Annotated in this window: 53 protein-coding genes, 1 tRNA gene and 1 pseudogene; 33 read left to right on the top strand and 22 right to left on the bottom strand. The window is 73.4% G+C overall.

Annotation, left to right across the window (positions count from 1 at the left end; translation table 11 throughout):
* The first annotated feature begins 157 nt into the window (after window positions 1-157).
* Both ABD979_RS01855 and ABD979_RS01850 read left to right on the top strand, forming a co-directional pair.
* A complete protein-coding gene (locus tag ABD979_RS01855) occupies window positions 158-967 on the top strand; it encodes a DUF881 domain-containing protein (protein WP_345505727.1) in 810 nt (269 codons plus the stop codon).
* A 71-nt stretch (window positions 968-1038) separates the two neighbouring features.
* Window positions 1039-1668, top strand: a complete 630-nt coding sequence (locus ABD979_RS01850; RefSeq protein WP_345505726.1) for an aminodeoxychorismate/anthranilate synthase component II — start codon at window positions 1039-1041, stop codon at window positions 1666-1668.
* A gap of 79 nt (window positions 1669-1747) precedes the next feature.
* Here ABD979_RS01850 and pknB read toward each other — a convergent pair whose 3' ends face one another.
* The 6 genes from pknB to ABD979_RS01820 all read right to left on the bottom strand — a co-directional run bounded on the left by pknB (window position 1748) and on the right by ABD979_RS01820 (window position 9487).
* Window positions 1748-3607 (bottom strand): Stk1 family PASTA domain-containing Ser/Thr kinase, encoded by a 1860-nt coding sequence (pknB, locus tag ABD979_RS01845; RefSeq protein WP_345505725.1) that lies wholly within the window; start codon window positions 3605-3607, stop codon window positions 1748-1750.
* Between the two features lie 133 nt (window positions 3608-3740).
* A complete protein-coding gene (locus ABD979_RS01840) occupies window positions 3741-5201 on the bottom strand; it encodes a peptidoglycan D,D-transpeptidase FtsI family protein (RefSeq protein ID WP_345505724.1) in 1461 nt (486 codons plus the stop codon).
* Window positions 5198-6595: an FtsW/RodA/SpoVE family cell cycle protein gene (locus tag ABD979_RS01835; RefSeq protein WP_345505723.1), complete on the bottom strand. Its 1398-nt coding sequence runs from the start codon at window positions 6593-6595 to the stop codon at window positions 5198-5200. Before ABD979_RS01835 ends, ABD979_RS01840 begins: the two co-directional genes overlap by 4 nt.
* Window positions 6592-8094, bottom strand: a complete 1503-nt coding sequence (locus ABD979_RS01830) for a PP2C family protein-serine/threonine phosphatase (RefSeq protein WP_345505722.1) — start codon at window positions 8092-8094, stop codon at window positions 6592-6594. Before ABD979_RS01830 ends, ABD979_RS01835 begins: the two co-directional genes overlap by 4 nt.
* A 3-nt stretch (window positions 8095-8097) precedes the next feature.
* Window positions 8098-8676 carry an FHA domain-containing protein FhaB/FipA gene (locus ABD979_RS01825; protein ID WP_345505721.1) on the bottom strand — a complete coding sequence of 193 codons (579 nt, stop codon included), beginning with the start codon at window positions 8674-8676 and terminating at the stop codon, window positions 8098-8100.
* A gap of 22 nt (window positions 8677-8698) precedes the next feature.
* A complete protein-coding gene (locus ABD979_RS01820; RefSeq protein WP_345505720.1) occupies window positions 8699-9487 on the bottom strand; it encodes an FHA domain-containing protein in 789 nt (262 codons plus the stop codon).
* Between the two features lie 238 nt (window positions 9488-9725).
* On the opposite strand from ABD979_RS01820, the gene ABD979_RS01815 reads away from it, so the two are divergent.
* A complete protein-coding gene (locus ABD979_RS01815) occupies window positions 9726-11120 on the top strand; it encodes a MinD/ParA family ATP-binding protein (RefSeq protein WP_345505719.1) in 1395 nt (464 codons plus the stop codon).
* An 84-nt stretch (window positions 11121-11204) separates the two neighbouring features.
* Here ABD979_RS01815 and ABD979_RS01810 read toward each other — a convergent pair whose 3' ends face one another.
* Window positions 11205-11675 (bottom strand): MarR family winged helix-turn-helix transcriptional regulator, encoded by a 471-nt coding sequence (locus tag ABD979_RS01810; protein WP_345505718.1) that lies wholly within the window; start codon window positions 11673-11675, stop codon window positions 11205-11207.
* A 66-nt stretch (window positions 11676-11741) separates the two neighbouring features.
* Here ABD979_RS01810 and ABD979_RS01805 point away from each other — a divergent pair, with 66 nt between their 5' ends.
* From ABD979_RS01805 to ABD979_RS01790, 4 genes are all read left to right on the top strand, one after another.
* The gene (locus tag ABD979_RS01805; RefSeq protein ID WP_345505717.1) at window positions 11742-13433 is read left to right on the top strand and encodes a DHA2 family efflux MFS transporter permease subunit; all 1692 of its coding nucleotides are present in this window, start codon (window positions 11742-11744) and stop codon (window positions 13431-13433) included.
* A gap of 110 nt (window positions 13434-13543) precedes the next feature.
* Window positions 13544-13626 (top strand) — tRNA-Leu (locus tag ABD979_RS01800).
* A 284-nt stretch (window positions 13627-13910) separates the two neighbouring features.
* On the top strand, window positions 13911-14912 hold the full coding sequence (locus tag ABD979_RS01795; protein ID WP_345505716.1) for a serine/threonine-protein kinase: 1002 nt from the start codon (window positions 13911-13913) through the stop codon (window positions 14910-14912).
* A 46-nt stretch (window positions 14913-14958) separates the two neighbouring features.
* Entirely contained in the window at window positions 14959-15609 is a 651-nt protein-coding gene (locus tag ABD979_RS01790; protein WP_345505715.1) for an LON peptidase substrate-binding domain-containing protein, read from the top strand.
* A gap of 123 nt (window positions 15610-15732) precedes the next feature.
* Here ABD979_RS01790 and ABD979_RS01785 read toward each other — a convergent pair whose 3' ends face one another.
* On the bottom strand, window positions 15733-16440 hold the full coding sequence (locus tag ABD979_RS01785) for a M50 family metallopeptidase (RefSeq protein ID WP_345505714.1): 708 nt from the start codon (window positions 16438-16440) through the stop codon (window positions 15733-15735).
* Window positions 16441-16574: 134 nt separating this feature from the next.
* Between ABD979_RS01785 and ABD979_RS01780 the strand changes: the two genes are divergently transcribed.
* Genes ABD979_RS01780 through ABD979_RS01770 form a run of 3 tightly spaced genes read left to right on the top strand, consistent with a single transcriptional unit; the run spans window position 16575 to window position 20619 of the window.
* A complete protein-coding gene (locus ABD979_RS01780) occupies window positions 16575-19181 on the top strand; it encodes a molybdopterin-dependent oxidoreductase (RefSeq protein ID WP_345505713.1) in 2607 nt (868 codons plus the stop codon).
* Window positions 19178-20116 (top strand): FAD binding domain-containing protein, encoded by a 939-nt coding sequence (locus tag ABD979_RS01775; RefSeq protein ID WP_345505712.1) that lies wholly within the window; start codon window positions 19178-19180, stop codon window positions 20114-20116. Before ABD979_RS01780 ends, ABD979_RS01775 begins: the two co-directional genes overlap by 4 nt.
* Window positions 20113-20619 carry a metallophosphoesterase family protein gene (locus ABD979_RS01770; RefSeq protein WP_345505711.1) on the top strand — a complete coding sequence of 169 codons (507 nt, stop codon included), beginning with the start codon at window positions 20113-20115 and terminating at the stop codon, window positions 20617-20619. Before ABD979_RS01775 ends, ABD979_RS01770 begins: the two co-directional genes overlap by 4 nt.
* Window positions 20620-20626: 7 nt before the next feature.
* On the opposite strand, the gene ABD979_RS01765 is transcribed toward ABD979_RS01770, so the two are convergent.
* The 5 genes from ABD979_RS01765 to ABD979_RS01745 form a co-directional block, all read right to left on the bottom strand.
* Window positions 20627-20941, bottom strand: a complete 315-nt coding sequence (locus tag ABD979_RS01765; protein WP_345505710.1) for a hypothetical protein — start codon at window positions 20939-20941, stop codon at window positions 20627-20629.
* Window positions 20942-21144: 203 nt separating this feature from the next.
* Window positions 21145-21639 (bottom strand): GNAT family N-acetyltransferase, encoded by a 495-nt coding sequence (locus ABD979_RS01760; protein WP_345505771.1) that lies wholly within the window; start codon window positions 21637-21639, stop codon window positions 21145-21147.
* A gap of 2 nt (window positions 21640-21641) precedes the next feature.
* A complete protein-coding gene (locus ABD979_RS01755) occupies window positions 21642-22139 on the bottom strand; it encodes a DUF427 domain-containing protein (RefSeq protein ID WP_345505709.1) in 498 nt (165 codons plus the stop codon).
* On the bottom strand, window positions 22136-23374 hold the full coding sequence (locus ABD979_RS01750) for a cysteine desulfurase-like protein (RefSeq protein WP_345505708.1): 1239 nt from the start codon (window positions 23372-23374) through the stop codon (window positions 22136-22138). Before ABD979_RS01750 ends, ABD979_RS01755 begins: the two co-directional genes overlap by 4 nt.
* 133 nt (window positions 23375-23507) lie before the next feature.
* On the bottom strand, window positions 23508-24938 hold the full coding sequence (locus ABD979_RS01745; protein ID WP_345505707.1) for an FAD-binding oxidoreductase: 1431 nt from the start codon (window positions 24936-24938) through the stop codon (window positions 23508-23510).
* A 250-nt stretch (window positions 24939-25188) separates the two neighbouring features.
* On the opposite strand from ABD979_RS01745, the gene ABD979_RS01740 reads away from it, so the two are divergent.
* Window positions 25189-25710 (top strand): mycothiol transferase, encoded by a 522-nt coding sequence (locus tag ABD979_RS01740; RefSeq protein WP_345505706.1) that lies wholly within the window; start codon window positions 25189-25191, stop codon window positions 25708-25710.
* Between the two features lie 53 nt (window positions 25711-25763).
* On the opposite strand, the gene ABD979_RS01735 is transcribed toward ABD979_RS01740, so the two are convergent.
* On the bottom strand, window positions 25764-26486 hold the full coding sequence (locus tag ABD979_RS01735) for a hypothetical protein (protein ID WP_345505705.1): 723 nt from the start codon (window positions 26484-26486) through the stop codon (window positions 25764-25766).
* Between the two features lie 37 nt (window positions 26487-26523).
* Between ABD979_RS01735 and ABD979_RS01730 the strand changes: the two genes are divergently transcribed.
* Complete coding sequence (locus ABD979_RS01730; RefSeq protein ID WP_345505704.1) at window positions 26524-27363, top strand: CPBP family intramembrane glutamic endopeptidase; 840 nt, start codon at window positions 26524-26526, stop codon at window positions 27361-27363.
* Between the two features lie 72 nt (window positions 27364-27435).
* A complete protein-coding gene (locus ABD979_RS01725; protein WP_345505703.1) occupies window positions 27436-27960 on the top strand; it encodes a GNAT family N-acetyltransferase in 525 nt (174 codons plus the stop codon).
* Here ABD979_RS01725 and ABD979_RS01720 read toward each other — a convergent pair.
* Window positions 27927-28799 (bottom strand): hypothetical protein, encoded by an 873-nt coding sequence (locus ABD979_RS01720; protein ID WP_345505702.1) that lies wholly within the window; start codon window positions 28797-28799, stop codon window positions 27927-27929. The two genes, ABD979_RS01725 and ABD979_RS01720, sit on opposite strands and share 34 nt — an antisense overlap.
* A 152-nt stretch (window positions 28800-28951) precedes the next feature.
* Here ABD979_RS01720 and ABD979_RS01715 point away from each other — a divergent pair, with 152 nt between their 5' ends.
* The 10 genes and pseudogenes from ABD979_RS01715 to ABD979_RS01675 all read left to right on the top strand — a co-directional run bounded on the left by ABD979_RS01715 (window position 28952) and on the right by ABD979_RS01675 (window position 35551).
* A complete protein-coding gene (locus ABD979_RS01715; protein WP_345505701.1) occupies window positions 28952-29296 on the top strand; it encodes an MmcQ/YjbR family DNA-binding protein in 345 nt (114 codons plus the stop codon).
* Window positions 29297-29427: 131 nt separating this feature from the next.
* On the top strand, window positions 29428-29709 hold the full coding sequence (locus tag ABD979_RS01710; protein ID WP_345505700.1) for a hypothetical protein: 282 nt from the start codon (window positions 29428-29430) through the stop codon (window positions 29707-29709).
* Window positions 29709-29987 (top strand): annotated as a pseudogene (locus ABD979_RS20075) (hypothetical protein); the annotation flags it as partial. The gene ABD979_RS01710 and the pseudogene ABD979_RS20075, both read left to right, overlap by 1 nt.
* Before the next feature lie 65 nt (window positions 29988-30052).
* On the top strand, window positions 30053-30685 hold the full coding sequence (locus ABD979_RS01705) for an FAD:protein FMN transferase (RefSeq protein WP_345505699.1): 633 nt from the start codon (window positions 30053-30055) through the stop codon (window positions 30683-30685).
* Entirely contained in the window at window positions 30685-31248 is a 564-nt protein-coding gene (locus ABD979_RS01700; RefSeq protein ID WP_345505698.1) for a ferric reductase-like transmembrane domain-containing protein, read from the top strand. The genes ABD979_RS01705 and ABD979_RS01700 overlap by 1 nt, the downstream gene beginning before the upstream one ends.
* A complete protein-coding gene (locus ABD979_RS01695) occupies window positions 31245-32378 on the top strand; it encodes an NADH-ubiquinone oxidoreductase-F iron-sulfur binding region domain-containing protein (protein WP_345505697.1) in 1134 nt (377 codons plus the stop codon). Before ABD979_RS01700 ends, ABD979_RS01695 begins: the two co-directional genes overlap by 4 nt.
* 10 nt (window positions 32379-32388) lie before the next feature.
* Entirely contained in the window at window positions 32389-32658 is a 270-nt protein-coding gene (locus ABD979_RS01690) for a ferredoxin (protein ID WP_345505696.1), read from the top strand.
* Window positions 32659-32766: 108 nt separating this feature from the next.
* On the top strand, window positions 32767-33687 hold the full coding sequence (locus ABD979_RS01685; protein ID WP_345505695.1) for an ROK family protein: 921 nt from the start codon (window positions 32767-32769) through the stop codon (window positions 33685-33687).
* Complete coding sequence (locus ABD979_RS01680; protein WP_345505694.1) at window positions 33684-34712, top strand: 1-phosphofructokinase family hexose kinase; 1029 nt, start codon at window positions 33684-33686, stop codon at window positions 34710-34712. Before ABD979_RS01685 ends, ABD979_RS01680 begins: the two co-directional genes overlap by 4 nt.
* Entirely contained in the window at window positions 34709-35551 is an 843-nt protein-coding gene (locus ABD979_RS01675) for a class II fructose-bisphosphate aldolase (RefSeq protein WP_345505693.1), read from the top strand. The genes ABD979_RS01680 and ABD979_RS01675 overlap by 4 nt, the downstream gene beginning before the upstream one ends.
* A gap of 229 nt (window positions 35552-35780) precedes the next feature.
* Here the strand turns inward: ABD979_RS01675 and ABD979_RS01670 are convergent, their stop codons facing one another.
* Window positions 35781-36680: an SIS domain-containing protein gene (locus ABD979_RS01670; RefSeq protein ID WP_345505692.1), complete on the bottom strand. Its 900-nt coding sequence runs from the start codon at window positions 36678-36680 to the stop codon at window positions 35781-35783.
* Between the two features lie 104 nt (window positions 36681-36784).
* Between ABD979_RS01670 and ABD979_RS01665 the strand changes: the two genes are divergently transcribed.
* The 4 genes from ABD979_RS01665 (at window position 36785) to ABD979_RS01650 (ending at window position 40976) form a co-directional block, all read left to right on the top strand.
* On the top strand, window positions 36785-37585 hold the full coding sequence (locus ABD979_RS01665) for a DeoR/GlpR family DNA-binding transcription regulator (protein ID WP_345505691.1): 801 nt from the start codon (window positions 36785-36787) through the stop codon (window positions 37583-37585).
* A 223-nt stretch (window positions 37586-37808) separates the two neighbouring features.
* Window positions 37809-39071 carry an extracellular solute-binding protein gene (locus ABD979_RS01660; RefSeq protein ID WP_345505690.1) on the top strand — a complete coding sequence of 421 codons (1263 nt, stop codon included), beginning with the start codon at window positions 37809-37811 and terminating at the stop codon, window positions 39069-39071.
* 13 nt (window positions 39072-39084) lie between these two features.
* Window positions 39085-40077, top strand: a complete 993-nt coding sequence (locus tag ABD979_RS01655) for a carbohydrate ABC transporter permease (RefSeq protein ID WP_345505689.1) — start codon at window positions 39085-39087, stop codon at window positions 40075-40077.
* A complete protein-coding gene (locus ABD979_RS01650) occupies window positions 40074-40976 on the top strand; it encodes a carbohydrate ABC transporter permease (protein WP_345505688.1) in 903 nt (300 codons plus the stop codon). Before ABD979_RS01655 ends, ABD979_RS01650 begins: the two co-directional genes overlap by 4 nt.
* Before the next feature lie 132 nt (window positions 40977-41108).
* Here the strand turns inward: ABD979_RS01650 and ABD979_RS01645 are convergent, their stop codons facing one another.
* Complete coding sequence (locus ABD979_RS01645; RefSeq protein WP_345505687.1) at window positions 41109-43943, bottom strand: S8 family serine peptidase; 2835 nt, start codon at window positions 43941-43943, stop codon at window positions 41109-41111.
* A gap of 160 nt (window positions 43944-44103) precedes the next feature.
* Entirely contained in the window at window positions 44104-45558 is a 1455-nt protein-coding gene (locus ABD979_RS01640; protein ID WP_345505686.1) for a hypothetical protein, read from the bottom strand.
* Window positions 45559-45791: 233 nt separating this feature from the next.
* On the opposite strand from ABD979_RS01640, the gene ABD979_RS01635 reads away from it, so the two are divergent.
* Window positions 45792-46154 carry a hypothetical protein gene (locus ABD979_RS01635; protein ID WP_345505685.1) on the top strand — a complete coding sequence of 121 codons (363 nt, stop codon included), beginning with the start codon at window positions 45792-45794 and terminating at the stop codon, window positions 46152-46154.
* A gap of 3 nt (window positions 46155-46157) precedes the next feature.
* Here the strand turns inward: ABD979_RS01635 and ABD979_RS01630 are convergent, their stop codons facing one another.
* Window positions 46158-47048: a hypothetical protein gene (locus ABD979_RS01630; protein WP_345505684.1), complete on the bottom strand. Its 891-nt coding sequence runs from the start codon at window positions 47046-47048 to the stop codon at window positions 46158-46160.
* A gap of 134 nt (window positions 47049-47182) precedes the next feature.
* Between ABD979_RS01630 and ABD979_RS01625 the strand changes: the two genes are divergently transcribed.
* Window positions 47183-48106 (top strand): alkaline phosphatase family protein, encoded by a 924-nt coding sequence (locus tag ABD979_RS01625; RefSeq protein ID WP_345505683.1) that lies wholly within the window; start codon window positions 47183-47185, stop codon window positions 48104-48106.
* Here ABD979_RS01625 and ABD979_RS01620 read toward each other — a convergent pair.
* Window positions 48013-48414 (bottom strand): hypothetical protein, encoded by a 402-nt coding sequence (locus ABD979_RS01620; protein WP_345505682.1) that lies wholly within the window; start codon window positions 48412-48414, stop codon window positions 48013-48015. The two genes, ABD979_RS01625 and ABD979_RS01620, sit on opposite strands and share 94 nt — an antisense overlap.
* 118 nt (window positions 48415-48532) lie before the next feature.
* Here ABD979_RS01620 and ABD979_RS01615 point away from each other — a divergent pair, with 118 nt between their 5' ends.
* The 4 genes from ABD979_RS01615 (at window position 48533) to ABD979_RS01600 (ending at window position 51895) form a co-directional block, all read left to right on the top strand.
* Window positions 48533-50365, top strand: coding sequence for a GMC family oxidoreductase (locus ABD979_RS01615; protein WP_345505681.1), 1833 nt, complete (start codon window positions 48533-48535; stop codon window positions 50363-50365).
* Between the two features lie 73 nt (window positions 50366-50438).
* Window positions 50439-51077, top strand: a complete 639-nt coding sequence (locus tag ABD979_RS01610; RefSeq protein WP_345505680.1) for an NAD(P)-dependent oxidoreductase — start codon at window positions 50439-50441, stop codon at window positions 51075-51077.
* A 180-nt stretch (window positions 51078-51257) separates the two neighbouring features.
* Window positions 51258-51578: a nucleotidyltransferase family protein gene (locus tag ABD979_RS01605; RefSeq protein WP_345505679.1), complete on the top strand. Its 321-nt coding sequence runs from the start codon at window positions 51258-51260 to the stop codon at window positions 51576-51578.
* Window positions 51575-51895: a HepT-like ribonuclease domain-containing protein gene (locus tag ABD979_RS01600; RefSeq protein WP_345505678.1), complete on the top strand. Its 321-nt coding sequence runs from the start codon at window positions 51575-51577 to the stop codon at window positions 51893-51895. The genes ABD979_RS01605 and ABD979_RS01600 overlap by 4 nt, the downstream gene beginning before the upstream one ends.
* Window positions 51896-51981: 86 nt before the next feature.
* On the opposite strand, the gene ABD979_RS01595 is transcribed toward ABD979_RS01600, so the two are convergent.
* A complete protein-coding gene (locus ABD979_RS01595; RefSeq protein ID WP_345505677.1) occupies window positions 51982-52452 on the bottom strand; it encodes a UPF0158 family protein in 471 nt (156 codons plus the stop codon).
* A 1013-nt stretch (window positions 52453-53465) separates the two neighbouring features.
* The gene (locus tag ABD979_RS01590) at window positions 53466-54608 is read right to left on the bottom strand and encodes a restriction endonuclease (protein ID WP_345505676.1); all 1143 of its coding nucleotides are present in this window, start codon (window positions 54606-54608) and stop codon (window positions 53466-53468) included.
* Window positions 54609-55026: the final 418 nt, after the last annotated feature.

Below are 55026 nucleotides of genomic sequence, written 5' to 3'. Positions count from 1 at the left end.
CTCCTTGCTCTGAGTTGAGGCAAGGGTAACCAACAAGGCGCGCCACGTCGCCGAACGCAGCGCGCCCCGGGCAGCAAAGCTCCGCCTCGGGTCGGCGTGCCGGGTCCGACGAGGCACAATGGAGGCGGCGCGGAGGGTCCGCGCGAGCGGGGGACGCATGCCTGAGGAGATCGAGCCGGTCGCCACGGCGAGCACGGCTGACCCGGCTGCCACCGACCCCACCCCGCCCGCCACCGCCCGCCGGCCGAGCCCGCGCGTCACCTGGCGCCTGCTCGTGCCGCTCGTCACCGCGGCCGCGGGGCTGATGTTCGCGATGAGCTTCCAGGCCGCCCAGGGCCGCGACCTGCGCGCCGACCGCGACCTGCCCCAGCTCATCATGGAGGGCGACGACCGCGTGGCCGCCACGGCCGAGCAGCTCGACGCGCTCCAGCGCGAGGTCGAGGCGCTCTCCACGGCCAGCGCCCCCACCGACGAGCACCTCTCGAGCCTCACGCGCCGCGCCGAGGAGCTGTCGCCGACCACCGCGACGACCGCCGTGCGCGGGCCCGGCCTCGAGGTCGCGCTCGACGACGCCAAGCGCTCGGGCGACACCCTGCCCGACGGGTTCACCGGCGACGACGTCGTCGTGCACCAGCAGGACGTGCAGGCGGTCGTCAACGCGCTCTGGGCCTCCGGGGCCGAGGCGATGATGATCCAGGACCAGCGCGTCATCTCCACGAGCGCCGTCCGCTGCGTCGGCAACACCCTCATCCTGCAGGGCCGCGTCTACGCGCCGCCCTACCGCATCTCCGCGATCGGCGACGTCTCGCGCATGCAGCAGGGCCTCGACGCCGACCCGTCCGTGACGATCTACAAGCAGTACGTCGACGCGGTCGGCCTCGGCTACTCCGTGGCGACCCACGGCTCCCTCGAGTTCCCGGCCTACTCCGGCTCGGTCGACTTCCAGTACGCCACCCCGATGCGCTGACGCTCGCGCACGACCCAGACCGACCGACCCCAGCCCACCCGCGCCACACCCTCGAGCCCCGGAGGCCCGGCATGACCCGCATCCTTGTCGTCGACAACTACGACAGCTTCGTCTACACGATCGTCGGCTACCTCGAGCAGCTCGGCGCCGACTGCACCGTCGTGCGCAACGACGCCGTGCCCGCCACCGCCGCCGCCGACTACGACGGCGTGCTCGTCTCCCCCGGCCCCGGCACGCCCGAGCAGGCCGGCGTCTCGATGGACATCATCCGCGAGTGCGCCCGCCTCGCGAAGCCGATGTTCGGCGTCTGCCTCGGCCACCAGGCGCTCGGCGTCGTCGCCGGCGCGCGCGTCGGCCGCGCGCCCGAGCTGCTGCACGGCAAGACCTCGCTCGTGCACCACGACGGCGCCGGGGTGCTCGCCGGCCTCCCGAGCCCCTTCACGGCCACCCGCTACCACTCCCTGACGATCGAGCCCGAGACGCTGCCGGCCGAGCTCGTCGTGACCGGACGCACCGAGTCGGGCATCGTCATGGCCGTGCAGCACCGCGACCTGCCGCTGCACGGGGTGCAGTTCCACCCCGAGAGCGTGCTCACCGAGGGCGGGCACCGCATGCTCGCCAACTTCCTCGCCCTCACCGGCGACAGCGACGCCGTCGAGCGCTCGGCGGGGCTCAGCCCGCTCGTCACGGCCGCTGTCTGAGACGCCGAAGGGCCCCTCCCGCCGGGGAGGGGCCCTTCGTCATGCCGAGGCCGTATGCCGTGTGCTGCCGATGCGGTGCTCAGCCCGTGGAGGTGCCGGTCGGCGTCTCGCTCGGCGTCTCGCTGGGCGTCGTCGGGGTCGTCGGGGTCGTCGGGGGCAGCGTCGGGGTGATCGTGACCGTCGAGTTCGGCGTCCGGGCGACCTTGACCTCGATCGTGGTGCCGAGCTTGACGACGTCGCCGGCCTGGGCGACCGAGAGCACCTCGTCGGGGTTCTTGTCCGACTCGATGGGCGTCTTGCGGGGCTCGAGGCCGGCGTTCTGCAGGGCCACCGCGGCGAGGGCCCAGTCCTGGCCGACGAGGTTGGTCGGCACCTTGACGTTGCCGGTCGCGTAGTAGATGCGCACCTTCGAGCCCTTGGCGGCCACCGACTGCGCGGGCGGGTCGGTCTTGGTCACCTTGTTCTTGTCCTGGTCGGGCGTGTTCTCCTCGGTGAACCCGACGATGACGAAGCCGAGCTTCTCGAGGTCCTCGCGCGCCGTGTCCTTGTCGGAGCCGGTGACGTCGGGCACGGTGACGGTGTCGGGCCCCGAGCTGACGACGTAGGAGACGGTCGACTGCTCGGCCACCTTGGTGCCGGCCTTCGGGTCCTGGCTCACCACCTCGCCGACGGGCACCGTGCTGTCCGCGGCCAGGCTCTTGTCGCCCTTGAGGCCGTTCGTCGTCAGGGTGCGCGCGGCGACGTCCTCCGTCATGCCCTCGATGGTCGGCACGGCGACCGTGCGCACGTCGGGTGTCTGGTTGCCGAACCAGGTCGCGGCGCCCCAGCCGACGAGGCCGAGCACGGCGAGCACGAGCAGGGTGACCAGGGCCGCCTTGCCCTTGCTGCCCGAGCGCTCCTCCGGCTCGTCCTCCTCGTGCCCGACGGCGGGCAGCCCGGCCGTGTTCTCAGGTCGGCGGCCGACGGCGGGCTGCACCGCCGTCGGGGTGCCGGGGGCGGCATACGCCTGCGGCATCGTCTGGGTGGCGGCGGCGCCGACGGTCGCTGCGGTGCCCAGGGCGGCCGCGCTGATCTGCCGGCCGAGGCGCACGTTCTCGAGGTCCTGGCGGAAGGCCGTCGCGTCCTGGTAGCGGGCGTCGCGGTCCTTGGCCAGGGCGTGCAGGGTGACGGCGTCGAGGTCGCCGCCGACGGCGTCGTTCCACACGCTCGGCGGCTGCGGCAGCTCGCCGACGTGCTGGTAGGCGATCGCGACGGGCGAGTCCCCCGTGAACGGCGGCCGGCCGGCGAGCAGCTCGAAGAGCAGGCAGCCCGTCGAGTAGAGGTCGGAGCGGGCGTCCACGGTCTGGCCCTGGGCCTGCTCGGGCGAGAGGTACTGCGCGGTGCCGACGACCGACTGGGTCTGGGTCATCGTCGCGGCGGTGTCGGCGATGGCCCGGGCGATGCCGAAGTCCATCACCTTGACGTGACCGCTGCTCGTGATCATGACGTTGGCGGGCTTGATGTCGCGGTGGACGATCCCCATCCGGTGGCTGTAGGCCAGTGCGTCGAGGATGCCCTCGGTGACGCGGATCGCCTCGGCCGGGTCGAGCTGCTCGTGGTCGGTGACCTTCTGGCGCAGCGTCTGGCCGTCGACGTACTCCATGACGATGTAGGGCAGCGTCGCCCGGGTGCCGCCGGGACCGTCGGGCAGGTCCTCGTCCTCGCCGGAGTCGAAGATGGCCACGATCGAGGGATGGTTGAGCCCCGCGGCGGACTGCGCCTCGCGCCGGAAGCGCATGAGGAAGTTCGCGTCGCGGGCGAGGTCGGACCGCAGGATCTTGATGGCGACCTGCCGGCCGAGCCGGGCGTCGCGGCCGAGGTGGACGTCGGCCATGCCGCCACGGCCGATCAGCTCACCGACCTCGTAGCGTCCGCCGAGGACACGGGGTGCGCTGCTCACGTCGATCGCCTCTGCTCGTTCGGGAACTGGTCGTCCGGGTGCTGCGTCATCTCGATCCGCTCGTCGGGCGCGGGGGCCGCGCTGGTCGGGCTGGTCTGTCTGCTCGGGTGGTCGGTGGGTCCGCGTCGGTGGCTCATCGGCTCAGCACCGCCTCCATGACGTCGCGGGCGATGGGGGCGGCCACGCGCCCGCCGCCGACCTCGCTGCCCGTCACGCCACCGTCCTCGACGACGACGGCGACGGCGACCTTCGGGTCGGTGGCCGGGGCGAAGGAGATGAACCAGGCGTGCGGCGGCTTCTTCGGGTCGTGCTGGGCGGTGCCGGTCTTGCCGGCCACCTCGACGCCGTTGATCTGGGCGCGCGCGCCGCTGCCGTTGTCGACGACCGAGACCATCATCTTGGTCAGCGTCGACGCCGTCTCCGGCGAGACCGCCTGCGAGAGCTCGACCGGGTCGGGGGCGGAGGAGATGACGTCGAGGTTGGCGCTGCGCACCGACTGCACGAGGTAGGGCGTCATGACGCTGCCGCCGTTGGCGATGCCGGCCGCGACCATCGCCATCTGCAGCGGGGTGGTGCGCACGTCGTACTGCCCGATCGCGGCCTGGGCCGACTGCGGCGCGTTGAGGTCGGCCGGCACCGAGCTCGTCGCCACGCGCATCGGCACCTGGAGGGAGTCGCCGAAGCCGAACTTGGCTGCCTGCGCGCGCAGCTTCTCGCCGCCCAGCTCGAGACCGAGCGAGCCGAACGCGGTGTTGCACGAGATCTCGAGCGCGTGGATCAGGGTGGTCTCGTCGTTCGGCCCGCAGGCGCGGTCGTCCTCGTTGGGCAGCGGGGTGCTCGTCAGGGGCAGGTCGAGCTCGGCGGGGCCGGGCACCGTGCTGTTCTCGTCGCTGGCGACGCCGTTCTCGAGCGCGGCCGCAGCGGTCACGACCTTGAAGGTCGAGCCGGGCGGGTAGACGCCGCTGATGGCCCGGTTGAGGTAGGCCTTGTCGGGATCGGTCGAGAGCGACTGCCAGGCCTTGGCCGCCTTGCCGAGGTCGTGGCTCGAGAGCGGGTTGGGGTCGTAGGTCGGGTGGCTCACCATGGCGAGGATCGCGCCGGTCCTCGGGTCGAGCGCGACGACGGCGCCCTTGCTGTCGCCGAGCGCCTGGTCGGCGGCTGCCTGGGCCTTGGGGTCGATCGTCAGCTCGATCGTCGCGCCCGAGGTCTTGCGCCCGGTGATGAGGTCGGTGACCCGGCGCACGAAGAGCGCGTCGGCGTCGCCCGAGAGCAGGTCGTCCTCGGCGTGCTCCAGGCCGTAGGGGGCGCCGACGGCATACGAGTAGAAGCCGGTCAGCTGGGCGTAGAGCTCGCCCGCGGGGTAGCTGCGCAGGAAGCGGTACTGGTCCTGCACGGGCACCGACTTGGCGACGGCCTGGCCGCCGACGACGATCGAGCCGCGCTCGCGGGAGTACGTGTCGAGCAGCGTGCGCTTGTTCGTCGACATGGCGCCGAGCGACTTCGCCTGGACGAACTGCACGACCGTCGAGGCGACGAGCAGCGCCGTGAAGAGGCAGGCGATGACGACGGAGAGCCGGCGGATCGGGGTGTTCACGGCAGCTTCACCACCTGGGTCACCTCGGCGGGCGCGGGCTCGTCGGCCGCGACGCCGACGGGCATGTCGGGCATCGGTCGGCGGGCCTGGTCGGAGATGCGCAGCAGCAGCGCCATGATCACCCAGTTGGCGAGGAGCGAGGAGCCGCCGAGCGACATGAACGGGGTCGTGAGCCCGGTGAGCGGGATGACCCGCGTGACGCCGCCGATGACGATGAAGAGCTGGAAGGCCACCGAGAAGGCGAGGCCGATGGCGAGCAGCTTGCCAAAGCCGTCGCGCACGCCGAGGGCGGTGCGGATGCCGCGCTGGCAGAAGATGAGGTAGAGCACGATGATCGCCACCGAGCCGAAGAGCCCGAGCTCCTCGCCGAGGCTGGGGAAGATGAAGTCGCTCTCGGCGAACGAGGTGAGGTAGGGCCGGCCGGCGCCGAGCCCGGTGCCGGTGAGCCCGCCCGAGGCCATCCCCCAGAGGCCGTTGGCGAGCTGGTTCGAGCGCTCCAGGCTCTCCTGCGAGAACGGGTCGAGCCAGAGGTCGACGCGCTTCTGGAAGTGGCTGAACGCCGACAGGGCGAAGGCGACGGCCGCGCCGAAGAGGATGAGCCCGATGGCGATCCACGAGGTCCGCTCGGTCGCGACGTAGAGCATCGCGACGAAGAGGCCGAAGAAGAGCAGGGCCGAGCCGAGGTCCTTCTGGAAGACGAGGATGAGCAGGGCGAGGGCCCACGCGACGAGGATCGGGCCGAGGTCGCGCCCGCGGGGGAAGGTGAAGCCGAGCACCTTGCGGCCCGCGAGCGAGAGCACGTCGCGGGTCTGCACGAGGTAGCCGGCGAAGAAGACCGCGAGGGCGATCTTCGCGAACTCGCCCGGCTGGAAGTTGAGCGGACCGACCGAGATCCAGATCTGCGAGCCGTTGATGGTGCGCCCGAATCCGGGCAGGAGCGGCAGGAGCAGCAGCACGAAGCCGGCCGCCATGCTGATGTAGGTGTAGCGGCGCAGGAGGCGGTGGTCGCGCAGCACGAAGAGGACGACGACGGCGAGCACGACGGCGAGCGTCGTCCAGATCAGCTGGCGGTAGGCGTCGCCGTCGGTGCCGAGCCTGGCGCGGGCGAGGTCGAGCCGGTGGATCATGACGAGGCCGAGCCCGTTGAGCACCGTCGTGATCGGGAGCAGCACCGGGTCGGCGTAGGCGGCCTTCCAGCGCAGCACGAGGTGCACGACGAGCACGAGCACGGTGAAGCCGCCGGCCACCGGGATGACGTTGGCCGGGACGGTGCCGTTGCGGTTGAGGTCGGTCGTCACCCAGGCGAGCAGCACGATGCCGACGGCGAGCAGCAGGAGCAGCAGCTCGGCGTTGCGACGGGTGCGGGGCACGAGGGGCTCGACAGTGGTCGTCATGCACGACCTCCCGCGTGGCTCGTCGTGGACCCGCCGACCGCCACGGGGGGCGGGGTCGTCGGCGTGCCCCCGATGCGGGGCGTCGTGGGCCGGATCGTCGGGAGCAGCGTCGAGAACGGGTTGGTCGGGAGCGTCGTGGTGCCCGGCGCGGGCGTCGTCGAGCCGGGTGCCGGCGTCGTCGAGCCCGGCGTCGGGGTGGCTGGCGTCGTCGGCACCGTGGAGGGGGTGGGGGTCGTGCCGCACGGCGTGCCGGTGAGGGCGAGGCGCTGGCAGCGCTCCGCCTCGGTACGCAGGGCGGCGACCTTCGTCTCGGCGTCCGCGAGGTCGCGGGCCGGGATGGTGTTGCCGAGCGAGCCCTGCACGTCGGCCGGGAGGTCGGAGACGAGCACGTCGGACGGGGACTCGACGTGCGAGAGCCGGATCGGCCCGAGGTCCTGCGAGACGCCCCGGAAGATCGCGACGTGCGCGCCGTCGGCCGCGACGAAGTACTGCTTCTGCGACCACGCCCACGCGGCGTAGCCCCCGGCGCCGAGCACCGCCGCCACGATCACGACGCCCAGGGAGGCGCGCACGAGCCGCGACCGGCGCGAGCGGCCGCCGTCCTCGGCGAGCTCGGGGCCGTCGTCGTCGGCGTCGGCGCGGCCGGTGGCCTCGCGGGAGAGCGCGGCCGCCTTGGCGGCCGGGCTCGTCGGGATGGCCCGGGTGCGGTTGCGCAGCCGCTTGCCCGCCGCGCCCACGACCTGCGGCACCGTGCCGGGCAGGTCGTCGCCGTCGGCGTCGACGACCTCGGCCACGATGACCGTGACGTTGTCGCGCGTGCTCGCCTTGAGCGCCACTTCGATGCAGCGGTCGGCTGCCTCGTCGGGGGTGCGGGCCGCGCGGAGGATCTCCTCGATGACGTCGGCGCCGACGAAGTCGGAGAGGCCGTCGGAGCAGAGCAGGAAGCGGTCGCCGATCTTGGCCTCGCGCAGCGAGGTATCCGGTTCGTCGTCGGGCTGGCCGGTCATGACGCGCGTCACGACCGAGCGCTGCGGGTGGCTGCTCGCCTCCTCGCGCGAGAGCCGGCCCTCGTCGATGAGCTGCTGGACGAACGAGTGGTCCTTGGTGATCTGCGTGAAGGTCTCACCGCGCAGCATGAAGGCGCGCGAGTCGCCGATGTGGGCCATGGCGAGCTTGTTGCCGGTGCGCAGCATGACGATCGTCGTGCTGCCCATCCCGGCGAGCTCGGCGTTCTCGCGCATCGCCGAGGTCAGCTTGGCGTTGGCCGAGTGCAGCGACTCCTCGAGCAGCGCGATGGCCTGGTCGGCCGTCACGTCCTCCTCGTCGAGGGGAGCGAGCTCGCCGACGATCATCGAGCTCGCGACATCGCCCGCGGCGTGCCCACCCATCCCGTCGGCGAGGACGAGCAGGTTGGGGCCGGCATACCCCGAGTCCTCGTTGCGGGACTTGGGTCCCAGCCCGAGGTCGGAGCGTGCGGCGTAGCGCAGGGCGATGGCCACCGGTCAGCCTCGCAGTTCGAGCACGGTCTTGCCGATGCGCAGGGTGGTCCCGATCTCGACGGGCCGCGAGCCGGTGAGCCGGTCACGGCCGATGAAGGTGCCGTTCGTCGAGCCGAGGTCCTCGACGACCCAGCCCTCGCGGTCGGAGGGGTCGCGGTAGATGCGGCAGTGGCGGCCCGAGGCGTAGTCGTCGTCGAGCACGAGGGCGCACTCCGGGTTGCGGCCGATGAGCACGCCGCCGCTGCGCAGCGGCAGCGACGTGCCGGTGAGCGGGCCCTCGGTGACGACGAGGGTCGTCGGGGTGCCCTTGCTCCGGCCGCGGCGGCGGCCCGAGCCGGCCTCCGGGGCGGGGGCGGCCGCGACACCGGCGCCGGCCGCGCCGGCGGCCGCCGGGGCGGGCGCACCGCGCGCCGGGCGCTTGGCCTCGGTGGCCTGCGCCTTCTTGAGGGCCTTGCGCTGGCTGCGGCGGCTCACGGCCGTGCCGTAGATGTCGGTGCGCAGCACCCCCACGACGCTGAAGATGAAGATCCACAGCAGCGCGAGCAGACCCAGCCGGAGCAGGGTCAGGGTGAGTTCACTCATGCGTCACCACACGTCATCGGGCTCACCGGCGACCGGCGCGGAAGGTCGCGGTCGTGCGGCCGATCGTCAGGCGGTCGCCGTCCTGAAGGCGCTGGCTCGACACCCGCTCGCTGTTGACGAAGGTGCCGTTCGTCGAGTTGAGGTCGCGGATCGAGGTGACGAGGTGCGGGCCGTCGGTCGTCACCCGGATCTCGCTGTGCCGGCGCGAGACGCCGGCATCGTCGATGACGATGTCGGCGCTCTCGTCGCGCCCAAGCGTCGTGAGGCTGCCGAGCAGCGGGTAGCGGTCGCCGTTGATGTCGAGCCACGGGCGCGCCGACGGGTTGGAGCGGGGCGCGGGGCGGGTCACCGGCTGCTCGTCGACGACGGTGCCGGCCGGGGTCTGGGCCCGGTGCTGCGGGGCGGGAGCGGGGCGCCCCTGCTCGGCGTCGGTGCCGGCGCGCTTCGCCGTGGCCGGGCGCACCCGGAAGACGCCGGTCTCGAGGCCCTCGCCCTCGACGAGCTGCACCTCGAAGGCCGCGCCGGGCTGGTAGCCCTGCGAGTCGGCGTGCTCCTGGGCGGCGGCGACGAGGTCGTCGGAGAGGTCGTCCTCGTAGTCCTCGAGGCGCTCGTAGTCGGTCTGGCTCAGCTCGATCGTGTAGAGGTTGGGCACCATGGCCCGCCCGTGGCCGAGCAGCGCGGCGCGGTCGTCCATGGCCCGGCGGATGGCCGAGGCGATCTCGACCGGCTGCACCTCGGACTTGAACGCCTTGGCGAAGGCCTGGTGGACAGCCTTGGCGAGACCGTGCTCGACACGGTTGATGATTCCCACGCCGTCTCCTCCTCCTCGGTGAGCGCTCCTGTCGGGCGCTTCATCGTAGCCGGGTCACGCCGACCGACCTCCAGCCGCGCGGGCCGGGCGACCGCTCCCGGTGCCCTCCTTCCGCCTTCCCGACGCCCTCCCGGCGTCCCGGTGGTCCACCCGATTTGCCGTTCCCGGTCGTCATGGGACGATCCTCCGGGGAGCCGCGAGGGCTCCTCGCACGTGCATTACCGGCAAGGAGCGCTCGATGAGCAACGACGACACCAGGAGCAACGGCGCAGGCGGGCAGGGGCTGCCCGGCTACACCGCCAACCACGGCGTGCCCGGTGGTTTCGTCCTGCCGATCCCCGGCGCGTCGACCTCGAGGCCCCCCGCCGACGAGCCGACCGACCCGTGGAGCTCGACGTGGCACGACCCGTCGCTGACCGCGGGCCCGGCGACGCCGGAGCACGGCGAGACCGCGCCCGACGCCGATCCTGACGCCGAGCCTGACGCCGAGCCCGCCGCCCCGCTCATCGACTCCACCCCGTCGCACTGGTCGACCTCGACCGAGCCGACGTATGCCGGCTGGTCGCCCGCGGGTGCGCCCACCACCGACGTCGCCACCGACCCCGAGCCGGCGCCCCACGTCGCCGCCGACGTGGCCGGCACCACCCACGCTGCCGGCGCGCACGACGACGCGAGCGGTACGGCATACGGCCGCGGTGCGGGTGCGGGCGGCGACGGACCGAGCGCCGACGAGCTGATGTCGGCGCGCTCGAAGGGCGCGCGCCAGAAGCTCAAGGCCGACTCGGGGCTGCGCAAGGCCTTCGGCCTGGGCCCCAGCCGCCGCGAGCTCGCCGAGCGCGACCGGCTCGACCGCATCGCCCGGCCGATCACCGGCCGCAAGACGATCATGGTCATCAACACCAAGGGCGGCGGCGGCAAGACGCTCGTCACGCTCATGCTCGCCAGCTACCTCGGGCGCTACCGCTCGGGCTCGGTGCTCGCGTGGGACAACAACGAGACCGAGGGCACGCTCGGCATGCGGGCGCCCTCGCAGAGCCACCACCGCACCGTCGTCGACCTGCTCGGCGCGCTCCCGCAGATCGCGAACGACCCCAACGCCGGCACGTCGGAGCTCGAGCACTGGGTGCGCGAGCAGCGCGGCCTCTCCTTCGACGTGCTCGCCTCCGCCGACGACGACGAGGCGATGCGGATCATCGGCGAGCAGGAGTTCGAGGACCTGCACACGCAGCTCTCGCGCTTCTACCGGATGATCGTCGTCGACACGGGCAACAACCGGCTCTCGCCGAACTGGCTCGCGGCCGCGTCGCACGCCGACATGCTCGTCTTCGCGACCTCGCTCAAGGACGACACGTCGGTCGTGGCCGCCAAGAACCTCGACGCGCTCGTCGCGATGGGCCGCGGCGACCTCGTGCGCAACGCCGTCTGCGTCATCTCGCACACGTCGGCCAAGGGCAGCGACGTCGGCGCGGGCGTGCACACGCGCGAGCACTTCGAGCAGTGGGTGCGCGCCGTCGTCGACATCCCCTACGACCCGATGCTCTCGCCGGGCCTGCACCTCGACCCGCTCAAGATCGCCCGCCGCACGCACGAGGCGTGCATGGAGATGACCGCGGTCGTCGTCGACGGGCTCTGAGCCCGGGGGCTGCCTCCCGACGCCCCACCCGTCGCCCCACCCGTCGCCCAAGGCGTGTGCCGTCCCCGTCCTGTGCGGCGCGGCTCAGTCGTCCTCGGCGAACCGGTGGTAGGCCTCCGCGGCCGCCTGCAGGTAGCGGTGGATCGCGTCGCGCTCGGCGGGCGTGAAGTCGGCCGTGATCGCGTCGAGCCGGTCGAGCAGCCCGCGCAGCTGACCCCGCACCTGGGTCGAGGCCGACTCGGTGGGCACGAGCCGCACCCGGCGCCGGTCGCTCGTGTCGCGCTCGCGCAGCAGGTGGCCGGCGGCCTCGAGCCGGTCGACGACGTCGGTCATGGCGGCCGGGGTGATGCCGAGGCGGGTGCTCAGCTCGCGTGGGCCGAGGTGACCGTCGGAGGCGGCCACGTGGCTCATCGCCGACAGCTCGGTCGGGTGCATCCGCATCCGCCGCGCCAGGGCGCCCGACGCCTCGGCCTCGGCCGCGCCGAGCACCCGCAGGGCCCACGTCTCGGGCTCGTGGCTGCGGCGGGACGTGCTCTCCGGAGGCGGGATTGCCATGGCTGGATCCTACTGCTTCCATATGTTCAGGGGATCTAAAGACCTGGTCGAGACCGAGGAGGCGTCATGGCGGCGGACACGGGAGCGGCAGCCGTGCCGCGGGGCGGCGACCGGCGCCGGTGGTTCGGGCTCGTCGCGATCAGCGTGGCGGTGGCCCTCATCATCGTCGACTCGACGATCGTCAACGTCGCGGTGCCCTACGTCGTCAGCGACCTCGACCTCACGTCGTCGCAGGTGCAGTGGGTGCAGGAGTCCTACACGCTCGTCTTCGCGGCGACCCTGCTCATCTGGGGCACCGTGGCCGACCGCATCGGCCGCCGCCGGATGCTGCTCATCGGCGTCGTCGTCTTCGTGCTCGCGTCGGTGCTCGCGGCCCTCGTCGGGTCGGGCACCGCCCTCATCGGCGCGCGCATCGTGCAGGGCTTCGGCGGCGCGATGATCCTGCCGACGACGCTCTCGCTCATCAACGCCGGCTTCCAGGGCCGCGAGCGCGGCATCGCCTTCGCCGTCTGGGGCTCGACGATCGGCGGCATGGTGGCCGTCGGCCCGCTCCTCGGTGGCTGGCTCACGACCTCGTTCTCGTGGCGCTGGGCGTTCGGCATCAACCTGCCGATCGGACTGCTCATCGTCGCGGGCGTGGCGCTCTTCGTCGACGAGTCGCGCTCGTCGCGGCGCGAGCGGATCGACCTCGTCGGGGCCGTGCTCTCCGCCGTCACCTTCGCCGCCCTCGCGTTCGGGCTCATCGAGGGGCGCACCTACGGGTGGTGGGCCGTCACGAAGCCCTTCGAGCTCGGGCCCTGGACGTGGGCGAGCGGCCCCTCGCCGGTGGCGGTCGCCTTCGCGGTGACCCTCGTGGCCGGCGCCACCTTCGTCGTGCGCACGCTGCGGCGCACGGCCGCGGGCCGGCCCACGCTCTTCCGCTTCGACCTCTTCGGCATCCGCTCGTTCCGCAACGGCAACGTCGCCGCCATGATCGTCAGCCTCGGCGAGTTCGGCATCGTGCTCTCGCTGCCGCTGTGGCTGCAGAACGTCATCGGCTACACGGCGTTCCAGACCGGCCTCGTGCTGCTCGGGCTCGCGGTCGGCTCCTTCGCGGCGAGCGGGCTCGTGGCGGTGCTGAGCTCGCGGCTCGCGCCTCCCCAGATCGTGCGGATCGGCATCGTCGCCGAGATCGTCGGCGTCGCAGCGCTCGGCTTCGTCATCGGCCCGTCGACGTCCTGGGGCGCCGTGGTGCCCTGCCTCTTCGTCTACGGCTTCGGCGTCGGGCTCGCCACGGCGCAGCTGACGGGCGTCGTGCTCGTCGACGTGCCGGTCGAGCGCAGCGGCGAGGGCTCGGGCCTGCAGTCGACGGCGCGCCAGATCGGCTCGGCCCTCGGCATCGCCGTCCTCGGCACCGTGCTCTTCACCTCGGCCGGCGCCCGCCTCGACTCCGGCCTCGCCGGGCTCGGGGTGCCCGAGAGCGGTCGCACCGCCGTCGTCGACGCCGTCGTCGAGAGCGCGGGCGGCGCCATCCCGGCGCTCTCGCGCGACCCGCGGACCGCCCCCGCGGCCGCCGTCGCCGAGCAGGCCTTCTCCGACGCCACGCGGTATGCCGCCTTCACCGCCGCCGGGTTCCTCGTGCTCGGCCTGCTCGCCACCTTCTCGCTCGGTGGCTCGGGCGGTCCCGCTGGTGCGGGTGGTCCGGGCGGCGCGGGCGCCGGCCGGCACCGGCCCGGGTATGCCGACCGGCCCGACGCGGACGCCCCGGCGGTCACCTGAGCCGGGCTGACGGCATACGGGAGCGGGCGGACCGGACGGACCGGACGGGGGCGGCGGCGTGCCCGGTTTGGTGATCCCGGGCGGCATGCAGCACACTGTCTCCTTGTCACGCGCGAGTGGCGGAACGGCAGACGCGCTGGCTTCAGGTGCCAGTGTCCGAAAGGGCGTGGGGGTTCAAATCCCCCCTCGCGCACGCGATGACGAAGGGCCCCGGTTCACAGAACCGGGGCCCTTCCGCGTGTGGTGGGGCCCTCTCGTGCGTGGTTCCGGGCGTCGTCGTGGCGGTGGGCCGGTCGGCGTTCGGCAGGGGCCCGCGGGGGGTACGTAGAGCGCGCCGATGGCCGGGGGGCGTCGCAGCAGACCCCGAACCCGGGGCAGACCGTGCGTCGACCGGGTCCCGTACCATGACCGCTGACGAAGGCCCCGAGATGTCACGTGACGCTGCACCTTCGACCGAGAGGCTGAGGTGCTCCTGAGATGAACCGCTTGCAGGAAGGCTTCGTCCTCGGCGGGCGCTACCACCTCGAGCGCCGCATCGCCTCCGGCGGCATGGCCGACGTCTGGGCCGGCACCGACGGGGTGCTGCAGCGCGAGGTGGCCGTCAAGGTGATGCGCCCCGACGCCGACCACGAGCGGCTCTTCGCGCTCCGCTTCCGCGACGAGGCCGTGCACTCGGCCGCGCTGCTGCACACGAACATCGCCACGGTCTTCGACTACGGCGAGGACGAGGGACTCGCGTTCCTCGTCATGGAGCTCGTCAACGGCGAGCCGCTCTCGGCGCTGCTCAGCCGGCGCGGTGCCCTGCCCCCGGCCGAGGTCCGCTCGATCATGGGCCAGGCCGCGCTGGCGCTCGGCGTCGCGCACGAGGCCCGGGTCGTGCACCGGGACGTCAAGCCGGCCAACATCATGGTGCGCGACGACGGGCTCGTGAAGCTCACCGACTTCGGCATCGCCCGGGCGCTCGACGCGTCCGGCCACACGCAGCACGGCGAGATGCTGGGCACGCCCAACTACATCAGCCCCGAGCAGGCGCTCGGGCACGCCGCCACGGGCGCGAGCGACCTCTACGCACTCGGGGTCGTGGCGCACGAGATGCTCTCGGGGCAGCGGCCGTTCGACCGCGGCACCCCGATCGCGACCGCGCTCAGCCACGTCAACGAGCCGACGCCGCCGCTGCCCGACGACGTGCCGGACGACCTGCGCGACCTCATCACCGAGTGCCTCGAGAAGGACCCCGAGAAGCGGCCGGCGAACGCCGCGGCCGTCGCGGTGCGCCTCGGCCTCGGCGACCAGGAGCTGCGCGGCCTCGCCCTCGGCCTCGCGACCGCCATCAACGGCTCGCCGGCGGAGATGCTCGACGAGGTCGACGGTCTCACCGGCACCGTGCGTGACGACACGAGACCGGGCAGCCCGGTCGAGCGGGGCGACCGGGACGCCCTGACCTCCACGCAGCGCATGCCGGCCACGCTCGCCGACTGAGCGCCGCGCCCCGACGCGACGGCGCAGATCGGCTTAGGGTGGAGGCATGGCGACCCTGCCGCTCTTCCCGTTGGGCACCGTGCTCATGCCGGGGTCGCGGCTGCCGCTGCAGATCTTCGAGCCGCGCTACGTGCAGCTGCTGCGCGACCTGCTCGACGACCAGGACGAGCGCTCGCCGGTCTTCGGCGTCGTCGCGATCCGCGAGGGCTTCGAGGTCGGTGAGGACGGGGTGCGGGCGCTCCACCCGGTCGGCTGCGGGGCGCTGCTGACCCAGGCCGCGGCGCTCGAGGGCGCGCGCTTCCTCGTCGTCTCCGAGGGCACCGACCGCTTCCGTGTCGACGGCATCGACGAGTCCGCGGGCACGCCGTACGTCACCGCCCGCATCACCTGGCTCACCGAGCCCGACGGCGACGCGGCCTCCGTCGTGGCGCTCGCGGCGCAGCTGCGCACCGAGCTCGCGGCGTTCGCGGCTGCGGTCGGCGCCGACGCCGAGCTCCCCGACGACGACCGGGCGCTCGCGTATGCCGTGCCCGACACCGTGAGCCTCGACGTCGTCGACCGCCAGGCCCTGCTCGAGAGCGCCGACACGGAGTCGCGCCTGCGCCTCGGCATGCGCCTCGTGCGGCGCGAGCGGGAGTTCGCGGCCGCGCTGGGCGCCGTCGCCGCCCCGCCGACGCCCCCCTTCAGCCTCAACTGAACCGTCGAGGGGCCACTCTTCGTGGGTGCGCCACCGTCGAGAGGCCACTTTGTGTGGGTGCGCCACCGTCGAGAGGCCACCGTTCGGGCAGGCACGGCGCCCAGGCGAGGCAGCCCCGCGGAGTCAGCGGAGGGTCTTGAGGACCTCGGCACCGACGAGCCAGGTGGCGGCCGCCGCGACGAGCACGAAGGTCGCGTTCCAGACGAGGCGCGGCACGCGCGTCAGCGCGGCGAGCACGCCGGGGTCGCTGCCCGCGCTGCGGTCCTCGAGCACCGCCCCGAGGTGGCGCCAGGCCCCGACGACGAGGACGAGCCCGAGGCCGACGAGCACCTGGGACTGCAGCGTCTCGTCACGCCACCACCAGAGCGCGGCCGACCCGGGGAGCGCGACGACCATGACGACGGCGGTCAGCAACGACCGCACCCGCACGAGCGCGAAGAGCAGCACCGCGAGGCACCCCGTCAGCACTGGTGCCGCCCAGCCGCGCCCCGCCGCCCAGACGAGCAGGGCGCCCACGATCGCCGGCGCCGGGTAGCCCGCCCACGTCGAGGCGACCCGCCCGGCGCCGCGGACCGGTCCGCGGGTCACCGCGTGACCGGACATGTCGCCCCGGAGCACGAACCCGGTGAACGAGCGCCCGACGAGCACCCCGACGACGGCGTGCCCCAGCTCGTGCACGAGCGTGACGACGAGCCGGACGACGCCCCACACGGGCGGCGCGACGACGAGCGCGAGCGCGACCGCCAGCACGACGACCAGCCGCGGCGCCCCGAGGGCGACCTCACCCGTCGCCGGCACCACCCGGTCACCGATCGCCCGAAACACGTCCACGGGCGCGAACCTAGTCGACGGACCCGTGCGCCCCGCCCACGGCCGGCAAACCGTGGACGAGGCCGTCGCGCATCGGGAGCCCGCGAGGTAGCGTCGGCAGCAGTGTCGTCCCGGCGCAGTCGGCAGGAGTCCTCGTGGAGCTTCGCACCTCGGTCAACGACGAGCCGCGGCTCGTGCACGTGGAAGGCACGGAGTCGCTCGTCGACGTCGTGCGCGGCGAGCTCGGCCTGCCGGGCACGAAGCTCGTCTGCGGCAGCGGCGTGTGCGGCGCCTGCACCGTGCTCGTCGACGGCGAGCCGGTGCTCGGCTGCCTGACGCCCGCCACCCGGATGCGCGAGGCCAGCGTCACCACAGTCGAGGGCGTGGCCGACGGCGAGGACCTGCACCCCGTGCAGCGCGCCTTCGCCCACCACGACGGCCTCCAGTGCGGCTACTGCACGCCCGGCTTCGTCGTCGACGCCGTCGCCTTCCACGACCGGTGGCGTGCGGAGCGCGGCACGACCGAGCCCGACCGCGACACGATCGCCCGGGCGCTCGCCGGCCACCTCTGCCGGTGCGGGTCCTACGAGGGCATCTTCCGGGCCGTCGCCGCCGCCTGCCGTGGCGAGCACGACGCCGGGGCGCCGGACCAGCGGGTCGAGCGCGTCGACGCCCCCGCGAAGGTCACGGGCGCGGCCGTCTACACGACCGACGTGACGCTTCCCGGCATGCTCCACGCGGCCATCCGCCGCTCCGACGTGGCGGCCGCGGTCGTCGGGACGGTCACCTTCCCGCCCGGTGTCGTCGGCGTCGACGTGCTCGGCGACGACCGCCGGGTGCGCTGGGCGGGCCAGCCGATCGCCGTCGTCGCGGCCGAGACCGCGGCCGAGGCCCGCCGCCTGGCCCGCGAGCTCGACGTCCCCCTCACCCCGCAGCCGTTCGTCGTCGACCCCGACGAGGCGCTGCGCCCGGGCGCCCCGCTCGTCTATGCCGCCCGCGCCGACCGCAAGGAGGCTCCGAGCGCGAGCGAGGGCGGGGCCATGCCGGCGCCGTGGGACGGCAACCGGCACGGCCCGTCGCGGGCGCCCTTCCTCGGCACGCTCGCCAAGCGTCGCGTGGCCACGGCCCGAACCGCCGGCCGGCGTGGGCTCGTCGAGCTCGAGTTCCGCACGGCGCCGCAGGTGCACACGGCCTTCGAGCCGCACGCGTGCGTGGCCGACTGGAGCGACCCGCAGCACCTGCGGGTCTGGCTCAGCACGCAGGGCGTCGAGGCGATGCGCCAGGAGATCGCCGACCACTTCGACCTCGACCCGACCCAGGTGGAGGTGACCGCCGAGCACGTCGGCGGCGGTTTCGGGGCCAAGCTGGGCCTGACGATGGAGGCCGTCGGGGCGGTCTCGCTCAGCCGCCTCACCCGCCGCCCGGTGCGGCTCGTGCTCGACCGGCACGAGGAGCTGACCGCCACCGGCAACCGGCCGGGCAGCCGCACCCACGTCTCCCTCCTCGTCGACGACGCGACCCAGGCGATCCGCGCCCTCGTCGTCGACACCGACAGTCACGCGGGCGTCGCCGTCGGCAACAGCGTCGCGGCCCTGTCGATGCTCGTCTACGACCGCACCCCGCGCCTGGCCCGCGACGTCGACGTCGTGACGAACGCGCCACCCGGCTCGCCGTTCCGCGGCCCCGGCGGCCCGACGAACGCCTGGGCCCTCGAGCAGAGCGTCGACGAGGCCGCGCACCGCTTCGGTCGCGACCCCATCGAGCTGCGCGCGCAGTGGGACGGCAACCCCAAGCGCCAGGCCCTCTACCGGTGGGCGCAGGGCCTGTCGACGTGGCAGGACCGGCCGGCCACGGGGAGCGGGACGGGTCGCTACCGCCGTGGGGTGGGCGTGGCCGCGGGCAACTGGATCTACCTCGTCGACCCCGACTGCGAGGTCGTCGTCTCGGTGCGCGGGGGTCGGCTCACCGCCGCCACGGCGAGCCAGGACATGGGCACCGGCAGCCGCACCGTGCTCGCCCGGGCTGTCGCCGGCGTCTTCGGCGTCGACCCCGGCACCGTCGACGTGCAGCTCGGCCGCGCGCACGGCGGCACGACGCACGGCCCCGCCTCCGGGGGCAGCCGCACCACCGTCTCGCTCTGGTCGGCCGCCGTCGACGCCGCCACCGCCCTGCGCGACCGGGTCGGCGCCGACCTCGGCCGCGTGCCCGACGGCGCGTCGGCCTCGGCACGCCGGGGCGGCGACCGCGGGATGCGGGCCGTGCCCGTCACGATGAACGGCATCCAGGTCGGGCGCGGCTTCTCCGCCGCCGTCCACGTCAGCGAGGTCGAGGTCGACACCCGCACCGGCGCGACGCGGGTGCTGCGCGTGCACGGCGGCATCGCCGTCGGCCGCATCCACGCTCCCGTGCTCGCGCGCAGCCAGTGCGAGGGCTCGATCATCCAGGGCATCGGCCTCGCCCTCTTCGAGAACCAGGTGCTCGACCCGCACACCGGCCTCACCCTCACCGCCAACCTCGAGGACTACCGCATCCCACAGCTCGGCGACACCCCCGAGATCGACATCCACTTCCACGAGGAGGGCTGGGAGCGCGTGCCCGGCGGCGGCGTCGGGCTCGGTGAGGTCGCCACGGTCAGCCCGGCCGCCTCGATCGGCAACGCCATCTTCAACGCGACCGGCTGGCGCCCGCTCACCCTCCCCGTGCGGCCCGACCGCCTGCTCGAGGGCCTGCGCACCCACGCACGCAGCGAGGTGACCCGGTGAGCGTGACGCTGCTGACGGCATACGACGAGCGGCCCGAGGGCGTGGGCCCGGGTGCCGTCTACCGCGCGGGCGGCACCGACCTGCAGGAACGGCTGCGCACGACGGGCGCGACCCCGCACGTGCTCGACCTCACCGGGGTGCCCGGCTTCACCGCGATCGAGCGGACGGATGCCGCCACCACCCTCGGCGCCGGCGTCACCGTCGCGCGGGTGGCCCTCGAGCTCGCCGACCTCCCGGCGCTCGCGCTGACGGCCGCCGGGCTCGCGACCCCGCAGGTGCGCGCCACCGCGACCATCGGGGGCAACCTGCTGCAGCGCACCCGGTGCTGGTACTTCCGCCACCCGCACACGAGCTGCCTCAAGTCCGGCGGCACCACGTGCCCCGCGCGCGACGGCCGCCACCTCTACGGTGTCGCCTTCGACACCGCGCCGTGCGTGCACCCGCACCCGTCGTCGCTCGCCATGGCGCTGCTCACGTATGCCGCCATCGTCGACACGACGCAGCGTGACGGTCTGTCGGTGGCCGATCTCCTCGGCGACGGGTCGGACCCGACGCGCGACCACCTGCTCGCCGACGACGAGGTGCTGACCCGGGTCGTGCTGCCGGCGCCGGTCGCGGGCGAGCAGGCGGCGTACTTCCGCTCGATCAGCCGCTTCGAGGCCGAGTGGCCGCTCGTCGAGGCCGTCGTGCGGGTCGTGCGCGACGACGCCGGGGCGGTCACCGAGTGCGGCCTCGCGATCGGCGGGGTCGCGCCGGTCCCCCTGCGGCTCGGTGCCGTCGAGGACCTGCTGACCGGCTCGACCCTCGACGACGACACGATCGCCGCGGCCGCGCGGCGGGCCACCGAGGGCGCGAACCCGCTGCCCGAGACCGGCTACAAGGTGCAGCTCGTCGAGGCGACGGTGCGCGAGGTGCTCGAGCGCGTGCGCGCATGAGGGTGCTCGTCGTCTCGGACACGCACGCGCCGCGGCACTGGAAGGCGTGCCCGCCGGCCCTGCTGCCCGAGCTCGAGCGCGCCGAGCTCGTGCTGCACGCCGGCGACGTGTGCACGCCCGACGTGCTCGACCTGCTCGCCGGCTTCGCGCCGCTGCACGTCGTCCGCGGCAACAACGACGGCCCCGACGTCGCCGCGTGGGGCGCGCCCGACACCCTCGAGCTCGACCTCGCGGGCGTGAAGGTGGCGATGATCCACGACAGCGGCCAGAAGCAGGGGCGCAGCGCCCGCATGCGCCGCCGCTTCCCCGAGGCCGACCTCGTCGTCTTCGGCCACTCGCACATCCCGCTCGAGGAGGTGCCGGACGACCCGCGCACCGGCGTGCGCCTGCTCAACCCGGGCTCGCCCACCGACAAGCGGCGCCAGCCCACCGGCACGTATGCCGTCCTCGACCTTCGCGACGGCGCGATCGTCGACGCGCGGATCGAGCCGCTCGCGCGGTGAGGCGGCGTCAGTCGTCGGCGAGGTGCTCGACCCAGCGCCGGCCGGCGTCGCCGCCCCACGCGTCCCACGCCACCCGACCGGCGCTCGGGTAGCCCTCCTCGCCGCGGTGGAAGCCGGTGGCATCGGCGTCCTTGGCGTGCCGGGAGAAGTAGTTGCGCATCCGCTTCACGACGTCGTCGCTGACGGCCTCGCCCCCGGCGAGCTGGGCGGCCCGACGACGACCGGTGTCGGTGAAGTTCGCGCCGGCCTTGCCGTCCTCGATCCACTTCTGGGCGCGCCGCGCCGCCTCCTGCACGCCCTTGGGCGGCTCGTGCGTGGCCATGTGGCTCCTTCCGTCGGTCCACGTTCGCAGGAGTCGTACCCCGTCGGCACGGGCCGACCCCGCCCCGGCCCGGGACCGTCGAGTGGCCACCTCTTGCGGGTGCTGACCGTCGAGTGGCCACCTCTTGCGGGTGCTCGCCGTCGAAGGGCCAACGCGCGGCGCCGCCACCGGGCCCGGCGGACGGGTCGCGGCCGCGACGCGGGTCAGAGCACGCGCAGGTAGCAGAGCATCCGGGAGTCGGTGCCGGGCTCGACGTCGGTGAAGCCGTGCCGCTCGTAGAACCGCCGCGTGTCGACGTCGACCTCGTCGACGTTGATGAGCACCTCGCCCGCACCGCGCTCCGCGACGAGACGCAGCGCCTCGCGGAGGACGAGCGTCCCGATCCCCTGGTCGCGCAGAGCGGGTCGCACGTAGAGCTCCTCGAGCTGAGCGAGCGGGCCGTCGTAGTAGGGCGTCGGTCGCAGGGTGAGCAGGGCGAACCCGACCCCGTCGGGGTGCCCGGCCGCCTCCGCCAGCACGACGAGCACGTCGGGCAGGGCCAGCAGCGAGGCGAACCGGGTCGTGAGCTCGGCGGCCGTCGGTCCCGGCGCGTCGAACTCCTCGTTGAAGTCGCGCAGCAGGTGCCCGACGTCGGGCGCGTCGTGCACGGCCGCGACCCGGACGCGGGTCTCGCCCGGCCCCGTCGCGCCCGGGGCCACGCTCACCAGCCCCAGGAGCCGGGGCGACCCTTGAACGGCCCGACGACGCGGTCGGTGATCCAGCCGCCGTAGAAGCCGCCGTCCTGCGGGCGCACCCGCTCGCCGTCGACGAAGCAGCCGTCGACGAGCCCGGGCATGACGGCGACGTGACCCGACAGCACGGCATACGTCGGCACGGGCTCGGGGTAGGTCCAGGCGGCCCGGGCGGCGCGGCGCCCGCCCCCGACGACGTCGAAGTAGGCCGCCTCGCCCTTCCACTCGCAGACGCTGCTGCCCGCGGTGGGCACGAGCGAGCCGTCGACGAAGGCGTCGAGGGGCAGGTAGTAGGTGGGCGGGTGGCTCGTCTCGAGCACACGCAGGCTCGCCCGCGTGCGCGCGACGACCTCGCCGCCGAGGTGCACCTCGACGAGCTCGCCGCTCGGGTCGACGGCCGGCGGGCGGGGGTAGTCCCACACCGACTCCTGCCCCGGACCGGGCGGGAGCGGCACCGGCCGGCTCACGCGCCGCCGCCGCAGATGGTCTCGAGGCCGGTCGCGAGCCGGTCGACGTCCTCGGCGTTCGTGTAGGGCGCGAGCCCCATCCGCAGTCCGCCCGTCGCACCGAGGCCGAGGTGGTGGCTGCACTCCCACGCGTAGAAGTGGCCGGCGGGCGCGTTGACGCCGCGGGCGGCGAGCCCCTCGCGCAGCGCCTGTGGCTCGTGCCCCTCGACGGTGACGAGCAGCGTGGGCGTGCGCCGCTTGGCGTTGGAGTATGCCGTCAGCCCCGGGATCGCGCGCAGGCGCTCCTCCAGCGCGGCCAGCAGCGAGTCCTCGTGCTCCTCGAGGGCCGCGAACGAGGTGAGCAGGCGCTCGCGGCGCGGGCGTTCCGTCCCGTCGGACGTGGGGTCTCCCGGCACGAGGTCGGCGAGGAAGTCGACGGCCGCGGTCGTGCCGGCGAGCAGCTCGTAGGGCAGCGTGCCGAGCTCGAAGCGCTCGGGCACGGCGTCGCTCGAGGGCAGCAGCTTGGCCGGGTGCAGCGTCTCGAGCAGGGCCGGGTCGGCGGCGAGCACGCCGTGGTGCGGCCCGAGGAACTTGTAGGGCGAGCACACCCAGAAGTCGGCGCCGCTCGCCGGCACGTCGGTGGCGACGTGGGCGCTCGCGTGGACGCCGTCGATCCAGAGCAGGGCGCCGGCGGCGTGGACGACGTCGGCGATGGCGGGCACGTCGGGCCGCGTGCCGATGAGGTTCGACGCGGCGGTGACGGCCACGAGGCGGGTGCGCTCGCCGACGACGGCCTCGACCGCGTGGGGCTCGAGCTCACCGGTGGCCGGGTCGAAGTCGGCCCACCGCACCGTCGCACCGGCGGCCTCGGCCGCGAGCACCCACGGGCGGATGTTCGCGTCGTGGTCGAGCCGGCTGACGACGACCTCGTCGCCCGGTCCCCAGCCGGCCGCGAGGGTGCGGGCGAGGTGGAAGGTCAGCTCGGTGGCGCTGCGCCCGAAGACGATGCCGGCGGGATCGACGGCGAGCAGGTCGCCCATCGCCTCACGGGCGTCGACGACGACTCGGTCGGCCCGGCGCTCGGCCGGGGTGACGCTGCCGCGGTTCGAGATGGCCGAGGTCAGGGTCTCGACGACGGCGGTCGCGACGGTGTCGGGCACCTGCGACCCGCCGGGGCCGTCGAAGTGCGCCGCGCCCTCGCGCAGGGCGGGGAAGTGCCAGCGGATCCGGTCGACGTCGTAGCCAGGGGCGTGCATGTCCTCATCTTCGCGCATGCCGGCCGTGCGCGGACGTGGGCCACCGGACGTGAGCACGGGCACGCGCCCCGTGGCGAGCCGCGGCTCCCGGCGCGGTGGCGTCGGGAGCCGCGGGCTCGACGGTGTGGGCGGGTCAGGGGGTGACGGCGCCGTCCTCGAAGAGCCGGGGCACCCGGTGGTTGGCGAGGAACCGGTCGTCCGGGTCGAGCGCCGAGCGGATCCCCTTGAGCTGGCGCCAGACCGACGCGTCGTAGCCGGTGCTGACGTCGACGTCGTTCTCCGCGAAGTTGAGGTAGCTCCTCCCGGTCGACCACGGCCGCAGCGACGCGGTGAGCCGCTCGGCGTCGAGTTGCCCCTGGGCCGCGAGCTCCGGCGTCGCCGCGACCGCCACGGCGAACACGGCGTAGGCCGCGTCGATGCGGGCGAGCGCGCCGTGCTCCTCCGGGGTGCGCCCGAGCGCCCCGCCGAGCTGGCGCAGCTCGGCGGCGAGGAGCGAGGAGGTCGACCCGGGCCCGACCTGCTCGAGGAGCGTGTCGATGGCCGCGTCGCCCAGCTCGCCCACGAGCGTGCTGTCGGAGACGGCGGGCGTCGGGCCCTCCGGGTCCAGGTGGAGGCGCGGCAGGGCACGCGCCGGCATCCGGCCGAAGGTGTCGATCTCGGGCCCCAGCCCGCGCAGCAGCCCGAGGATCGAGCGGGCCTCCGCGTCGCAGCCGAGCACCGCGCCGTCGATGACGACGAGCGAGCGGCCGCGGATCGGCTCGGGCACCGTCGGCAGCGGGGGCACGTCGAGGAAGCGGAACGAGGTCGTCACCGCGTCGGGGGCCCCGGGCGCCCAGTCGGCCCAGCGCCGCAGCACGCGCTCGGCGTGGTCGCGGTCCCAGACGAGCATGCCCGCATACGCCGTCTCGATCGGGAAGAGGCGGAACTCGAGCGCCGTGACGACGCCGAAGTTGCCGCCGCCGCCGCGCAGCGCCCAGAAGAGCTCGCGGTTCTCGGTGGCGTCGGCGCGCACGTGCTCGCCGTCGGCGGTGACGAGCTCGACGGCGGTGAGGCTGTTCGCGGCCAGGCCGAGCTGGCGGGCGTACCAGCCCATGCCACCGCCGAGGCTGTAGCCGGCGATGCCGACGTCGGGCGAGCTGCCGTGCAGGGCCGCGAGCCGGTGGTCGGCGGCCGGCTCGGTGGCGTCCATCCACAGGGCGCCGCCCTCGACGCGGGCGAGGCGCCGGGTCGGGTCGATCGTGACGCCCCGCATGCGCTCGGTGCGCACGACGACGACGTCGGAGAGGCCCTGGGCGGCGAGCGGGCCGGCGTTGTGGCCGGTGCTCTGCGGCGCGACGCGCAGGCCGGCGGCAGCCGCGGCGCGCACGACCTCCTGCACGTGCGCGACGGTCCGGGGCAGGGCGACGGCGGCGGGGCGCTGGTCGACCGCGACGTTCCACGGCACGCGGGCGGCGTCGTAGCCGGGGTCGCCGGGCAGGTGCACCGCACCGTCGCAGAGCCCGGTCAGGGTCGCGGCGGGGGTCGTGGCCGCTCGGGCGGTGGGGGTGAGGCTGGTGGTGGTCATGCTGTTCTCCTGGGTGCTGGTCGCGACCTCGTCGTCGCGGGGAGGCGCGACCTGTCGTCGCGCGGCCGGCCGCGCTCGTGGCGCGCCGACGGCCCCGGTCGGGGCACGACCTGTCAGAGACCGAAGGCCACGCGCTGATACGTCACCGTTCCGACTGCCTGAAACGTCCGTCTCCTTCGGAATCAGTCGTGTGCAGGCCGTGGTGCCGGCCGTGGTGCGCGCCGAGGGGCATGCTGGGTAGGTGGACGACATGACCACCGACACCGCGCGCGACCTCATGCTCGACGGCTTCGGCCGCATCCGCGACGGCGTGCCGCCGGTCGTCGACGGCCTCACCGTCGACGAGCTGCTCTGGCGCCCCGACCCCGACGCCAACCACGTCGCGTGGCTCGTCTGGCACCTCGCCCGCCAGCAGGACGATCAGGTGGCAGGGCTCGCCGGTGGCACCTCGGCGTGGCTCGAGCAGGGCTGGGTCGACCGCTTCGGGCTGCCCTACGACCGCGACGCGCACGGCTGGAGCATGAGCTCGACCGACGTCGGGCGCTTCACCGTCGCCGACCCCGCGCTCTTCGCGAGCTACCACGCGGCCGTGCACGAGCGGACGACGAGCCTGCTCGAGGGCCTCGACGCCGAGGGCTACGCGCGCGTCGTCGACCGCCAGTGGGACCCGCCGGTCACCGTCGGGGTGCGCCTGGTCTCGGTGCTGGACGATGCCGCCAAGCACCTCGGGCAGGCCGAGTACGTGCGGGGGCTCATCGACCGCCGCCGCTGATCGAGGGCCGCTGGTCGAGGGCCGTTGGTCGAGGGCAGCCGCCGAGCGCGCCGTCAGCGGTCGAGCAGCAGGTAGCCCACGGCGGGGCCGACGAAGCACACGAGCAGGAACGACCAGCCTCCGGTCAGCCGCCGACCGGTGTGCCCGGTCTCGGGCACGCCCGGGGGCGGGCCGGAGACGAGCAGGAAGAGCGGCAGGGCGACGACACCGGCCGGGGAGAAGAGGGCCCAGAACCAGGCCCACCTCGTGGCCCACCACGGCTGCGGGCCGTTGGCGAGCAGCACGAGCGCGGCGACCCACAGGGCCAGGGCCGCTCCGGGCAGCCACGACGGCAGTCGCCACCCCGCGAAGGTCGTGCTCGACTCCGGCCAGCCCGTGACGACGACGCGCACCGACGGGTCGAGCGCCCGCAGCTCGTCCGCCACGGCCCGGGTGACGACCTCGGTGCGCTGCGATCCCCCCGGGACCGCCACCGATGGGTCGCTGACCTGGACCACCTGCGCGAAGCGGTTGCGGTTCTGGTCGGTCCAGGCGAGGGAGACCGTGGCATAGCCCGTCGAGCCGTCGGGAAGGGCACCGGAGACCTGCACCTCGCTCACCCCGCCTCCGCTGACGCCGTCCAGGAGGTCGCCATACGTCGCGGGTGACGAGCCGAGGAGCAGCACGGAGCCGACGAGGCCGAGGGCCTCGATGAGCAGCGCATAACGGCCCGCGCCCTGCCCGGTGGGGCGGCTGGGGCACGCGTGGTGAGGGTGGTCACGCGTGCCGTCGTGCACGGCTCGTCCACAGGATGGGATGCGAAAATGGAGGGCAATGACCTCCCCTGCCGCCCTCGCCGCCCCCGCCGTCGCGTCCCGCACCGACGGCGTCGCCGTGCCCGCCTCGGCGCCCGCGACGCACCCGCGCCACGACGACGAGCGGCACCGGCGCCTGGCCCTCATCGCCCACGGCCGGCGGGGTCGACTCGTCGCGACCCTCGCCGTCGTGCTCGCGCTCGCCGGGGTCAACGTGGCCACCCACGTGCTCGGCTGGGACACCATGTGGCTCGGCCCCGTCGGCGCGGTCGCGCTGCTCGCCTTCGCGCGGTGGCAGGGCCTCACCTGGCACCAGCTCGGCCTGGCCCGGCACACGCACGCGCGCGGCATCCGCTGGGGCCTCGGCGTCATCGGGGTCGTCGGCCTCGTCTACCTCGTCGGCATCCTGCTGCCCTCGACCCGCACCGCCTTCCTCGACGCGCGCTACCACCTGCCGCCGGCCGGTGCCCTGCTCACGGCGTTCGTGCTCATCCCCGTCGGCACCATCCTGCTCGAGGAGGTCGCGTTCCGCTCGGTGCTCTGGGGCTTCCTCTCCCGGCACGCCCGGATGTGGCAGGTGCTCGCCGGCTCGTCGCTGCTCTTCGGCCTCTGGCACGTCTTCCCGGCGATGGCCTCGGCCACCGGCAACGAGGCGATCGGCTCGGCCGTGGCCGGTCTGGGCCCCTTCGCCAAGCTCGCCGTGGTCGGGGGCACCGTGCTCTTCACGGCCCTCGGTGGGGTGCTCGCCGGCGAGCTGCGCCGACGCAGTGGCAGCCTCTTCGCGAGCGTCGGCATGCACTGGGCCACGAACGCCCTCGGCGTGCTCTTCGGCGTGCTCGCCTGGCGCCTCGCCGCCTGACGCCGCCACCGGCATCCGGCGTCGGCAGCCGGTCCGTCCCGGGCGGGGCGCAGCCCTGCGACACTGACCGGCATGGACGGCATGGACGGCTTCACGATCAGGCCCGCGCGCCCCGAGGACCACGCCCGCCTCGGTGACCTGACCGCGGCCGCCTACCTCGACGACGGCCTGCTCGACCTCGGCGCGGACGACCCGTACCTCGAGGTGCTGCGCGACGTCGCCCGCCGGGCCGAGCACGCCGAGGTGCTCGTGGCGCTCGACCCGGCGGGTGTCGTGCTCGGCGGCGTCGCCTTCGTCGAGGGTCCCGGGCCCTTCGCCGACGTCGCCCGCGACGGCGAGGCGGAGTTCCGCACCCTCGCCGTCGCTCCGGAGGGCCGCGGTCGCGGCGTCGGCACGGCGCTCGTGCGCGCCTGCCTCGACCGGGCCCGGGCCCTCGGCCGCGACCGCGTCGTGCTCTCGACCCAGCCGATGATGCACGCCGCCCACCGCGTCTACGAGCGCTTCGGCTTCACCCGGGCGCCCGAGCGCGACTGGTCGCCGATCGGCACCCTCCAGCTGCTCGTCTACGAGCTCGAGCTCGCCCCTGCCGAGGCCTGAGCCGCCGCCCGCTCCTGCGCCGCGGCTGCGGACCGCTCGACCAGGGCACGCACCTCCGCGGTGATCGACGGGTCGAGCTCGACGTGCGCCTCGAGCAGGCGCAGCAGCGTCGCCGCCGCGTGCGCGTTGCGCTCGTAGCCGGGCACGAGGTCGGCGAGCGGCAGCAGGTCGTCGTCGAACCGCCGCTCGACGCCGCGGTCGACGACGAAGACGTCCTGCCGCGCGGTGCGGCCGAGCCCGAGGTGGCCGAGCACGGTGATCCAGCGGTCGACGGCATACCCCTGGATGAAGCGGGTCGCCGTGAGCCGCTCGCCCCGCAGGTCGCGGTGCAGCCCGACGTAGAGGTTCGTCATCGCCTCGCCGACCTGGTGGGCGAGCGGCTCGGGCCGGGGCACGGGCGTCCGTGGCTGCTCGAGCCCGTCGGGGGCGTCGGTGCGGCGCCAGTGCACGCGGCCGGGCGGGTAGCCGGCGGTCGCCATCTCGTCGAGCGTGAAGACGGCGTACTCCGCGAAGAGGCCGTCGCGCAGCAGCGCCTTGCGACCGGCACCACTGTTCTCGAACGACCACTGCACGGGGTGGGCGGCGTCGAGCCAGTCGATGTCGGCGAGGTAGCGGTCGCGCGCGGCCACGTCGTCGACGACGACGAAGAAGTCGGCGTCCGAGTGCTCGTCGAGGCGGTGGAGGTCGCGCCCCACGGAGCCGAGGCCCAGCAGGGCCACGGCGTCGCCGCGGCGCTCGAGCTCGGCGCCGAGCCGGTCGAGGAAGGCGAGCAGCCGCTCGGGCACGTCGGAGGGGGAGGCCACGACGGCGGGCGTGGGTGGGGTGGGCGAGGACGGCATCCGTCGTCTCCTTCGGTGGAGGTCGACGTGTCATCCCGCCCGGCCGGGTGCCGTCGGGGTCGCGACACCGGCAGCGTATGCCGGGTGCGACCTCCCACGGAAGGGGTCGGCGAGGGGTGTGCGGAGCGCGGACCGCGTGGCAGGCTGGACAGGTGCCCGTGACGATCGAGGACGTGCGGCGGGTGGCGGAGCCGCTCCCGCGGTCGACCGAGGTGCTCGTGCGCGACCGCGTGACGTTCCGCGTCGGGAGGGTCGTGTGGCTCGCCTTCTCCGCGGACGAGACGCAGCTCGGGTTCGCCTTCCCGCGGGAGGAGCGCGACGTGCTCGTCACGAGCGAGCCGGCGGTCTTCCTGCTGCCGCGGCCCTCCGACCTGCGGTTCAACTGGGTGGAGGCGCGCCTCGACGCGCTCGAGCCGGAGCGGATGCGCGAGATCGTCGTCGACGCGTGGCGCTTCGTCGTGCCGCGCACCGTGGCGCTGGCGCCCGGCAGTCCCTGAGCGACGCGGGCCGCCCGGCCGGCCTCGCGAGGCAACGGCGCGCAGTCATCGCGGGCCCACCGGGCCGGCACAGCGACGCCACAGCGGCGCTCGCGACGGTGGGGGCATCCACCTGACGAAGGAGAGCCCCGATGAGCACCGTCCCCCGCGCCCTGCGCCGAGCCCGACGGTGGACCGCCGGCCTGTTGACCGCCTCCACCGTCCTCGTCGGCGCCGTCGGCATCCACCTCGCGCAGACCCAGGGCCAGAGCGTCGCCACCCAGACCGTGTCGCAGAGCTCGAGCCAGACGTCCAGCCAGACGTCCAGCCAGACCTCGGGCGACGACTCCGGCACCGCGAGCTCCGGTTTCGGAGCGGTGGCCCCCGTCGGCGGCAGCAACGCGCAGGGCCAGACCCGCTCGGGCGGCTCGTGATGGACCGCGCGACGCTCCCCCCGACGCTCCCCCCGACGCCCGTCCCGGCCGCCGTGGCCACCTCCGCGACCTTCCGCGCCATCGGCACGAGCAACACGGTGCTCGTGACCCGTCCCGAGGTTGTCGGTGACGCCCTCGCGATCGCCCGTGGCCACCTCGAGCAGGTCGACGCCGCGGTGAGCCGCTTCCGACCCGACTCCGAGGTGAGCCGGCTCGCCGAGAAGGCCCGCCACGCGCCGGCCGAGGCGTTCGTGTCGCCGGTGTTCACGGCATACCTGCTCGCGGCGCTGCGCGTCGCACGCCTGACGGGCGGGCTCGTCGACCCGACGGTGGGCGCGCGCTCGTGGCCACCGGCTACGACGGCGACCTCGACGCGGTGCGGGCGCGCGGCAGCTTCCACCAGGTGCGGGTCGCGCCGGTGCCGCGGTGGCACACCGTGCACCTCAACGTCTCGGCCCGGCGCGTCACGGTGGCCCCGGGCACCCTGCTCGACCTCGGCGCCTCGGCCAAGGCGCACGCGGCCGACACGATCGCCGCGCTGCTCGCCGCCCGGCTGCCGGGTGGCTTCGCCGTCAACCTCGGTGGCGACGTCGCGGTCGCCGGGGAGCTGCCGGCCGGCGGCTGGGCCATCGGCGTCGAGGGCGCCGACGCGGCGCTTCGCGAGGTCGTCACGAGCACGGGGCAGGCCGTCGCGACCTCCTCGACGCGGCTGCGGGTCTGGCCCACCGACGACGGCCCGCACCACCACGTCATCGACCCGCGCACCGGTCGCACGGCTGCGGCGGTGTGGGCGCAGGTGTCGTGCGCGGCGGTCAGCTGCCTCGAGGCGAACGCGGCGTCGACGGCGGCCGTCGTGCTCGGCGCCGACGCCCCCGCCTGGCTGACCGCGCAGGGCGTGCCGGCCCGCCTCGAGGGCCTCGACGGGGGCGTCGTCACGACGCCCGGCTGGCCCTCCGCGAACCGGAGGGCGGCCTGATGAACGAGCTGCTCTGGTACGTCTCGCGCGGCACCGGCGTCGCCGCGATCGTGCTGCTCACCGCGGTCGTCGTGCTCGGTGCGGTCATCGCCGGTCGGCGCGCACCCCGCGGCGAGGGCGCGACCCTCGTCATGGCGCTGCACCGCTCGCTCTCCCTCGGGATGACCGTGTTCCTCGCCGCGCACGTCGCGACCGCCGTGGCCGAGACCTACGTCTCCATCGACGCCGTCAGCGCCGTGCTGCCCTTCACCTCCGGCTACGAGACGCTCTGGGTCGGGCTCGGCACGCTCGCGCTCGACGTGCTCGTCGCCGTCGTCGTCACCTCGGTGCTGCGGGCCCGCCTCGCCGAGCGCACGTGGCGCCGGGTGCACCTGCTCGCGCACGCCCTGTGGCCGATGGCCGTCGTGCACGGCCTCGCGCTCGGCACGGGCGACCAGCCGGTGCTGCGCGGCACCACGCTCGCCTGCGCCGTCGCGGGAGCCGCCGCGCTCGCCTGGCGCCTCGCCTCGAGCCACGCCGACCGTGACCGCCGGGCCCTCGTCGCCGCCCAGGAGTGGTCATGACCCTCGTCGCCCTGCTCGCCGAGGCGGGCCTGACCGGCCGCGGTGGCGCCGCCTTCCGCACCGCCACCAAGGTCGAAGGGGCGCACGCCCACGGCGCGCGCCTCGTCGTCAACGCCTGCGACGGCGAGCTCGGCGCCGCCAAGGACGCCTGGGTGGTGCGCCACCACCTCGCCGAGCTCGTCGAGGGTGCCACCCTCGTCGCCGCCGGGTCCCCGGTCACGTATGCCGCCCACCGCGGTTCCGAGACCGTCGACCTCCTGCGCGCGGCTGGGCTGCCCGTGCTCGACGTGCCGGCGCGCTACGTCTCCTCCGAGGAGTCGTCGCTCGTCTCGCTCGCCCGCGGCGGGCTCGCCCGGCCGCTGACGAAGCGGCAGCCCGTCGTCCGCGGGGGCCGCGACTCCGCCGGCCGGCGCATCCCGCCCACGGTCGTGCTCAACGCCGAGACGGTGTGGCGCGTCGCGCAGGTGGCCCACCGGGGGGCGGCGTGGTTCCGTTCGGTCGGCACGCCCGAGCAGCCCGGCCCGCGGCTCGTCGCCGTGAGCACGCCGAGCGTGCGGGGGCTCGTGCTCGAGACGGCCGCCGGGGAGCCCGTGGCCGACCTGCTGCGGCCGGCCGGTGGACCCCCGCCGGGGTCGCCCGCCCTGCTCGTCGGCGGACTCGGCGGGGCCTTCGTCGACGTCGGCGCCGTGCCCGGGCTGCGCTGGTCGGACGCCGACCTCGCCCGGGTGGGGGCCCGCACCGGCCCCGGCGTGCTCGAGGTGCTCGACCCGCGCGACTGTCCCCTCGGCTTCGTCGACCGCTGCCTCACGTGGGCCGCCGGCGAGAGCGCCGGGCAGTGCGGGCCGTGCATGTTCGGCCTGCCGGCGCTCGCCGCCGACTGGAGGGCGCTGCTCACCGGCGCCGACCCGACGGGGCGCGGGGTGCGCGCCCGGGTCGCCCTGCTGCCCGGCCGGGGAGCCTGCCGCTTCCCCGACGGCGTGGCCGGCTTCGCCGGCTCGGCGCTGCGCGTGCTCGCCGGCCACCTCGAGGAGCACCGGTCCGGGCGCTGCGCGGCCACCGACCCGTCGCCCCGCCACGCGCACCCCGCCGGCGCCACCCACCCGACCCGCCCGTCCCCCTCGAACCTCTGAAGGAGCAGCGATGTCCGCGACCTCCCCGTCCGCGCCCGCCGACGACCGCCGCACCACGGGCCGACGGCTCGGGCTCGCGGGCGACCCCGTGCTGGCCGTCGACCGCGTGGCCTGTACCGGTCACGGCGTGTGCGCGCAGCTGCTCGCCGGCGTGACCCTCGACGAGTGGGGCTACCCGGTCGTCGTCGACGCCCGCGTCGACGGCGACGACCCGGTGGCGCTCGAGACGTTCGCGGCGGCCGTGCGGCTCTGCCCGGCGCGGGCGCTCTTCCGCCGCTGACGCCGGCCTGCCACGCTGGGGCCCGGGCCGCCGTCGGCGGTCGAGCCAAGTGTCCGAATCTGCTCGATCGACTGTGCTTTCGCGCAGCATTGCTCATAGACTGCGCCGGTGAAGCGCGAAGCGGTCGTCGGCATCGACGTCGGGGGCACCCGCACCAAGGCGAGTCTCGTCACCGTCGAGGGCCAGGTGCTCACCGAGACCGTCACCCCGACGCCGCCCCGCCTCGGCGAGCGGGACGGTGAGCGGCTCGGCGACCTCGCCGCGCACGTCGTCGCCGAGCTCGTCCAGACGCTCGAAGAGCCGGCCGTGCTGCTCGCCGTCGGGGTCGTCGTGCCCGGGCTCGTCGACGAGGCCTCCGGCATCGGCGTGTGGTCGGCCAACCTCGGCTGGCGCGACCTCGACCTGCGCTCGGCCGTCGCCGCCCGGGTCGACGTGCCCGTGGCCGTGGGCCACGACGTGCGCGCCGGGCTGCTCGCCGAGCACCGCCTCGGCGCCGCGCGCGCCGCCTCGAACGTGCTCTTCGTCCCCCTCGGCACCGGTCTCGCGAGTGCGCTGCTCACCGGTGGCGAGCTCGTCACGGGGGCGCCCTGGGCCGGCGAGATCGGCCACGTCGTCGTCGTGCCGGACGGCCCGCCGTGCGGCTGCGGCCGCCGGGGCTGCCTCGAGGCCGTGGCGAGCGCCGGTGCGATCGGCCGCCGCTGGTCGGAGGCGACCGGCCTGACCGGCGACGCCGAGGAGGTCGCCCGGCGCGCCGCAGCCGGCGAGCCGGAGGCCCGGCGTGTCTGGACCGAGGCGATCGACGCGCTCGCGAGCGTGCTCGCGCCCGTCGTGGCGGCCGCCGGCACCGAGCTCGTGCTCGTCGGCGGGGGCCTCGTGCACGCCGGCGACGCGTTGCTCGTGCCCCTGCGCGCGGCCCTCGACGCCCGGGTCGGCCACCTCGGCGACGTCGCGGTCGAGGCGGCCGCGCTCGGTGACCGCGCCGGCTCGCTCGGCGCCGCGAGCCTCGCCCTGGGGCTCGTCGGCCGATGATCGTCACCCTGACGCCGAACCCGGCGCTCGACATCACGTATGCCGTGCCGACCGTGACGCTCGGCGAGTCCCACCGCGTCGGCTCGGTGACCGAGCGGGCGGGTGGCAAGGGCCTCAACGTCGCCTCGGTGCTCGCCACGATGCTCGCCTCGCTGTCGCCCTCGACGAGCACCTCGACGGGCACGTCGACGGCGGCCGGGGTCGTCGCCGTCGCACCGGTCGGGGCCCTCGACCGAGAGCTCTTCGCCGCGGACCTCGACGCGCGGCGGGTGCCGCACCGGCTCGTCGAGTCGCCGTGCCCGACCCGCCGCTCGGTCGCCGTCGTCGAGTCGGACGGCCGGGCCACCCTGCTCAACGAGGCCGGGGTCGGGCAGTCGCGCCGGGTCTGGCAGCTCGTCACCGACGAGGTCGAGCGGCTCGCCGGGTCCGCGCGCGTGCTCACCGTCTCGGGCAGCCTGCCGCCCGGCACCGACCCCGACCTCGTGCTGCGCCTGACCGAGCTCGCCCACGCGCACGACCTGCTCGTCGTGCTCGACGTGAGCGGCGAGGCCCTGGCCCGCGCGCTGCCCGCGCACCCCGACGTCGTCAAGCCGAACCGGACGGAGGCCGCCGGGGTGCTGCGCGCCCTCGCTGAGGCGGCGGGCGCCCCGACGCGCACCGCGCCCGACCCCACGGCGCAGCAGGCGGCATACGCCCTCGTCGAGGCCGGCGCGCGGGCCGCGGTGGTGAGCGACGGCGCCGCGGGGCTCGTGCTCGTGCACGGCGAGCTCGCCCTGCGCGCGCGGCTGCCCCGACCGCTGACCGGCAACCCGACGGGGGCCGGCGACGCCCTGACCGCGGCGCTCGCGGCCGGGCTCGACCGCGCCGGTCAGCTGCCCGACGGACGCGCCGCGTGGGAGCCCGTGCTGCGCCGCGGCGTGGCCTGGTCGGCGGCCGCGGTGCTCCAGCCGGTCGCCGGGGCGATCGACCCCGCCGACGCCGACCGACTCGCCCCCGACGTCGAGATCGAGGAGATCCGTTCGTGAGCCGCTCCCCCCTGACCCCCCTGCTGGCCGCCGCCCGCGCCGACGGACGGGCGCTCGCCGCCTTCAACGTCATCCAGCTCGAGCACGCCGAGGCGTATGCCGCCGCCGCCGAGCGGGTCGGGCTGCCCGTCGTCATGCAGATCTCGCAGAACTGCGTGCGCTACCACGGGTCGCTCGCGCCGCTCGCCGCCGCGACGCTCGCGATCGCCGACGCGTGCGCCCAGGACGTCGTCGTGCACCTCGACCACGCGGAGGACGTCGGCCTCGTCGAGGAGGCCGTGCGGCTCGGGCTGACCTCGGTGATGTTCGACGGGTCGCGGCTGCCCGACGACGCCAACCGCGCCGAGACCGCCCGCGTCGTCGCGCTCTGCCGCGCGGCGGGGGTCAGCGTCGAGGCCGAGCTCGGCGAGGTCGGCGGCAAGGACGGCGTGCACGCGCCCGGGGCACGCACCGACCCCGGCGAGGCGGCGCAGTTCGTCGCCGACACGGGCGTCGACGCGCTCGCCGTCGCGGTCGGCAGCAGCCACGCCATGACCGACCGCACGGCCCGGCTCGACACCGACCTCATCGGACGGCTGCGCGCACAGGTGCCGGTGCCGCTCGTGCTGCACGGCTCGTCGGGCGTGCCCGACGAGGGACTCGTCGGGGCGGTGCGGGCCGGCATGACGAAGGTCAACATCGCGACCCACCTCAACCAGGTGTTCACGACCGCGATGACCGAGCGGCTGCAGGCGCGGCCGACGGTCGACACCCGGGCCTACCTCGGCGCCGCGCGCGACGCCGTCACCGACGAGGCCGCCCGCCTCATGCAGCTGCTGGCCCTCCAGGCCCCCCGCTGACCCCCAACCGTCGAAAGGCCACTCCTTGCGGGTCTGACCCCGTCGAGAGGCCACCTTTGGAGACCCCCCAACCGTCGAGAGGCCACCTTTCGCGGGTGCGCACAGGTCGAGAGGCCAATCCTCGGTTGCGAGGATTGGCCTCTCGACGTTCTGGCACCCGCGGACTTTGGCCTCTCGACGTTCTGGCACCCCCGAACTTTGGCCTTTCGACGGTTGGGGGTGCCGGGTGTCAGGCCAGGACGATGCTGCGCGTGAGGTGGCGGGGGGCGTCGGGGTCGAGGCCGGCCGACTCGGCGCGCGCGAGGCAGAGCCGGTGCACGCGGACGAGCTCGGCCATCGGGTCGAGGTCGCGGTGCTCGAAGAGGGCGCCCGTCTCGCGCACCTGCTCGGCCAGCCCGTCCGGCACCGCGCCGAGGGCCCAGACCGCGCGGCCGGGGGCGGCGATGCTGATCGGGCCGTGGCGGTACTCCATCGCCACGTACGACTCGGCCCAGAACTGCGCCGACTCGCGCAGCTTGAGGGCAGCCTCGTTCGCGAGGCCCTTGCTCCAGTCGGTGCCGAGGAAGGTGACCTGCTCGACCGAGCGGAGCTCTCCCAAGGCAGTCTCGACGTCCTCGTCGAGCACGGCCCGCGCCTGCTCGACGACGTGCCCGAGGTCCTCGCCGAGCGAGGCCCGCAGCAGCGCGAGCGTCGAGGTGGCGAAGCGGGTCTGCACGACCGACTGCTCGTCGACGTCGTCCATGAGGATCGTGGCGGCCGACCGCTCCGCCACCGGGGTGCCGGGCGTCGCGACGATCGACACGTGCGGCGTGCCCGCGGCGAGCAGCTCGTCGAGCACCTCGAGCACCTCGGTCGTCGTGCCCGACCTGCAGATGATGACGACGCGGTCGTAGCCCCGTGCGAGGCGGTGCTCCGAGGCCGTGAAGGCGTCGGTCGGCCCCTGCCCCAGGGACTCGCGGCGGGCGGCATACGCCTGGCCCATGAACCACGACGTGCCGCACCCGATCGTCGCGACGTGCTCGCCGGGGCGCGGCAGGTCGCCCGCCACGGCGGGCAGGCGCGCGGCGGTGCGGGCCCAGTCGTCCGGCTGGGTGGCGATCTCACGGGCGAGGTGCGAGGGCTGGGACATGGGGGCGGCTCCGACGAAGAAGGTGATTGTGTCTGCGCGATCCGAAGCGTAAACGCGCACAGATGCACATGTCCACTGCTCGACTCACGCGCTACGCTCGGCGCGTGACCGATGACGGCGATCTCGCACGCACCCGCGCCGGCCGCTGGTCGGTGATGCTCGACCGGCTCGCGACGGCGGGCCGGCTCGGCGTCGGCGAGGCGGCCGAGCTGCTCGGCGTCAGCGAGGCGACGATCCGCCGCGACTTCTCCGAGCTCGCCCGGCGCCAGCTCGTCGCACGCAACCACGGCGGCGTCGTCGCGACGAGCGTCGCCTACGAGCTGCCCTACCGCTACCGCAGCAGCCGCGGCGACGACGACCGCGCCCGGGTCGCGACGGCGGCCGCGGCGCTCGTGCGCCCCGGCCAGGTCGTCGGCGTCAACGGCGGCACGACGACGACCGCCACCGCGCGCGCCCTCACGGCCCGCGAGGACCTCGCCGTCGGCGGCGAGCTCACCTTGGTGACCAACGCGCTCAACATCGCCACCGAGGCGGTGCTGCGCCCGCACGTCCAGTGCGTCTCGCTCGGCGGGGTGGCCCGTCCGGAGTCCTACGAGGTGACGGGCCCGCTCGCGACGCTCGTGCTCCAGCAGCTGTGGATCGACGTCGCCATCGTCGGGGTCAACGGCCTGTCGGCGCGCGAGGGCGCCACCTGCCGCCACGAGGAGGAGGCGGCGATCATCCGCACCATGATCGAGCGCTCCAAGGAGGTCATCTGCGTGACGACGGGCGACAAGCTCGGCCTGCGCACCTTCGCCTCGATCGCTCCTGCCGAGCGCATCGACCACCTCGTCACTACCGTGGACGCGGACCCCGCGGAGGTCGAGGCGCTGCGCGCCGCGGGCGTCGAGGTCCACCAGGTCTGAGGGTCGGGCCACCCTGGGCCGCCCCGGAGCCATCCCGCGCCCGCCCCCGAGGCGGTATGCCGCCATGTCCCGTCGATGCGTGAATGTGATCGATTGATCGACAACTCGGTCAGCATTGCTCTTGAAACCCTGCCGGGCGCGCCCTAGGTTGGGCCCCACCGTGTGTCCGGGCCGGCACGTGCCCCACGTGCCCACCGCGCCTGGAACCGAACCAAGGAGAGACATGAGGTCGACGAAGAAGTCTGTGGTCGTCGCGGGAGTGGCCATCGCCGGCCTCGCCCTCGGCGCCTGTGGCGGCGGAACCGGAGCCGGCTCGGCCGGCGGGTCCACCGGCGGCAGCGGTGAGGAGGTCAAGACGATCAAGCTCGTCGCGGCCGAGTACTCCAAGGACAACACGAAGAAGTTCTGGGACGCCTTCGCGGCGACCTACAAGCAGAAGACCGGCTACACGCTCGACGTGCAGGTCGTCAGCTGGGACAACATCGACCAGCAGTCCTCGACGATGATCCAGAACAACCAGGCACCCGACATCCTCAACCTCAACGCGTACGCCAGCTACGCCAAGGACGGGCTGCTCTACGACTCCGACGCCGTGCTGCCCGCCGCGGTCAAGAGCGACATCCTCGACACGTTCGTCAAGTACGGCACGTACGACGGCAAGTTCTACGGCTTCCCCGACCTCTCGTCGGCGCGCGCGTTCTTCTACAACAAGACGCTCTTCAAGCAGGCCGGCATCAACGAGCCGCCCAAGACGTGGGCCGAGCTCGAGGCCGACGCGAAGAAGCTCGCCGCGCTCGGCAACGGCACCGTCGGCTACGCCCTCCCGCTCGGCCCGGAGGAGTCGCAGGGCGAGTTCTCCATGTGGCTGTTCAACAACGGCGGCACGTGGAAGGACGGCGACAAGTGGACGATCAACTCCGCGAAGAACGTCGAGACGCTGAGCTTCCTCAAGAAGCTGACTGACGAGAAGGTCACGCAGAACAACCCGGCCCGCACCAACCGGGCCGACGCGTTCGACCTCTTCAAGTCGGGCAAGGCCGGCATGGTCATCGGCTTCAGCCCCCTCGCCGCCGCGCTCGACGCGGACAAGAAGGTCGACTACGGCGTCGCGCCGTTCCCGACGAACGACGGCTCCGAGAGCAAGACGTTCGGCGTCACCGACTACCTCATGGCCTTCAAGAAGCCGGGCAACGAGAAGGCGGTCAAGGCCTTCTACGACCTCTACTACCAGCCCGACCAGGTCAACACCTTCATCAAGGCCGAGGGCTTCCTGCCCGTCACGAAGTCGGGCGTCGAGGCCTTCAAGGGCGAGACCTCGCTCAAGGTCTACCTCGACACCCTGCCCAACGCGCAGCTCACCCCGACCGACGACCCGACGTGGGACAAGGTCAAGCTCGCCGTGCAGCAGAACCTCGGTGGCGGCCTGACCGGCTCGCCGCAGGCCACCCTCGACGGTCTGCAGAAGACCGCCGAAAACGGCGGCTGAGGCTCGCGCCCCGATGACCGAGCGCTCCACCGTGACCCCCGACCCCGCCCTCGCGGCGGGGTCGGGGGACCGCCGTTCCCGTATGCCGTCCCGTGGCCGTCGCGCGCACGCCGGTCGCATCGGCCGGGTGCACCCCCTCGTCGCCCTGCTCTGGCTGGCGCCGGCGCTCGTGCTCATCCTCGGGGTCGTGCTCTACCCGGCGCTCAAGCTCTTCGACGCCTCGCGCGGGGAGTACTCCATCACCGGCCTGCGCAAGGGCGACGCGGGCTGGTCGAACTACGCCAAGGTGCTCGAGCACCCCGACCTCGGCACGGTGCTGCGCAACACCGTCGTCTGGGTCGTCGCCGTCGTCGCCTTCACCATCGTGCTCGGCCTCGCCCTCGCGCAGTTCCTCGTCAAGAGCTTCCCCGGGCGTCGCTTCGTGCGCTGGGCCGTCATCATCCCGTGGGCCGCCTCGCTCGTCATCACGAGCCAGCTCTTCGTGCTGCTCTACGACTACAACTACGGGATCATCAACCACGTCCTGACGAGCCTGCACGTCATCGACACCCCGATCGACTTCCTCGGCAACGACTCCTGGACGATGTTCTCGATGGTCGTCGTCGGCGTCTTCGTCTCGCTGCCCTTCACGATCTTCGTCTTCATCGCCGGCCTCGGCGCGATCCCCGACGACGTCATGGAGGCCGCGACGGTCGACGGTGCGAGCCCGTGGCAGCGCTACCGGAGCATCACGCTGCCGCTCATGCGCCCGGCCCTGATGATCGCGACGGTGCTCAACGTCATCTACGTCTTCAACAGCTTCCCGATCATCTACACCCTCAACGACCGCAACCCGGGCTACCTGCACGACACGACGATCACGTTCATGTACAAGCTGGCCTTCAAGAGCCAGGAGAAGGACGTCGGCATGTCGGCCGCGGCGGGCATCTTCAACGTCCTGCTGATCCTCGTCGTCGTCGCCGTCTACCTCAAGATCATCAACTGGCGTGAGGAGACGAGCCGATGAGCACCACGACGGCACCCGCAGCCCGCGCGGCGGGCGCGCCTCCGCCGCAGACGGATCCGCCGGTGCGCACACGGGATCCCAAGCGCCGCAGGAAGATCCTCATGTCGGTCGGCGGGGCGCTCGTCGCCCTCGTCTTCGTCGCGCCGTACCTCGTCATGGTGCTCGACTCGCTGCGCACGAGCAGCGACGTCAAGAGCACCCCGCCGTCGTTCCTGCCGAAGGTGTGGCAGTGGGACACCTACGCCCAGGTGCTCGGCGACGACCGGTTCCTCTCGTGGCTCAAGACCTCGCTCATCGTCGCGACCGGGTCGACGGTCATCGTCATCCTCGTCGCCATCCCGGCTGCGTACATGACCTCACGCCACCGCTTCCCCGGTCGCGGTGCGTTCCTGCTGCTCGTGCTCGTCACGCAGATGTTCGCGCCGACCTCGCTCGTCGTCGGTCTCTACCGCCAGTTCTTCGAGCTCAACCTCATCAACACCTACGCCGCGCTCATCATCACGAACGCCGCGTTCAACCTCGCCTTCGCGATCTGGATCCTGCACGGCTTCTTCGCCTCGATCCCGCTCGAGGTCGAGGAGGCGGCCGCCCTGGACGGCGCGAGCCGGTGGCAGGTGCTGCGCCGCGTCATGCTGCCGCTCACGCTGCCCGGCCTCGTCACGGCGACGATCTTCACCTTCATCGCCGCGTGGAACGAGTACGTCGTGGCCCTGACGCTGATGATCGACGACGACAAGAAGCCGCTCACCGTCGGCATGCGGGCCTACATCACCGGCTACGAGCAGCACTGGGACCAGCTCTTCGCGGCGTCCGTCATCGCCGTCGTGCCCGTCGTGATCCTCTTCGCCGTCATCGAGAAGCACCTCGTCGGCGGGCTCACGGCCGGCTCGGTCAAGTAGCCCGACCCGACGAGCAGCAACGAGCAGCGCAAGAGCAGCGCCACAGCTGCGCACGAGAAGGGGCCCCGGTCGTGACGACCGGGGCCCCTTCCCGTTCAAGGGTCGGAGGGGCTGGACGGGTTGGACGCTGCGTCAGCCGACGTAGCCGAGCAGCTCGAGCGAGACGGCCCGGATGGAGCCGACGTCGCCGCCCGCCCGGTCGACGACCGAGAAGGTCCAGCTGCCGACGACCGGCTGCGAGAGCAGCGGCGCGAGCGGCGACACGGGCTTCCACTCACCCGTGAACGGCGCGTCGGTGCTGCCCGCCGAGAGGATGCTGCGCGTGGCGTCGTCGTCGAAGACGACCTGGCACAGGTTGTTGCCCGAGCCGCCGTTGCCGCTGAACACCGTGGCGCTCGCCCCCGACGGCGACGTCAGCGTGCCGACGAGATCGGAGACGTACGTGTGGTCGAGCCCCACCGTCGTCGCGCCCTCGTCGGTCGTGCACGTGGTGCCGTCGATGCTGAAACGGATGTCGCCGGCATACGTCGACCCGGTGACCGGGATGGTGACGCCGGCCCCGGTCGCGTCACGGTCGGGGATCGCCACGGCCGGGCCGGTGTAGCTGAACCGCGTGGGCTCGGCGGCCGGCTGGCCGGTGGCCAGCGACAGGGTCGAGCGCTGCGGCGAGTAGCTGCCGACGAACGACACGGTGGCCGCCACGGAGACCGGCTTGCCGGCGGGATAGCCCGCGGCCAACCGGATCGTGAAGGTCCGCGAGGCCGTGGCCCCCGGGGCGAGGGCGCCGTAGGTGCGCACGGACGGCGTGAGGGTGACGCCGGCGTCGCTCGAGCGGAGGCGGACGTTGACGCTCGAGGCCCGGCCGTCACCGATGTTCGTCACCGGTACCGTCAGGGTGCCGGACTCGCCGGGCCCGAGGTAGGCGTCGCCGTCTCCGGCGGGTGCCACGGTGGCCTGGCCGGTGCGCACGAGCGGCTGCGGCGTCGCCCCGGTCCGGCGCAGCACCCGCGTCGCGAGCACGACACCGTGCCCGGTCCGCGAGTCGGTGCCCGGCGGGGTCAGGTCGATCGAGGTCGAGACCATCGCGTCGCGGATCTCGTCGGGCGCGGTGCCCGGGTTGCCCGAGAGCACGAGCGCGGCGACGGCGGCGGCGTGCGGTGCGGCCGCCGAAGTGCCGAAGAACTTCTCGAAGCCCGGCACGGTCGTGCTGACGCCGTCGGCCGCCGTGAGGTCGGGCTTCTGGCGCACCACGCCGCCGGTCGAGCTCGTGTTGCCCGGCGTGTAGGGCGTGCCGTCGGCCGCGAAGAAGACGCGGCGCGGGCCGTCGGAGGTGAAGCGCTCCGGCAGCTGCTGGCGGGTGAAGGCGTTCGGGAAGGGCCCGGACGGGTTCGGCGGGTCGCCCGGCTCGAGGTCGAAGGGCAGCGGGGTCGCCGCGGGCGCGGCGGCGGTGCTGATCGCGTCGACGGTTGCCGAGTGGCCGCGCGTGACGCCGGGGGTCGTGTAGGCCTTGAGCCCGTCGGGTGAGTCGACGTAGCGACCGCGCAGGGCCGAGAGCTGGAAGTAGACGTCGGCGCCGGAGTACTTCACCACGGCGAGGCGCTGGTTGGTGGTGAAGGGGTCGGTGCCGAGGATCTCGAAGGGGTCGTCGTCGCCGTTCTGCACCTCCTGCGAGAAGCCGATGACGTTGCCGCTGCCGTTGAGCAGGTAGAGGTCGTAGTCGTCGGCCGCTGCCCCGAGCGGGTCGGCCCAGTGCAGCGTCACGGGCACGCCGCCGCTGGGGTCGGAGAGCGGCTCGTAGAGCTGCACGCCGGGCCCGGGGTCGAAGTCGTGGGCGTCGCCGACGAACTTGCCGACGCGCTGGCCGGAGGCGCGGAAGTCGCCTTCGTAGTTGCCCGAGGTTCCGTCGATGACGTTGCCCTCGTTGCCCGCCGAGCTGAAGTAGAGCGCCCCGTCGGCGGTGACGGCATTGACCGACTGCGCGATCGGGCCGTCCTGGAAGGGCGACTCGGCGAAGTAGAGCACGTCGTCGACGATGATGTCGCAGCCGGCCTGGCTGCGCAGCGCCCGGATGTTGTCGGCAAAGGACGCCGCGCTCGTGAAGGCGGTGGCGAAGCCGAGGTCGGCCTTCGGCGCGAGGTCGTGGATGATCTCGAGCATCGCCGTGCCCTCGTCGCCGCTGCCCTCCTGGCCGGGCAGCACGTCGACCGGGGGCAGGTCGCCCGAGGCGATCGAGGCCGGCAGCGAGTCGACGCCGTCGGAGAGGGCGCAGACCTTCACGCCGACGCCCGACACCCTGTAGCGGGTGCGGGCGACGTCGGCCGCGTGCGCCTTGTCGCCCTCGGACGTCACCGTGCCGACGAGTGGGGCGACGGCCGAGCGGCGCGCGGTCAGCGCCCGGTTGAGGGCCGCCTCCACGCGCTGGGTGCGGTCGGCCTTGGAGGGTGCCGTCGTGACGACACGGCCCGGGGCGCGCTGCGCGTCGCTGCCCACCCCCGGCTTCGGGGCGGCGGCCGACGACGTCATCGCGCCGCCGGCGGCGCGCACGTGCGTCACCTCCTTGAGGGCTGCGACCGCGGTGAGGGAGGTCGTCGGCACGGTGGCGCGCACCGAGCGGACCCGGCTCGACGCATACGTGATCGACGCCCCGGCGGCCCGGAGGCGGCTGAGCAGCGCGTCGTCGACGGCGGTGACCTCGATGTCGACGTCGACCGACGCCGCCCTGGTCCTGGCCGTGGTGTCGAGTCCCGGCAGGGCCTGCCGGAGGGCCGTGTCGGTGCGGGCGCGGAGCCCGATGGCGAGGCGGCTGTCGAGCTTGGCCTCGGCGCCGGTGAGCGACGCCTTGACCCTCTGCAGCGCGCTGATCTGCGCGGCGGTGCCGGCCGTGAGCCGGTCGTTCGCCGCGGGCACTGCGTTCGATGCGGTCGGCTGCGCGAAGGCAGCGGTGACTGGGATGGTCAGTGCGGTCACGACGACGGCTGTCATCGCGCCACGTACGGAACGCCGGTGAATCCCCTGAGGCGCCGGTCGGCGCGAGCTCGGTTCCATGGGTCAGGCCTACCGCTGGCGGCCCGGGTCGGCAGCGCGAAAGGTACGCGCGGGGAGCGAGGGGTAGAAGTGGCAGATGCGCTCAGAGCCGAGCGGGCGGGTGCGGCACGACGACCCCGACGAGGGTGCCCACGCGCACGACCGCGCCCGCCCCGCCGGCCGTACCCCGGTGCGGGGCGCGCGCGGCGATCCGGGTGCACTCGGCCGGGCGGCACCACCGGGGCACGACTCCCCCGGACTCGGCCCGGATCATCATCTGCAGCGTGCCGGCCGTGATCCGCCCGCGCGCCGTGGCCCGCTCGCGCGGTGCCTGGTAGAGCACGACGAGGGGGCGGGAGCCGTCGGGACGCAGCGCCGTCGCCTCCTGCGCGAGGGCGGCGTAGCGGCGCTGCGACGCCTGGTGGTCGCCGACGTCCGCGCGCCACGTCAGGGTGCCGATGACGGCGAGCGCCGCGAGCGCGCCCACCCCGACGCGCGCCGACCGCCGCGACCCGGCGAGCAGCAGCGCCGCCGGCAGCACGACCGCCGGCCAGACCCAGAGCTCGCCCCGCGGGTCGGTGACGACGCCGGTGACGAGGGTCTGCAGCGCGCCGAGCCCGACGACGAGCGCCGCGGCGGCGAGCACCCGCAGCACGCGGGGGCGCACCGAGCGGTCCCACAGCCCCACGGCGACCGCGACGACCCCGACGACGAGCGCGGGCCAGACGGCGACGCCGAGCCGGGCCAGCGAGCGCAGCGCCCGGAGCGTGTTGACCTTGGCGTCGTAGAGGCTCGTCAGCGGGTTCGGGCGCCGCCAGGCCGCCACGACGATGCCGGGGTGGCCGAAGGCGATCGCATTGAGCACGTAGATGACGCCGATGCCGACGGCATACGCGAGCAGGAAGCCGAGGCCGACGAGCGCGAGCCGGCGCCACGACGGCGCGCCGAGCTGCAGGGCCAGGCAGACGACCAGCACCGCCGCGACGGGCGGGTAGGTGAGCACCGCGAGCACGGTCGTCACGAGCAGCCAGAGTGCGAGGTGCGACCGGCGCCGCGACGCCGCGGGCAGCGTCCACACGCCGGCGGCGGCCACGAGCACCGAGGGCGTCAGCGTGCCGGGCCAGTAGAGGAGGCGCACCCAGAGCACCGAGCCGAAGAGCGCGAGGCCGAGCAGCGCGTCGACCGCCCAGTGCAGCGGGGGCAGTCGGCGTCGCACGAGCCGCCAGAGCCCCGCGACGAAGAGGGCGTATGCCGCCACGTACGTCAGCGCGGCGCTGATCGCCGTGCCGTGCTGGCCGACGACGAGCCACCACACGTAGTTGAGCCAGCGGCCCTCGTTGAGGTTCTTCGCGTAGACGTCGGTGGCGTATGCCGTGTGCGGCGGCAGCAGGTAGGGCCAGTCGTCGCGGCGGATGTAGGGCGTGACCGCCTGGGCGACGGCATCCGTGAGCAGCAGCGCGACGACGACGACCGCGACGACGAGCAGGGCGCGCGGCGGCTGCCAGCCGGAGCGTGACCCACCGACGGTGCGCCGGGGCACGCGGGCTGGGGCCGTCATCGGGGGCCTCGATCGGGGTCGCGGTCGGCTGGTCCCTCTCGACGATACGCAGCGCGATCGGCCGAAGGGGGCTTGCACAGAAGATGCCCAGCGCCTTGGCACCGGGCGGTCAGCCGTGCGGCGGCGTCCGACGGTGCGGGTCAAAATTCGCAAAACGGGCACGCGGGCCGGGTCCTCGCCGTAGCGTTCCCCCGGTCTGCGGGAGGGTCCCGCTCGAAACGGGGGGAACCTCCATGCGCAAGCGCGCCACGTACGCCGGCTTCACCACGCTCGGGATCGCCGTCGGCGTCCTCGTCTCTCCGCCGGCGGTCCAGGCTGCCGTCAACTACTTCGACACGACGAAGACGGTGTCGGGCACCGGCTCGGTCGCGTGCCCCGCCGGCACGCGGATGACGGGCGGCGGCGTCGGCTCGCTGCCCGACGACGTCTTCGGCTACACCAGCAGCCGGGAGTACCTGCTGACCGGCTCGATGCCGAACGCCAACGGCTGGAAGGCGACGGCGAAGCAGATCACCGGCAAGTACTCGGACGCCAACGGCTGGACCTTCCGCACGACGTCGTACTCCGCCAAGGTCTTCGCGGTCTGCGCGTCCTGAGGCTCAGGGTCGCGGCAGGGCGACGTCGACGAGCAGGCCGGGGTGGTCGGTCGTGCCCTCCATGTCGACGACCGTGCGCGAGCGAAGCTCGGCGCCGGGGCTCACGACGACGTCCTGCACGCCGCCGTCGTCGGTGTGCTGGTAACCGCCCGGCAGGCACGCCTCCACGCCGGGTGAGCCGGTGGCCGGGAGGTTGAGGTCGGCGCCGAGGACCAGCGGGATGCGCGTGCCGGCGCGGGCGGCGCCCTGCACGACGGACGTCAGGAGGTGTCGGCACTGGCTCAGCGCCACGGCCGCGTCGGTGCTCGCCGCGTGCGTCGTGCAGGCGGCGAAGCGCGTGGCGACGTCGATGCAGACCCAGACGCGTTCCTCGGGGTCGGCGGCGTCCTGCACCGGGTAGACACCGGAACGGCTGCGGTTGCCCGTGGTGGCGGCCTGCGACGACCGCGGGGCGGCGACGAGCACGCCGTCGCCGAAGTCCTCGCCGTCCCGGCACGTGACGGGGCGGTGGGTCAGGCGGTCCGGGGCGGGCGCGAAGGCCGCGGCCACCGCCGCCGCCGGGTGCGCGGCCGACATCGTCCGCTCGAAGACGGTCACGTCGTCCCGGCAGACCTCGTTGAGGGTGACCACGTCGGGTCGGTGGTCGTGGACGAGCCCCACGGCCAGGTCGACGGCGTCGCCGCCGGAGTAGCAGGCGGCGCGCCCGCTGTTGCAGAGGTTGAGTTGCAGCACGCGCACGTCGGTGGTGTCCGGGCTGGTCGACGCATGGCCGGGGTTCGTCCGGGCGCTCGCGGCCCTGTCGGCGTCGCAGGCCGAGAGGGAGCCGGTGGCGAGCAGCACCGAGCAGGCCGCGGCCGCCACCCACCCCGGGCCGTGGCCGAGCCGAACGCGCATACCCGTCATCGAACCCCGGCGTCCGCGCAGCGCGCAACGGCCTCGTGCCGCGGGTGAGGTGGCTCTTCCCAGCCCGCACCGAGCGGCGCGGCGTACCGTCCACCCCACTGGTCGCTTCGGACTGCGGAGGACGCGTGTCGAACAAGGTGCTCGGGTGGGTGCTCGCCACCACGGTGCTGCTCGGCGGCTGCGGGTCGGGCGCAGCGACCGCTCCGGACACGACGTCACCGTCGTCGGCGGCGTCGACATCCTCGGAGCCCGCGACCTCCGCGCCCGCCACGGTGAGCAAGCTGCTCGTCTTCGTCGTCGAGAACCACTCGCTCGACCAGATGCGCGGGGCGATGCCCTGGACGGCCGCGCTCGGCCGGCAGTTCGGGGCCGCGACGAGCTACCGGGCCGTGACGCACCCGTCGCTGCCCAACTACCTCGCGATGACGGGCGGCAGCACGGCCGGCATCGTAGACGACGACCCGCCCGCGACCCACACGACCGACGAGCCGTCGGTGTTCGGGCAGGCGCTCAGCCTGGGCGGGACGGCGAGGCTCTACGCCGAGGGCATGCCCGGCACCTGCGCCACGACGAGCTCGGGCACGTATGCCGTCCGGCACAACCCGTGGGCCTACCACCTGAGCGAGCGCGCCGCCTGCACGCAGTACGACGTGCCGCTGACGTCGCTGAGCACGGATGCTGCAAGCGGGCAGCTGCCCAACGCGGGCATGGTCGTCCCCGACGTGTGCAACGACGCGCACGACTGCGGCCTGGGGGTCGCGGACCACTGGCTCGAGACGCAGGTCGAGGCCGTGATGGCCGGGCCCGACTGGCGTGCAGGGCGTCTCGCGATCGTCGTGACCGCCGACGAGGACGACCGCCACCACGGCAACGTCGTGCTGACGACGGTCGCCCACCCGTCGCTGCACGGCGTCGTCGTCACGACGCCACTCGACCACTACTCGCTCGCGCGGCTCTACAGCGAGGTGCTCGGCGCGCCGCCGCTCGGCCGGGCGGCGACCGCCACCTCGATGGCATCCGCCTTCGGCCTGCCCCTCGCCGGGGGCTGACGGAGGGGCCTCGTGCGCAGGCTCATCCCGTCGCTCGTCGTCTGCTCCAGCCCTCCGCGGGCGAGCGCCTCGTCGAGCGACTCGCGGGAGCGGTGCACGGTGCGGGTCCAGAGCGCGCGCAGCTCGTCGGGGCCGTCGTCGGCGCCCACCCCGGCGCACTTCCAGGCGAAGGTGCGCCGGTTGCGCTCGAGGGTGATGACGGCGGTGTCGATCCCGTCGCCGCGGAGGAAGCGCTCGAGGTCCCACCGCGGGGGCCGGCCGGGCTCGAAGCCGAAGTCTCGTGTCAGGCCCGCACGGTACGAACCCACCCGGACGAGGCACATCCGTGATGGCGAGCGGCCCTTCCCTTGTGCGGCTCCCGGCAGTGTGGTTGCGTGGCGGCACCGTCCCCGCCATCGGGCGAGGCACCACGACGAGGTGGTTTCGATGGGCTCGACGTACGACTACGTGATCGTTGGAGCCGGGTCGGCCGGGGCGGTGGTCGCCGCCCGCCTGACCGAGGACCCGGACGTCCGCGTCTGCCTGCTCGAGGCCGGCGGGCCGCCCCCGCCCGCGGAGCTGGTGCCCGCCGCGGTCGCGAGCCTGCAGAACGACCCGACGACCGACTGGATGTTCAACGCCGACCCCGGCGGCGTCGGCAAGGGCCTCGTCGGCGGCCAGATGATGGTGCCCCGCGGCAAGATGCTCGGCGGCTCCTCGGGACTCAACTACATGGCATACGTGCGCGGCCACCCCGGTGATTTCGACGCGTGGGCCGCGGGCGGCGCGGACGGCTGGTCCTACGAGGAGGTGCTGCCCTACTTCCGCAAGGCCGAGGGCTTCGCCAGCAGCCCCGAGCTGCAGCCCGACCTCGAGATGCACGGCGTCAACGGGCCGGTCGGGGTGTCGGTGCGCCAGCCGGTGCTGCGCGCGTCGAACGAGTTCGTCGAGGCCGCGGGCGCCGCGGGTCTCAAGCAGGGTGACTACAACGGCCGCGACCGGCTCAACCCCGAGGGGGTGGCCTCGCTCTTCCAGACGACGACGAAGGACGGCCGGCGCAGCTCGACCTTCCACGCCTACCTCGAGCCGGCGATGGACCGCGAGAACCTCACCGTCGTGACCGGCGCGCTCGTCGAGCGGGTGCTGCTCGAGGCGGACGGGGACGGAGTGCGCGCCACCGGCGTCGCCTACCGCACCGACGACGGCGCCCACGAGGAGGTGGCCGCGGGCACCGAGGTGGTGCTGTGCGCGGGCGCCATCGGCTCGCCGCACCTGCTGCTGCTCTCGGGGGTCGGTGCGCGCGACGAGCTCGCCGCCGTCGGGATCGACTGCGTCGTCGACCTGCCCGACGTCGGGCGCCACCTCAAGGACCATCTCCACACGCCCCTGATGTTCGCCGCCGACGGCATCGGCGAGACGATGACCGAGGTCGCGCTGTCGCTCGGGCCGGATGCGTTGCGCGCCCCGGCCGGCCCGCTGCCGGCCGACCCGGCCGACGACGTCGACCTGCCCGAGCCACTCGCCGCCGCCAAGGCCGAGGCCGAGCGCCGCATCGGCGAGTGGTTCACGACCGGGCGCGGCATCGCGTCGTCGTCGCTCTACGACGCGGTGGCGTTCTTCTCCACCGGGCTCGGCGACGAGCACACCCACGACGCGCAGATCGGGTTCCTCGCGTGCGGCTACACGCCAGCCATCTGGGAGGGCGTCTTCCGGCTGCCGCCGTCGGCGTTTTTCGACGACCCGGCATCCTTCCTCGACCCGACGCGCGGGCAGGTCGTCGTGCTGCCCAACCCCGTGCAGCCGCACTCCGAGGGCTCGGTGACGCTGATCAGCAATGACCCGGCCGTGCACCCACGGATCGAGCTCAACTACTTCGACGACCCGCACGACGTGGCGGTCATGGTCGCGGTGATGCGGCGCGCGCTGGAGATCGCCAAGGCGTGGCCCGGCGGTGGCCTGGGCGACCCGGTCATCCCGCCGCACCTGGCGCAGGCTCACGGTCACGTGGCCGGGTCCGAGCCGAGTGATGCGCTGCTCGAGGACTTCGCGCGGCACTACGCCCTCACCGTCTACCACCAGACGTCGACGTGCCGGATCGGTGACGTCGTCGACCCGCGGCTGCGGGTGCGCGGCATCGACGCGCTGCGGGTGGCCGACGCGAGCGTGATGCCGAACGTCGTCAGCGGCAACACCAACGCCGCGGCCATCATGATCGGCGAGAAGGCCGCCGAGCTGATCGCCACCGACCACGGCGTGAAGCTGCACGAGATGGTCGGCTGACGGTACCTACCCGCCGGCGACGCTGGGATGTACGTTGAAGTCTCAACGATTCATCCGACCGTAGGAGCACGAGATGGCCACGATCGTCGTCTTCGGAGGCACGGGATACACCGGCAGCAACGTGGTGCAAGAGGCGGTCTCGCGCGGGCATCAGGTGGTGTCGGTGAGCCGGTCCACGCCGAAGGACCCGGTGGAGGGCGTCAGGTACGAGACGGGCCCCGTCGAGGAGGTCGCCGGGCGGGTGGTCCCAGGGTCGGACGCCGTCGTAGCGGCGTTGTCGCCGCGCGGAGACATGGCCGGCCGCCTCGTCGAGGTCTACCGCGGCCTCGCGCGGCAGGCGGCCGACGCGGGTGCGCGGTATCTCCAGGTCGGCGGGTTCAGCTCGCTGCGCCCGGCGCCGGGGGCGCCCCGCTTCGTCGAGGGCGACAGCCCCGACGAGTACCGCGACGAGGCCCTGGAGGGCGAGGCGACGCGGGTCCTGCTCGCCGAGGAGGCGCCGGAGGGCCTGGACTGGGTCTTCGTCAGCCCTGCCGGCAGCTACGGCGCGTGGGCAGCGGGCGAGCGGACCGGCACCTTCCGGGTCGGCGACGAGGTCGCCCTCTTCGACGCCGACGGAGGGTCGAACATCTCCGGCGCGGACTTCGCCGTGGCGATCGTCGACGAGATCGAGCGCCCGGCCCATCACCGTGCGCACATCGGCGTCGCCTACTGAGCGACTCGGCTTCCTGACCCGCGCCAAAGGCGCCCGTGGCTGCTCAACGCAGCGGTTCGCAAGGTGTCTGGGTGAATGGGTGGGCGGCTAAATGGGTGAGCGGCTGGCGGCGGAGTGCGTGGCCGCTTCGCTCTGGTTGGAGGCAGGACGTGACTCATCGCGGCCGACTACCCTTGGCGCATGAGCACTGCGAGCCCCCGGAGCGAGTTGCTGCGCGCAGCGATCGCGGGACATCGTGGTGCTCTCGACGCGATCATGCGCCGGTACGCGGCGAATAACCCGCGACTGTTCGGCTCGGTTGCCCGTGGCGATGCGACGCCGGACAGTGACATTGACTTGTTGGTCGACCTCCTACCTGGTGGCGGCAATGAGCTGTTGCGAGTCTCAGGTATTGCCGAGGAGCTGACGGTGCTTCTCGGGGTCAGAGTCGATGTCGTGGCCACATCGCTGCTGCGAGGCGAGGTCTCCTCGACCGCTCTCGCTGACGCGGTGGCGGTGTGAGTCGATCAGAGGAGGAGCGGCTCGCCGACATCCTGGACGCGGTAGAGCGGTGTCAGAGCTACGCGCCTCACCTGCGCTCCGCTGACCTCAGGGCGATGGCTTATGACGCCTTGCTGCGCAACCTGGCTGTCATCGGCGAGGCCGCTCGTTCGCTGCCAAGTGAGACTCGAGAAGTCATGCCTGAGGTGCCGTGGGCTTCGATCGCAGGCTTGCGCAACATCGTCGTGCACGAGTACTTCCGTGTGAATCCCGACTTGATCCTCGACATCGTCCGTCAAGAACTGGTCGACTTGGCAAGCGCAATCCGCAATCGCTGACGGCAGTCCGTCAAGTCGCCGTGAGCAAGATGGTCGACACGGCGGCGGTGTGACGCGACTGCTCGACCTGATTGGCCGAGAAGTCGTTACGGCAGCTCGGGGTCTGGGTGCGCTCGCTCGTACTCTCGGACGCTTTCTTCGTCGACCAGGGCCTCATCGGTAAGCCACTGCACAGCGCGGACCCGTGCCCGCGCATCCCTGAAGGCGTGCCAGAAGGAGATCAGGTCAGGATGGCGTTGGTAGAGCTCGTTCTTGAAGCGCCGAAACGCGCCCTTGCCCTGCAGCGCGCGGTGTAGGGAATCGCTGGCGGCACGGTCGCTGATTCCGTCGGCGAAGTCGGCCATGTCCTGGTACCAGGCGTACGGAGGGAGAGGGTCGATGACGACCAGATCGAGTTCGTCGATTTCGACCGGGTTCTCACCGTCGATGCCGGTGTCGCTGGTCCAGAAGGCCATCTCGCCGGTCCTGGGGTCGATCAGCCACCGGTGTTCGAAGTCGGTCTGGTCCGCCAGAGCGGTCGCGATCTCCTCAAGGTCGACGGCGTCCAGGTCAAGCATCGGATCAGCGTATGACTTCACGCGGCCGCCCAACAGGCGGCGGTGTGACATGGCCGCTCTCGGCGGTGTGACATGGCCGCTCTCGCGGCGGTGTGACATGGCCGCTCTCGCGGCGGTGTGACATGGCCGCTCTCGCGGCGGTGTGACATGGCCGCTCTCGCGGCGGTGTGACATGGCCGCTCTCGCGGCGGTGTGACATGGCCGCTCTCGCGGCGAATAGACGCACGTCTCGGCCAGCTCATGAGCGATGACCTGCTTGGCTGCTCGGATCAATCCCCCTCCGACTGCAACCGGTGCTTCAGACTTGAAAAGGTGCGACAGCTGGTGCCTGATCCGCAACCTGAGTCAGGCTGATGCTTGCTAAATTCGTCTTCAAGGTATTGCTTGACGGGAGATGACGGCCAGGAGAAGGGCTCGCGTCTCGCGAATGATCATCTTGTCCGCGGCTTCTTCGATGCCTGTCCACTCGTCATGCTTCAGCACGCCGTCCGGATGAACGTTATTCTCGGAATGACCATCGGATGCGAACCAGGAGAAGCGCGTCCAGCGTCCATTGTGAACGTCAATTAGGTGATCCTTGAGTCGCCCGCCGATTCCGCTTGCCCAGAGGCCAAGGCGACATAAAAGATGTCAGTATCGGAACACGCACATATACACCGCGAGCCTTGCGGAAGTCAGCGACCTTGAGGGTATGGCTGTCGACTCCTCGTCGACCGAGTAGGCGCCAACGGTACGCCTTTGAATCGATCAGCTGCGCTTCCCAAAAGAAGCCCTAGGCCCCGACCAGCACAGCCTGTCCCCTCCCACTCGGTTGGCTCTTGGGCTGGTAGAGCCGAGCGGGGGGAGGTCGGGATACAGGCAGGCTTGGGCGCAAAAGCGATGCCGGAACGCTCCGCCCCACTCCCGCGTTGGCGTTCGCCGCACGGGCCCAGCTTCGGTCCTGCTTGTGGCGCTGTGGTCGCCTCCACGACGTTTGCCCTTATGCCGCTGATCCGAGCGAGGACTCGCAGGTTTCAGAGCTGAATGCGCAGGCCAGCGCGTCGACCCATGTGCGAATCCACCCAATCCCGCAGGCTCAATCCGATCTGTGGGTGCACGAAGTAGGCCCACACGAGCGCCAGCGCGACGAAAGAGCCACCCTCTGTGAGTCGGACGAGCTGATCGTAGGCCCGCTGGTATCCCGCCACGGACGACGGCCACCCGTCCTCGACCACCGTCGGCAGCGTCTGCATCAACTGCTCCACCTCCGGCCCCAGACCTTGGGTGGGCACCGTCGTGGCAACGACCGCAGGACGCGCCTGTGGCAACGACCGGGACGGGCGCCGCCACCCGTACACGGCGAATCCCACCGCAAGGACCAGAGCGACGACGAACGCGCCGAGGTTCGGCCCGCTCACCGTGCCGATCGGGTGCTCGGCGGTGCCCTCCGTCGTGGTGGAACCCAAGTTGGCTACCGCGGCGATGGAGAACAGGCCAGTCAGAATCCACGGCCAGTAGCGCAACCAGAACACCCGGACCCGGCCCCCAGCAACGCCGCTAATGTACTCGGCGAAACCGGAACGCTGCAGGACCTTGCTCCGGCCCAGAAGGCGGGCCAATAGGGGCGGGCGCGGCGTCGACTCGTACGCCTCGTATGCCCACCTGCGGACCCGCTCAACGTCGAAGTCGACGAGTGCCTCGATCAGGAGGGCGTCGTCATTGTCGTCATCGGCGAAGGCATCGAGCGCCGGCGGGTATGTGTCGTGGCTCGAGGGCGAGTCAGGATGCTCTGGGCGCCGCATCCCGGTAACGAAGCGCGCCGGACCGTTCACCGGTGTCATCCGACCCAGCAGGTCGTAGCGAAACAGCGCCACTGCCATGGTGTCGGCGTAAGTGATCGCCTGCTGCGAGTATCCAGCCCCGGAGAAGAAGAACAGCTGCTTGTGTGAGTCATGGCCGGCGGCCCCGACCAGGCGCTGCACCGCCGGGGCACCGACCTGCGCGGCCTCGAACTTCACCTGACCCAGCGCCGAGTCGGACAGCACGTCGATGCCGCCGTCCGCGCCAGCAGCCGTCACGTGCGCGTCCGCATGACCCCAGAACCGCATCCAGTCGGCCGCGTTCACCTCCGCGACCTGCCACGAGTCGATCTGAGTCACCTGCGGCTGCTCGTTCACGTGCTCCCCTGTACCCCGAGCGCCCGCGGGGCGCCGGTCCTATGGCGTGCCGCGTCGCGGCTATGCCCATCCCGGGCTCAGCCCGTGCTGTCGAAAGGAAGCGTACGGCCCAGGGTGACGTCGTGGCACGGCGGCCATAGCAGCCCCATCCAACGTCCCGGGCCAGAAGTTCGAGATCAGCATTTCCTCGTGGGGCACGGTCGCGCCAAGCGCGACTACCCCAGAGAAACGGTCTGACGTTGTCAGGGCAGGGTTCTACCTACAGTGCACCCGCGCAACTAACGACCTGAAGGGCCGAGGTCTGCGTCGCCCTTAGGGCACGGCGCCTGTCAGGCGGCGGAAGGACAGGGCCGCTTCGCGGCTGCTAGATGATTGCGGTCAGGATCGGTGTCTGGCCAGACTCGGTCCAGGTGTCCGG

Source organism: Terrabacter aeriphilus, assembly GCF_039542985.1.
Classification (GTDB): Bacteria; Actinomycetota; Actinomycetes; order Actinomycetales; family Dermatophilaceae; genus Terrabacter; species Terrabacter aeriphilus.
The sequence above is the reverse complement of the archived record's forward strand: the minus strand, read 5'-3'. Positions and strand labels throughout refer to the sequence as shown.

What these genes read in the sequence shown, in the direction of transcription:
- ABD979_RS01855 (WP_345505727.1), top strand. Translation starts at nt 158, where the DNA reads ATGCCTGAGGAGATCGAGCCGGTCGCCACGGCGAGCACGGCTGACCCG.
- ABD979_RS01850 (WP_345505726.1), top strand. Translation starts at nt 1,039, where the DNA reads ATGACCCGCATCCTTGTCGTCGACAACTACGACAGCTTCGTCTACACG.
- ABD979_RS01835 (WP_345505723.1), bottom strand. Translation starts at nt 6,595, where the DNA reads ATGACGACCACTGTCGAGCCCCTCGTGCCCCGCACCCGTCGCAACGCC.
- ABD979_RS01825 (WP_345505721.1), bottom strand. Translation starts at nt 8,676, where the DNA reads ATGAGTGAACTCACCCTGACCCTGCTCCGGCTGGGTCTGCTCGCGCTG.
- ABD979_RS01815 (WP_345505719.1), top strand. Translation starts at nt 9,726, where the DNA reads ATGAGCAACGACGACACCAGGAGCAACGGCGCAGGCGGGCAGGGGCTG.
- ABD979_RS01810 (WP_345505718.1), bottom strand. Translation starts at nt 11,675, where the DNA reads ATGGCAATCCCGCCTCCGGAGAGCACGTCCCGCCGCAGCCACGAGCCC.
- ABD979_RS01805 (WP_345505717.1), top strand. Translation starts at nt 11,742, where the DNA reads ATGGCGGCGGACACGGGAGCGGCAGCCGTGCCGCGGGGCGGCGACCGG.
- ABD979_RS01795 (WP_345505716.1), top strand. Translation starts at nt 13,911, where the DNA reads ATGAACCGCTTGCAGGAAGGCTTCGTCCTCGGCGGGCGCTACCACCTC.
- ABD979_RS01790 (WP_345505715.1), top strand. Translation starts at nt 14,959, where the DNA reads ATGGCGACCCTGCCGCTCTTCCCGTTGGGCACCGTGCTCATGCCGGGG.
- ABD979_RS01770 (WP_345505711.1), top strand. Translation starts at nt 20,113, where the DNA reads ATGAGGGTGCTCGTCGTCTCGGACACGCACGCGCCGCGGCACTGGAAG.
- ABD979_RS01765 (WP_345505710.1), bottom strand. Translation starts at nt 20,941, where the DNA reads ATGGCCACGCACGAGCCGCCCAAGGGCGTGCAGGAGGCGGCGCGGCGC.
- ABD979_RS01750 (WP_345505708.1), bottom strand. Translation starts at nt 23,374, where the DNA reads ATGCACGCCCCTGGCTACGACGTCGACCGGATCCGCTGGCACTTCCCC.
- ABD979_RS01745 (WP_345505707.1), bottom strand. Translation starts at nt 24,938, where the DNA reads ATGACCACCACCAGCCTCACCCCCACCGCCCGAGCGGCCACGACCCCC.
- ABD979_RS01740 (WP_345505706.1), top strand. Translation starts at nt 25,189, where the DNA reads ATGACCACCGACACCGCGCGCGACCTCATGCTCGACGGCTTCGGCCGC.
- ABD979_RS01730 (WP_345505704.1), top strand. Translation starts at nt 26,524, where the DNA reads ATGACCTCCCCTGCCGCCCTCGCCGCCCCCGCCGTCGCGTCCCGCACC.
- ABD979_RS01725 (WP_345505703.1), top strand. Translation starts at nt 27,436, where the DNA reads ATGGACGGCATGGACGGCTTCACGATCAGGCCCGCGCGCCCCGAGGAC.
- ABD979_RS01720 (WP_345505702.1), bottom strand. Translation starts at nt 28,799, where the DNA reads ATGCCGTCCTCGCCCACCCCACCCACGCCCGCCGTCGTGGCCTCCCCC.
- ABD979_RS01710 (WP_345505700.1), top strand. Translation starts at nt 29,428, where the DNA reads ATGAGCACCGTCCCCCGCGCCCTGCGCCGAGCCCGACGGTGGACCGCC.
- ABD979_RS01700 (WP_345505698.1), top strand. Translation starts at nt 30,685, where the DNA reads ATGAACGAGCTGCTCTGGTACGTCTCGCGCGGCACCGGCGTCGCCGCG.
- ABD979_RS01695 (WP_345505697.1), top strand. Translation starts at nt 31,245, where the DNA reads ATGACCCTCGTCGCCCTGCTCGCCGAGGCGGGCCTGACCGGCCGCGGT.
- ABD979_RS01690 (WP_345505696.1), top strand. Translation starts at nt 32,389, where the DNA reads ATGTCCGCGACCTCCCCGTCCGCGCCCGCCGACGACCGCCGCACCACG.
- ABD979_RS01680 (WP_345505694.1), top strand. Translation starts at nt 33,684, where the DNA reads ATGATCGTCACCCTGACGCCGAACCCGGCGCTCGACATCACGTATGCC.
- ABD979_RS01670 (WP_345505692.1), bottom strand. Translation starts at nt 36,680, where the DNA reads ATGTCCCAGCCCTCGCACCTCGCCCGTGAGATCGCCACCCAGCCGGAC.
- ABD979_RS01660 (WP_345505690.1), top strand. Translation starts at nt 37,809, where the DNA reads ATGAGGTCGACGAAGAAGTCTGTGGTCGTCGCGGGAGTGGCCATCGCC.
- ABD979_RS01655 (WP_345505689.1), top strand. Translation starts at nt 39,085, where the DNA reads ATGACCGAGCGCTCCACCGTGACCCCCGACCCCGCCCTCGCGGCGGGG.
- ABD979_RS01650 (WP_345505688.1), top strand. Translation starts at nt 40,074, where the DNA reads ATGAGCACCACGACGGCACCCGCAGCCCGCGCGGCGGGCGCGCCTCCG.
- ABD979_RS01640 (WP_345505686.1), bottom strand. Translation starts at nt 45,558, where the DNA reads ATGACGGCCCCAGCCCGCGTGCCCCGGCGCACCGTCGGTGGGTCACGC.
- ABD979_RS01635 (WP_345505685.1), top strand. Translation starts at nt 45,792, where the DNA reads ATGCGCAAGCGCGCCACGTACGCCGGCTTCACCACGCTCGGGATCGCC.
- ABD979_RS01630 (WP_345505684.1), bottom strand. Translation starts at nt 47,048, where the DNA reads ATGCGCGTTCGGCTCGGCCACGGCCCGGGGTGGGTGGCGGCCGCGGCC.
- ABD979_RS01615 (WP_345505681.1), top strand. Translation starts at nt 48,533, where the DNA reads ATGGGCTCGACGTACGACTACGTGATCGTTGGAGCCGGGTCGGCCGGG.
- ABD979_RS01610 (WP_345505680.1), top strand. Translation starts at nt 50,439, where the DNA reads ATGGCCACGATCGTCGTCTTCGGAGGCACGGGATACACCGGCAGCAAC.
- ABD979_RS01605 (WP_345505679.1), top strand. Translation starts at nt 51,258, where the DNA reads ATGAGCACTGCGAGCCCCCGGAGCGAGTTGCTGCGCGCAGCGATCGCG.
- ABD979_RS01595 (WP_345505677.1), bottom strand. Translation starts at nt 52,452, where the DNA reads ATGCTTGACCTGGACGCCGTCGACCTTGAGGAGATCGCGACCGCTCTG.